Annotated in this window: 47 protein-coding genes and 1 pseudogene (1 of these 48 running past the window's edge); 19 read left to right on the forward strand and 29 right to left on the reverse strand. The window is 51.3% G+C overall.

Translation table 11 applies throughout. From position 1 onward, the window contains the following. The 4 genes and pseudogenes from DXB92_RS07310 to DXB92_RS07325 all read left to right on the forward strand — a co-directional run. Positions 1-79 (forward strand): annotated as a pseudogene (locus tag DXB92_RS07310) (peptidase S51); the annotation flags it as partial. 138 nt (positions 80-217) lie between these two features. Then, positions 218-739 (forward strand): cysteine hydrolase family protein, encoded by a 522-nt coding sequence (locus tag DXB92_RS07315; protein WP_117733370.1) that lies wholly within the window; start codon positions 218-220, stop codon positions 737-739. A gap of 156 nt (positions 740-895) precedes the next feature. Next, positions 896-1,468 carry a GNAT family protein gene (locus DXB92_RS07320; protein ID WP_117733371.1) on the forward strand — a complete coding sequence of 191 codons (573 nt, stop codon included), beginning with the start codon at positions 896-898 and terminating at the stop codon, positions 1,466-1,468. 189 nt (positions 1,469-1,657) lie between these two features. After that, positions 1,658-2,290: a ThuA domain-containing protein gene (locus tag DXB92_RS07325; protein ID WP_038671412.1), complete on the forward strand. Its 633-nt coding sequence runs from the start codon at positions 1,658-1,660 to the stop codon at positions 2,288-2,290. 107 nt (positions 2,291-2,397) lie between these two features. Here the strand turns inward: DXB92_RS07325 and leuD are convergent, their stop codons facing one another. From leuD to DXB92_RS13640, 7 genes are all read right to left on the reverse strand, one after another. Beyond that, positions 2,398-2,892, reverse strand: coding sequence for a 3-isopropylmalate dehydratase small subunit (gene leuD / locus DXB92_RS07330; RefSeq protein ID WP_021680345.1), 495 nt, complete (start codon positions 2,890-2,892; stop codon positions 2,398-2,400). A 2-nt stretch (positions 2,893-2,894) separates the two neighbouring features. Continuing rightward, positions 2,895-4,157, reverse strand: coding sequence for a 3-isopropylmalate dehydratase large subunit (leuC, locus tag DXB92_RS07335; protein WP_181976964.1), 1,263 nt, complete (start codon positions 4,155-4,157; stop codon positions 2,895-2,897). Positions 4,158-4,203: 46 nt separating this feature from the next. Continuing rightward, positions 4,204-5,871 carry a dihydroxy-acid dehydratase gene (ilvD, locus tag DXB92_RS07340; RefSeq protein ID WP_117733417.1) on the reverse strand — a complete coding sequence of 556 codons (1,668 nt, stop codon included), beginning with the start codon at positions 5,869-5,871 and terminating at the stop codon, positions 4,204-4,206. Between the two features lie 177 nt (positions 5,872-6,048). After that, positions 6,049-7,083 (reverse strand): ketol-acid reductoisomerase, encoded by a 1,035-nt coding sequence (gene ilvC / locus DXB92_RS07345; protein WP_021680341.1) that lies wholly within the window; start codon positions 7,081-7,083, stop codon positions 6,049-6,051. Between the two features lie 109 nt (positions 7,084-7,192). After that, positions 7,193-7,699 carry an acetolactate synthase small subunit gene (gene ilvN, locus DXB92_RS07350; RefSeq protein ID WP_181976965.1) on the reverse strand — a complete coding sequence of 169 codons (507 nt, stop codon included), beginning with the start codon at positions 7,697-7,699 and terminating at the stop codon, positions 7,193-7,195. Between the two features lie 14 nt (positions 7,700-7,713). Continuing rightward, positions 7,714-9,387, reverse strand: coding sequence for a biosynthetic-type acetolactate synthase large subunit (gene ilvB, locus DXB92_RS07355; RefSeq protein WP_117733372.1), 1,674 nt, complete (start codon positions 9,385-9,387; stop codon positions 7,714-7,716). A 237-nt stretch (positions 9,388-9,624) separates the two neighbouring features. After that, positions 9,625-9,780 (reverse strand): hypothetical protein, encoded by a 156-nt coding sequence (locus DXB92_RS13640; protein WP_021680337.1) that lies wholly within the window; start codon positions 9,778-9,780, stop codon positions 9,625-9,627. A 659-nt stretch (positions 9,781-10,439) separates the two neighbouring features. Here DXB92_RS13640 and DXB92_RS07365 point away from each other — a divergent pair. Then, positions 10,440-12,113: a 2-isopropylmalate synthase gene (locus DXB92_RS07365; protein WP_117733373.1), complete on the forward strand. Its 1,674-nt coding sequence runs from the start codon at positions 10,440-10,442 to the stop codon at positions 12,111-12,113. 96 nt (positions 12,114-12,209) lie between these two features. Here DXB92_RS07365 and DXB92_RS07370 read toward each other — a convergent pair whose 3' ends face one another. After that, a complete protein-coding gene (locus tag DXB92_RS07370; RefSeq protein ID WP_117733374.1) occupies positions 12,210-12,932 on the reverse strand; it encodes an N-acetylmuramoyl-L-alanine amidase in 723 nt (240 codons plus the stop codon). Positions 12,933-12,937: 5 nt separating this feature from the next. Next, the gene (locus DXB92_RS07375) at positions 12,938-13,372 is read right to left on the reverse strand and encodes a phage holin family protein (protein ID WP_117733375.1); all 435 of its coding nucleotides are present in this window, start codon (positions 13,370-13,372) and stop codon (positions 12,938-12,940) included. Positions 13,373-13,639: 267 nt separating this feature from the next. Here DXB92_RS07375 and DXB92_RS07380 point away from each other — a divergent pair, with 267 nt between their 5' ends. From DXB92_RS07380 to DXB92_RS07390, 3 genes are read left to right on the forward strand one after another with little or no spacing between them, the layout of a single operon-like run. Further along, the gene (locus DXB92_RS07380) at positions 13,640-14,203 is read left to right on the forward strand and encodes a DUF5662 family protein (RefSeq protein ID WP_040646267.1); all 564 of its coding nucleotides are present in this window, start codon (positions 13,640-13,642) and stop codon (positions 14,201-14,203) included. A 5-nt stretch (positions 14,204-14,208) separates the two neighbouring features. Further along, positions 14,209-14,856: a zinc-ribbon domain-containing protein gene (locus DXB92_RS07385; protein WP_040646265.1), complete on the forward strand. Its 648-nt coding sequence runs from the start codon at positions 14,209-14,211 to the stop codon at positions 14,854-14,856. A gap of 14 nt (positions 14,857-14,870) precedes the next feature. Continuing rightward, entirely contained in the window at positions 14,871-15,386 is a 516-nt protein-coding gene (locus tag DXB92_RS07390) for a GNAT family N-acetyltransferase (RefSeq protein WP_117733376.1), read from the forward strand. Positions 15,387-15,477: 91 nt separating this feature from the next. On the opposite strand, the gene DXB92_RS07395 is transcribed toward DXB92_RS07390, so the two are convergent. Beyond that, positions 15,478-16,092: a TetR/AcrR family transcriptional regulator gene (locus DXB92_RS07395; RefSeq protein WP_181976966.1), complete on the reverse strand. Its 615-nt coding sequence runs from the start codon at positions 16,090-16,092 to the stop codon at positions 15,478-15,480. Between the two features lie 297 nt (positions 16,093-16,389). On the opposite strand from DXB92_RS07395, the gene DXB92_RS07400 reads away from it, so the two are divergent. Continuing rightward, positions 16,390-19,080 (forward strand): YhgE/Pip domain-containing protein, encoded by a 2,691-nt coding sequence (locus tag DXB92_RS07400; RefSeq protein ID WP_117733378.1) that lies wholly within the window; start codon positions 16,390-16,392, stop codon positions 19,078-19,080. 275 nt (positions 19,081-19,355) lie between these two features. On the opposite strand, the gene DXB92_RS07405 is transcribed toward DXB92_RS07400, so the two are convergent. Beyond that, positions 19,356-21,974, reverse strand: a complete 2,619-nt coding sequence (locus DXB92_RS07405) for a cation-translocating P-type ATPase (RefSeq protein WP_117733419.1) — start codon at positions 21,972-21,974, stop codon at positions 19,356-19,358. Positions 21,975-22,459: 485 nt separating this feature from the next. Between DXB92_RS07405 and DXB92_RS07410 the strand changes: the two genes are divergently transcribed. The 4 genes from DXB92_RS07410 (at position 22,460) to DXB92_RS07425 (ending at position 26,581) form a co-directional block, all read left to right on the forward strand. Beyond that, positions 22,460-24,067, forward strand: coding sequence for an N-acetylmuramoyl-L-alanine amidase (locus tag DXB92_RS07410; RefSeq protein ID WP_117733379.1), 1,608 nt, complete (start codon positions 22,460-22,462; stop codon positions 24,065-24,067). Between the two features lie 256 nt (positions 24,068-24,323). Further along, the gene (locus tag DXB92_RS07415) at positions 24,324-25,337 is read left to right on the forward strand and encodes a glycosyltransferase family 2 protein (protein ID WP_117733380.1); all 1,014 of its coding nucleotides are present in this window, start codon (positions 24,324-24,326) and stop codon (positions 25,335-25,337) included. 3 nt (positions 25,338-25,340) lie between these two features. Continuing rightward, positions 25,341-26,342, forward strand: coding sequence for an aldo/keto reductase (locus tag DXB92_RS07420; RefSeq protein WP_117733381.1), 1,002 nt, complete (start codon positions 25,341-25,343; stop codon positions 26,340-26,342). Positions 26,343-26,350: 8 nt separating this feature from the next. Further along, a complete protein-coding gene (locus DXB92_RS07425) occupies positions 26,351-26,581 on the forward strand; it encodes a hypothetical protein (RefSeq protein ID WP_117733382.1) in 231 nt (76 codons plus the stop codon). 546 nt (positions 26,582-27,127) lie between these two features. Here the strand turns inward: DXB92_RS07425 and DXB92_RS07430 are convergent. The 3 genes from DXB92_RS07430 to ychF form a co-directional block, all read right to left on the reverse strand. After that, a complete protein-coding gene (locus DXB92_RS07430; RefSeq protein ID WP_117733383.1) occupies positions 27,128-27,397 on the reverse strand; it encodes a hypothetical protein in 270 nt (89 codons plus the stop codon). 173 nt (positions 27,398-27,570) lie between these two features. After that, the gene (locus tag DXB92_RS07435) at positions 27,571-29,040 is read right to left on the reverse strand and encodes an MATE family efflux transporter (protein ID WP_117733384.1); all 1,470 of its coding nucleotides are present in this window, start codon (positions 29,038-29,040) and stop codon (positions 27,571-27,573) included. A 467-nt stretch (positions 29,041-29,507) separates the two neighbouring features. Beyond that, entirely contained in the window at positions 29,508-30,602 is a 1,095-nt protein-coding gene (gene ychF / locus DXB92_RS07440; protein ID WP_117733385.1) for a redox-regulated ATPase YchF, read from the reverse strand. A gap of 326 nt (positions 30,603-30,928) precedes the next feature. On the opposite strand from ychF, the gene DXB92_RS07445 reads away from it, so the two are divergent. Both DXB92_RS07445 and sigK read left to right on the forward strand, forming a co-directional pair. Next, positions 30,929-31,438 carry a hypothetical protein gene (locus DXB92_RS07445; RefSeq protein ID WP_117733386.1) on the forward strand — a complete coding sequence of 170 codons (510 nt, stop codon included), beginning with the start codon at positions 30,929-30,931 and terminating at the stop codon, positions 31,436-31,438. 234 nt (positions 31,439-31,672) lie between these two features. Further along, entirely contained in the window at positions 31,673-32,344 is a 672-nt protein-coding gene (gene sigK, locus DXB92_RS07450; protein ID WP_242823526.1) for an RNA polymerase sporulation sigma factor SigK, read from the forward strand. A gap of 65 nt (positions 32,345-32,409) precedes the next feature. On the opposite strand, the gene DXB92_RS07455 is transcribed toward sigK, so the two are convergent. Then, positions 32,410-32,856 (reverse strand): C-GCAxxG-C-C family protein, encoded by a 447-nt coding sequence (locus DXB92_RS07455; RefSeq protein ID WP_021683693.1) that lies wholly within the window; start codon positions 32,854-32,856, stop codon positions 32,410-32,412. Positions 32,857-32,952: 96 nt separating this feature from the next. Then, positions 32,953-35,049, reverse strand: a complete 2,097-nt coding sequence (ppk1, locus tag DXB92_RS07460; protein ID WP_117733387.1) for a polyphosphate kinase 1 — start codon at positions 35,047-35,049, stop codon at positions 32,953-32,955. 722 nt (positions 35,050-35,771) lie between these two features. Between ppk1 and DXB92_RS07465 the strand changes: the two genes are divergently transcribed. Beyond that, complete coding sequence (locus DXB92_RS07465) at positions 35,772-36,686, forward strand: phosphatase (RefSeq protein ID WP_117733388.1); 915 nt, start codon at positions 35,772-35,774, stop codon at positions 36,684-36,686. 154 nt (positions 36,687-36,840) lie between these two features. On the opposite strand, the gene DXB92_RS07470 is transcribed toward DXB92_RS07465, so the two are convergent. From DXB92_RS07470 to DXB92_RS07485, 5 genes are all read right to left on the reverse strand, one after another. Continuing rightward, a complete protein-coding gene (locus DXB92_RS07470) occupies positions 36,841-39,594 on the reverse strand; it encodes a glycoside hydrolase family 9 protein (protein ID WP_242986622.1) in 2,754 nt (917 codons plus the stop codon). Between the two features lie 197 nt (positions 39,595-39,791). Beyond that, positions 39,792-40,097 (reverse strand): YerC/YecD family TrpR-related protein, encoded by a 306-nt coding sequence (locus tag DXB92_RS07475; protein ID WP_040647157.1) that lies wholly within the window; start codon positions 40,095-40,097, stop codon positions 39,792-39,794. A gap of 88 nt (positions 40,098-40,185) precedes the next feature. After that, positions 40,186-40,479, reverse strand: a complete 294-nt coding sequence (locus DXB92_RS13350) for a hypothetical protein (RefSeq protein ID WP_147330034.1) — start codon at positions 40,477-40,479, stop codon at positions 40,186-40,188. Positions 40,480-40,533: 54 nt separating this feature from the next. Then, positions 40,534-42,255: an ammonium transporter gene (locus tag DXB92_RS07480; protein ID WP_021681621.1), complete on the reverse strand. Its 1,722-nt coding sequence runs from the start codon at positions 42,253-42,255 to the stop codon at positions 40,534-40,536. Between the two features lie 247 nt (positions 42,256-42,502). Then, entirely contained in the window at positions 42,503-43,336 is an 834-nt protein-coding gene (locus DXB92_RS07485) for an Mrp/NBP35 family ATP-binding protein (RefSeq protein WP_021681619.1), read from the reverse strand. 728 nt (positions 43,337-44,064) lie between these two features. Here DXB92_RS07485 and xylB point away from each other — a divergent pair. From xylB to DXB92_RS07500, 3 genes are all read left to right on the forward strand, one after another. Then, complete coding sequence (gene xylB, locus DXB92_RS07490) at positions 44,065-45,591, forward strand: xylulokinase (protein ID WP_021681617.1); 1,527 nt, start codon at positions 44,065-44,067, stop codon at positions 45,589-45,591. A gap of 251 nt (positions 45,592-45,842) precedes the next feature. Beyond that, positions 45,843-46,649: an NAD(P)H-hydrate epimerase gene (locus tag DXB92_RS07495; RefSeq protein WP_117733389.1), complete on the forward strand. Its 807-nt coding sequence runs from the start codon at positions 45,843-45,845 to the stop codon at positions 46,647-46,649. Between the two features lie 100 nt (positions 46,650-46,749). After that, positions 46,750-47,001: a TIGR03905 family TSCPD domain-containing protein gene (locus DXB92_RS07500; protein ID WP_117733390.1), complete on the forward strand. Its 252-nt coding sequence runs from the start codon at positions 46,750-46,752 to the stop codon at positions 46,999-47,001. A gap of 422 nt (positions 47,002-47,423) precedes the next feature. Here DXB92_RS07500 and DXB92_RS07505 read toward each other — a convergent pair whose 3' ends face one another. From DXB92_RS07505 to DXB92_RS07540, 8 genes are all read right to left on the reverse strand, one after another. Continuing rightward, entirely contained in the window at positions 47,424-47,822 is a 399-nt protein-coding gene (locus DXB92_RS07505) for a cytidine deaminase (protein ID WP_117733391.1), read from the reverse strand. Between the two features lie 48 nt (positions 47,823-47,870). Continuing rightward, positions 47,871-48,281, reverse strand: coding sequence for a hypothetical protein (locus DXB92_RS07510; protein ID WP_117733392.1), 411 nt, complete (start codon positions 48,279-48,281; stop codon positions 47,871-47,873). Between the two features lie 67 nt (positions 48,282-48,348). Further along, positions 48,349-49,767 carry a glycogen synthase GlgA gene (gene glgA / locus DXB92_RS07515; protein ID WP_117733393.1) on the reverse strand — a complete coding sequence of 473 codons (1,419 nt, stop codon included), beginning with the start codon at positions 49,765-49,767 and terminating at the stop codon, positions 48,349-48,351. Between the two features lie 433 nt (positions 49,768-50,200). After that, complete coding sequence (gene glgD / locus DXB92_RS07520) at positions 50,201-51,325, reverse strand: glucose-1-phosphate adenylyltransferase subunit GlgD (protein ID WP_021682524.1); 1,125 nt, start codon at positions 51,323-51,325, stop codon at positions 50,201-50,203. A gap of 15 nt (positions 51,326-51,340) precedes the next feature. Next, the gene (locus DXB92_RS07525; protein WP_021682525.1) at positions 51,341-52,543 is read right to left on the reverse strand and encodes a glucose-1-phosphate adenylyltransferase; all 1,203 of its coding nucleotides are present in this window, start codon (positions 52,541-52,543) and stop codon (positions 51,341-51,343) included. Between the two features lie 91 nt (positions 52,544-52,634). Beyond that, positions 52,635-54,689, reverse strand: a complete 2,055-nt coding sequence (gene glgB, locus DXB92_RS07530) for a 1,4-alpha-glucan branching protein GlgB (protein WP_117733395.1) — start codon at positions 54,687-54,689, stop codon at positions 52,635-52,637. A gap of 170 nt (positions 54,690-54,859) precedes the next feature. After that, a complete protein-coding gene (locus tag DXB92_RS07535; RefSeq protein ID WP_117733396.1) occupies positions 54,860-57,205 on the reverse strand; it encodes a SpoIIE family protein phosphatase in 2,346 nt (781 codons plus the stop codon). Positions 57,206-57,564: 359 nt separating this feature from the next. Next, positions 57,565-57,671 carry the end of a LysR family transcriptional regulator gene (locus tag DXB92_RS07540; protein WP_021682530.1) on the reverse strand. It continues 808 nt past the right edge of the window, so 107 of the gene's 915 nt are visible here — the last part of the coding sequence; its start codon lies beyond the right edge, outside the window; the stop codon is at positions 57,565-57,567.

The raw sequence follows: 57,671 nt of genomic DNA on the forward strand, positions 1-57,671 counted from the left end.
TTTGAATCTATGCCCAATTAACAACCGTCAGGGAATTGTAATTGATGGTGAAGATTCAAAGGTTATTTGCAAAGACTAATTTGAAAATTCCAGTTTTTCCACATGAGAAGAACACATAGCGGGCACTGTGCCAGTGAAATTTGCGGCGGATTGACTGCGTTGGGGCTGTGTGGTATAATGAAGGTGCGGTAAATCGGAAGTTGTGGAGGAATCGTTGATGATACTTTTGGTAGTTGATACACAAAAAGCAATTACAAATGACAAGTTATACCAATTTGATTTATTCAAATCTCGTGTTATAGAACTGATAAGAACAGCTCGAAATAATAAGATAGAAGTTATTTTTGTTCGGCATGACGATGGGATTGGCAATGAATTAACAAAAGGAAATGATGGTTTTGAAATATATGATGGATTTCAACCACTTAATGGTGAACTTGTTTTTGACAAGAACGTAAATAGTGCTTTTAAAGATACTGGACTATTGGAGTATTTAAGACAAAAAGAAGAAAATACGATTATTATTGTGGGATTGCAGACAGATTATTGTATTGATGCAACGATTAAATCGGGATTTGAGCATGGTTTCAAAATGATTGTTCCTGCAAATGCTAATAGTACAGTTGATAATCAGTATATGACCGCTGAACAAAGCTACCATTATTATAATGAATTTATGTGGAATAAACGGTATGCAGAATGTATTCCTTTTGAGAAAGCACTTGAACTAATGGACTGATAAATTCCAGTTTTCCCACATGAAAAGAACGCATAGCGGGCAACTGTGTCGGTGAAATTTACGGCGGATTGACTAAGTTAGAATTGTGCGGTATAATGGAAATGCAGTAAATCGGAAGTTATATGAAACTTTATAGTGATAATCGGAGGAAATGAGATGCTGACACACATCGGAACACAAACAATAGAAACAGAAAGACTGATACTTCGTCGTTTTGAGTATTCTGATATTGATTCTATGCTACGCAACTGGATAGCAGATGAACAGACACAATGGGATTATGGTGAACCATATTATCCTACATCTAATGATGTTCAGAAGTTATTTGATACGAAGTATATTGTTTCTTATTCCTGTAAAGATTATTATCGCTGGGCAGTTATTGAAAAGGCATCCAGTGAGTGTATAGGACAAATTGCATTTTTCTTAGTTGACAGCAACAATCAGCATGGTGAGATTGAGTATGTTATCGGTCCTGCATTTCAGGGTAAGGGATATGCCACAGAAATGACGAAAGCTGTTATTCGTTTTGGTTTTGAAAAAATCAACTTTCATAGAATTGAGATTGATTGTCGTACAGTAAATGAAGCTTCACGCAGAGTTATTGAAAAGTGCGGACTTACATACGAAGGAACATTTCGTGATTTTTTCTGGAGAAAAGATCATTTTGAGGGAAGAAGAGTTTATTCAGTTCTCAAAAGCGAATGGGAAAAGTTAAACAAGAAATGAAACTTCCAGTTTTTCCACATGAGAAGAACGCATATCGGGCAACTGTGCCGGTGAAATTTGCGGCGGATTGACTAAGTTGAAATTGTGTGGTATAATGGAAATGCAGTAAATCGGAATTTAACGCACATCTAAAAAATGAGAATTCACAGAAACGTAGCCATAAAATGGTGATGAAAGGACGTATAACTTATGAGTAAAAAAGTATTTGTTTTGGTACACGATTACTGGCATCACGATGATTCCATCAAGCCTATGATGGACTATCTGTTTAACGCAGATTATGAAGTAACATTCACAAAGAAGCCAAATGATTATTTCAACGGGCAGTTTGATTTGTTTTTGTCTTTCAAAGATCCTATTGAAAATGATCAGATTCCTACTCCAATCTGGTGTGATGAAAAATGGACGGAGAAATTTCTGAATGATGTTCAGAATGGTATGGGAACGATTATGCTTCACGCATCACTTACTGATTACACAGAAAATCACGCAATCCTCACAAATGTTGTAAGAAGTAACTTTATCACTCATCCCGAACAATGTCCGCTTACTGTAAAACCGATAGCAGAACATCCGATTATTGAAGGCATTGGCAAATTCACATTCCCTGATTTTGACGAACATTATGTAATGAAAATGATTCCGAATGCTGATACAACGATTCTTGCAGAAACCGTTTCAAAGAACGGCGTTCAGCCTGCTGTATGGATTCACACCTATGGCAAGGGAAAAATCTGCTGTATCGTTCCTGCACACACTACCCAAAATCTGACCTGTGAACCATTTGTCAAACTTGTAAAGAATGCTATTGATTGGGTTTAATAGCATTAATAGAGCGTCAAATTCCAGTTTTCAGACAACAAAAAAGCTGTTGTACCAAACAAATGGTACAGCAGCTTTTTGTATATCATAGGGTTTCAGAGAACCGCTTACTTCACAGCACCCTTTTTGATCGACTCGATCAGACCGCCGTTTGCGATAATGGTCTGGATAAATTCCGGAAACGGTGCCACATGGAATTCCTTGCCGGTGGTGACATCGCGAATGATGCCGTTGTCCAGATCTGCTTCCACAGTGTCGCCCTCGCTGATAGCGTCCACAGCCTCCGGACACTCCACGATCGCCAGACCGATGTTGATAGAGTTCCGGTAGAAAATTCTGGCGAAGCTCTTGGCAATGACCAGGGCAATGCCGCTTTCCTTGATTGCGATCGGGGCATGCTCACGGGAAGAACCGCAGCCGAAGTTTTCGCCGCCGACCATGATGTCGCCCGGCTTCACGCGGCTGGTGAAGGTGGTATCCAGATCTTCCATGCAGTGAGAAGCCAGTTCCTTCTTGTCAATGGTATTCAGATAACGTGCCGGAATGATGACGTCCGTGTCCACGTTGTCGCCGTATTTGATGACAGTTCCGTTCAGTTGCATGATTACAGTACCTCCTTCGGGGAAACGATCTTGCCGGCAATGGCACTTGCTGCTGCAACTGCCGGACTTGCCAGATATACTTCAGATTCCGGGTGACCCATTCTGCCTACGAAGTTCCGGTTTGTGGTGGAAACTGCACGTTCGCCGGCAGCCAGAATGCCCATGTGTCCGCCCAGACACGGGCCGCAGGTCGGGGTAGATACTACGCAGCCAGCCTCGATGAAGTCCTTCAGCAGACCGTTTTCCATAGCCTTCAGGTAAATTGCCTGTGTTGCCGGAATGATAATGGCACGGACGTTCTTTGCCACCTTTTTGCCGCGGATAATGGAAGCAGCTTCTTCGATGTCCTTGTAGAAACCGTTGGTGCAGGAGCCAATGACAACCTGATCGATCTTCACCTCGCCCACTTCGTCAATGGTGCGGGTGTTGCCCGGCAGGTGCGGGAATGCCACGGTGGACTTGATCTCGGACAGGTCGATTTCGATAACTTCATCGTAAACGGCATCTTCGTCAGCCTTATAGACAACCGGCTTGCGGTCGCTGTGCTCTGCCACGAATGCCAGTGTCTGATCGTCAACCACGAAGATACCGTTCTTGGCACCGGCTTCGATTGCCATGTTGGTCATGGTCAGACGGTCGCTCATGGACAGAGAAGCCACGCCCTCGCCAGTGAATTCCATAGAGCGGTACAGAGCACCGTCTACGCCGATCTTGCCAATGATGTGCAGGATCACGTCCTTGCCGGAGATGTACGGGTTCAGCTTGCCCTTGAGAACAAACTTGATAGCAGACGGCACCTTGAACCAAGCCTTGCCGATCGCCATGCCGCATGCCATATCGGTAGAGCCGACACCGGTAGAAAATGCACCCAGTGCACCGTATGTGCAGGTGTGAGAGTCCGCACCGATGACAACGTCACCGGAAACGACCAGTCCTTTTTCCGGCAGCAGGGCATGTTCGATACCCATTTGACCAACGTCATAGAAGTGGGTGATCTCCTTTTCGCCGCAGAAATCGCGGCACATTTTACACTGTGTGGCAGCCTTGATGTCCTTGTTCGGGGCAAAGTGATCCATGACCATGGTCACCTTGTCCTTATCGAAAACGTTGTCCTTGTTCAGCTTGTTGAATTCCCGAATTGCAACGGGGGAAGTGATGTCGTTGCCCAGTACCCGATCCAGATTGACCAGGATCAGCTGACCGGCTTCGACAGAATCCAAGCCGGCGTGTGCAGCAAGGATCTTTTGTGTCATTGTCATACCCATAGGGTGAGTTCCTCCTTTGTTTATTGCTTCTTGTGAAGATAGGTTCTTAATCCATGCGGTTGATGATCGCACCCTGATCCGCAGAGGAAACCATCTTGGAATACCGCTTCAGATAGCCGGTGAGGTTTTCCTTGACCAGAATCTTGGTGGTCTTTTTCCGTTCTGCCAGTTCCTCGTCGGAAACTTCCAGCTGAATGCTGTGGTTCGGAATGTCAATGGAGATGATGTCGCCGTCCTGTACATAGGCAATGGTACCGCCGTTGACTGCTTCCGGAGAAACGTGACCGATCGCTGCACCGCGGGTCGCACCGGAGAAGCGGCCGTCTGTGATGAGGGCAACGTCCTTGTCCAGTCCCATGCCGGCGATTGCAGAAGTCGGGGAGAGCATTTCCCGCATGCCCGGACCGCCTGCAGGTCCCTCGTACCGGATCACAACGACATCACCCTTGACAATCTTGCCGCCGGTGATCGCTGCAATAGCTTCTTCTTCGCTGTTGAATACCTTTGCCGGTCCCTTGTGTACCAGCATTTCCTTTGCAACGGCACTCCGCTTTACAACGCAGCGATCCGGAGCCAGATTGCCCTTGAGTACAGCAATACCGCCGGTTTCGCTGTACGGCTGATCGATCGGGCGAATGATGTCGGTGTTCTTGTTGATACATCCCTTGATGTTCTCTGCCATGGTCTTGCCGGTGACAGTCATCACATCGGTGTGGAGCAGATTCTTCTTGGTCAGTTCGTTCAGAACGGCATAGATGCCGCCGGCTTCGTTCAGGTCTTCCATGTATGCGTGACCTGCCGGAGCAAGGTGGCAGATGTTCGGGGTGCGTGCACTGATCTGGTTGACCATGTCCAGATCGATCTTGATGCCGCATTCGTTGGCAATTGCCGGCAGGTGCAGCATGCTGTTGGTGGAACAGCCCAGTGCCATATCTGCGGTCAGTGCGTTTTCAAAAGCGTCTGCGGTCATGATGTCGCGGGGACGGATATTCTTCCGGTACATATCCATAACTGCCATACCAGCCTGTTTTGCCAGCTTGATACGTTCAGAATATACTGCCGGAATGGTGCCGTTGCCTTTGAGCCCCATGCCCAGCACTTCAGTCAGGCAGTTCATAGAGTTTGCGGTGTACATGCCGGAGCAGGAACCGCAGGTGGGGCAGGCGTTGTTCTCGAATTCTTCCACGTCCTCCAGAGTGAACTTGCCGGCAGCGTAAGAGCCGACAGCTTCAAACATGCTGGACAGACTGGTTTTCTTGCCCTTGACGTGACCGGCAAGCATCGGACCGCCGCTGACAAAGACAGTCGGCACGTTCACTCTTGCAGCAGCCATCAGCAGACCGGGGACATTCTTGTCACAGTTCGGGATCATGACCAGTGCATCAAAGTGATGTGCCAGAGCCATGCACTCGGTGGAGTCGGCAATCAGGTCACGGGTCACCAGAGAATATTTCATGCCCTTGTGTCCCATGGCGATACCGTCACAGACTGCAATTGCCGGAAATACTACCGGTGTACCGCCAGCCATGGCAACGCCCAGCTTGACAGCTTCCACGATTTTGTCGATGTTCATGTGTCCCGGTACGATCTCATTATAAGAAGAAACGATGCCGACCAGCGGACGTTCCATTTCTTCCTTGGTCATTCCCAGTGCGTGGAACAGGGAACGCTGGGGTGCCTTATCGACACCCTCACAGTAAAAATTACCGTTCATTTTTTTCACCTCATATAGTTTCGGAAAAATACTTTTCCGTGTGTCACAATGGATTTGCTGTGTATCCAAAAACTGCTTTCCTGATATTGCGTCAGGAAAGCAGTTTCTGCGTTATGGTTTTATCCCTGCGTATCCCATCGATTCAGAAATGGGGGATTGCTGTAGCAAATGTGCTGATTAGTTGTTGATCAGCTTGTCTTCGCCGTTCCAGCTGTACAGCTTACGGATCTCTTCGCCGACCTTTTCAGACGGATGCTCAGCAGCCAGCTTACGCATAGCACGGAAGTGTGCCTGACCGCCTGCTTCGCTCATATCCAGCAGGAATTCCTTTGCGAAGGAACCGTCCTGAATGTTCTTCAGGATCTGCTTCATGGTCTTCTTGGTTTCCTCGGTAATCAGCTTCGGACCGGTGATGTAGTCGCCGTATTCCGCAGTGTTGGAGATGGAGTAACGCATGCCTGCGAAACCGCTCTGGTAGATCAGGTCTACGATCAGCTTCATCTCGTGAATGCATTCGAAGTAAGCGTTTCTCGGGTCATAACCAGCTTCGCACAGAGTTTCGAAACCAGCCTGCATCAGGGCACAAACGCCGCCGCACAGAACAGCCTGTTCACCGAACAGGTCGGTTTCTGTTTCGGTACGGAATGTGGTTTCCAGAACGCCGGCTCTTGCACCGCCGATAGCCAGACCATAAGCCAGTGCCAGATCCTGAGCCTTGCCGGTTGCGTCCTGCTGTACAGCAACGAGGCACGGAACGCCCTTGCCTGCCAGATATTCCGAACGAACGGTGTGTCCCGGTCCCTTCGGAGCGATCATGGTAACGTCAACATCTGCCGGCGGGATGATCTGACCGAAGTGGATTGCGAAACCGTGAGCGAACATCAGCATATTGCCCGGTTCCAGATTCGGTGCAATGTCCTTCTTGTACATTGCTGCCTGCTTTTCATCATTGATCAGAATCATGATGATGTCAGCCTGCTTTGCAGCTTCTGCTGCGGTGAATACTTCGAAGCCCTGTGCCTCAGCCTTTGCCCAGGACTTGCTGCCCTTGTACAGACCGATGATTACTCTGGCCTTATCGCCCAGAGATTCCTTGGCATTCAGTGCGTGTGCGTGACCCTGACTGCCGTAGCCGATAACAGCGATAGTCTTGCCATACAGCAGCGACAGGTCACAGTCTTCCTGATAAAATACCTTTGCAACATGATCCATTGTGAAAGACTCCTTTGAATAAATTTGGGTTTCGGAAACGATTTTTCATTTCCGACGCAGTACCGCCGGAGCATCCGTGCAGTCTGCTGATCCATTTATATACGACTGCTCACGCATCTTTCAGGCATGAGCCGCCTCTTTCAAGAGCGACCAGACCGGTGCGGCACATTTCCATGATGCCGTAGGGTTCCAGCAGCTCAATAAAAGCGTTGATCTTAGAGGACTCGCCGCGAATTTCGATGACCAGTGCCTCCGGAGAATAGTCGGTGATCTTCGCACGGAAGACATCGACCACAGACATAATATCCTGACGCTTGTCTGCCACATTGTTGATCTTGATGAGCAGCAGCTCGCGGACCACTGTCTGATCCTGTTTCATGACCTTGACGGTCTTGACATCATACATCTTTTCCAGCTGCTTGACGATCTGGTTACAGATGCCGCGGTCGCAGTGGGTGGAAATGGTGATGCGGGAGAATTCCGGTGATTCGGTTTCTCCGACTGTCAGGGTATCAATATTAAAGCCTCGTCTGGTGAACATGCCCGAAACGCGGGACAGCACACCGGAATGGTTTGCAACGAGGACGGAAATAACAAAGCGTTCGATTTGATCCATGATGACACACCCCTTTACATTGCAGAAATATCGACGATAATATCATCGATGCAGCCGCCCGGCGGCAGCATGGGAAGAACGAATGCGTCACAGTCGATCGCACAATCTACCAGAACCGGTCCCTTTTCGGCAAACGCCTTGGGCAGGACTTCTTTCAGTTCTGCCATATTCATGGCACGATAGCCTGGCATGCCGAATGCTTCTGCCAGCTTGACGAAGTCGGTCTTGCGTTCCAGCGTGGTGTTGGAATAGTGCTTGTCGAAGAACAGGGTCTGCCACTGCCGAACCATGCCCAGCACACCGTTGTTCATGATGAATACAACGACCGGTGTCTGGTTGGTGACTGCGGTAGCCAGTTCGTTCAGGTTCATGCCGAAGCTGCCGTCGCCGGTGACCAGAATGGTCTTTTTGCCGGTTGCAGTTGCGGCACCGATCGCAGCACCCAGACCAAAGCCCATGGTGCCCAGACCGCCGCTGGAAATAAAGGTGCGGGGTGTTTCAAACGGATAGTGCTGAGCCACCCACATCTGATGCTGTCCAACGTCTGTGGCAACGATCGTTTCCTTGTCTGCCGCTTCTGCCAGTGCATCGATGGCAGTGAACGGTGTCAGTTCGTCCGGATTCTGTGCTTCCAGTTCTCTGGTCTTTTCCTGTAATTCAGCCACACGTGCCATCCAGTCGGCGTGGGTCTGCTGCGGCAGTTTTTCCGCCAGCTTTTGCAGGATATCCTTCATGGAACCGGTCATGCCCAGTTCTACCGGAATGTTCTTGCAGAGCTCAGAAGCATCGATGTCCATGTGAATGATCTTGGCATTTCTGGCATACTTTGCAGTGTTGCCGGTGCCTCTGTCGCTGAAGCGGCAGCCTGCTGTGATGATCAGGTCTGCTTCATTCTGTGCAATGGAGGAGGCATAGTGTCCATGCATACCCTCCATGCCCAGCCAGCGGGGATTGGAGGACGGCACTGCGGAAATGCCCATCATGGTGCAGCCGATCGGTGCGTCGATCTTTTCTGCCAGAGCCAGAACTTCCGCACCGGCATCGTCGGTAATTGCACCGCCGCCGATGTAGATGTACGGCTTTTCGGCAGCCAGAATCATTTCGATTGCTTTTTCGATCTCGCTGTCGTTGACTGCCGGAACCGGATCTTTTTCCACCGGCTTCTGTGCAGTGTACTCATACAGGGCGTTCTGTACGTCCTTGGGAACGTCCACCAGAACCGGTCCCGGTCTGCCGGACTTGGCAATGCGGAATGCCTCCCGAATGGTATCTGCCAGATCTTCCACACGCTTTACCAGGAAGTTGTGCTTGGTGATCGGCATGGTCACGCCGGTGATGTCCACTTCCTGAAAGCTGTCCCGTCCGATCAGAGAGTTCGGCACGTTGCCGGTGATCGCTACCAGCGGCACAGAGTCCAGATATGCAGTGGCGATACCGGTGACCAGATTGGTGGCACCCGGACCGGAGGTGGCGATGACAACGCCGACCTTGCCGGTGGCACGTGCATAACCGTCTGCTGCATGTGCGGCACCCTGTTCATGGGCTGTGATGATGTGATGGATCCGGTCCTGTGCCAGATAGAGGGCATCGTAGATGTCGATGACCTGTCCGCCCGGATAGCCGAATACCGTAGAAGCACCCTGTTCGATCAGGGTTTCTACGATGATTTGTGCACCTTTCAATTTCATTTGTTTTTCACCTTTTTACTGGGAAACTTTTCCGTTTGGGCAAAAGCTCCGATATTTGAGAAGAATTGCTGATTCTGTTAGCAAAAATACGATTGGTATAGACCCGAAGCGATATGCCGGCAGATGCGGCACGCTTTCTATGAAAGAAGTACAGGCACGCAGGCGGCTGTACAGCGAGACATTTTGCGGTGTCTTATAAAAAAAGCCTTCGGCTGTCATACCGAAAGCTTCCAATCTTCATGCAAGCGTTGCGGCGGAAAAACAGCCGTTCGCATTTGTCTTTGGAACCACGGTCTGTACAGCACAAATTCCGCTTCGGGTCAAAATGACTCGAGCGTCTAGTTCCACGATCATCACTCGTGCTGCCAGCCGGCACATCATGTCACTGTACATGTGAGGATACTCCCTTTCCGAAAGACTTTACGACTCCGCCGCCGGACGGCGATATTCACCGCCATTGCTGTTCGTATGTGTCTAGTATAGCACTATGTTTTCGCAAATGCAAGTGTCTGTCTTTTGTTTTTACATTTTGGATACAATTTGTTCAATATACAGCACTGTAAAACAGAAATATTCAGCGTCTTTCGTGAAATCCAAAGAATTTTCGCAAAAATGCTTGACAAACAAGGCGAAAACTGCTATACTGAAGATATTCACAGCAATGGGATTGCTGGTGTATCATGAAAAAGGCTTTGACGGGAAGAAAAGAGAACGCATTCTGCATCGCAGAGAGTCGGCGGCTGGTGTGAGCCGACAGCAGGGCGTTCAGGATAACTGGTCCCCGAGCCGCAGGCGGAACAGACGGGCATTGTCCCGTATCAGTAGGCTGTGCCGGATACTCTCCGTTAGCAGAGTACACATTGTCAGATGTGATGAGTGGACGCACACGCTGCGTCAAAAAGAGTGGTACCACGGAGAAAAATGGATCTTCGTCTCTTTTGTACAGATGAAAATATCTGTATGGAAGGGGCTTTTTTTGTAGACAGAGCAGATCGCCGCAGATCACATGACAGGGTAGATCACCTACACACAACAGGAAAGGAATGTATCTTATGAAAAACGTAGAACAGTATGCACCGCAGTTTTTTCCGGTAAAGAACCCGCCTATGCGTTGGGCACAAAAGACAATGATCGAAAAGGCACCGATCTGGTGCAGCGTCGATCTGCGTGACGGCAATCAGGCTTTAATCACGCCTATGAGTCTGGACGAAAAGCTGGAATTCTTCCGCTATCTGGTAAAGATCGGCTTCAAGGAGATCGAGATCGGCTTTCCGGCTGCTTCTGAAACCGAATACGAATTCTGCCGTACTCTGATCGAAAACAATATGATTCCGGACGATGTCACCATTCAGGTATTGACACAGGCACGGGAACACATTATTGCCAAGACATTTGAAGCCCTGAAGGGTGCAAAACATGCCATTGTGCACCTCTATAATTCCACTTCCGTGGCACAGCGGGAACAGGTGTTCAAAAAGAGCAAGGAAGACATCATCAAGCTGGCGGAACTGGGGGCAAATCTCTGCAAGGAATATCGGGCAAAGACCGAGGGACACTTTCGGTTTGAGTATTCTCCGGAAAGCTTTACCGGCACCGAACCGGAATTCGCTCTGGAGATCTGCAACGCCGTATTGAAAATCTGGGAACCGACACCGGAAGATCCGGTCATCATTAACCTGCCGGTTACGGTTTCCCACTCCATGCCGCATGTTTATGCTAATCAGGTCGAATACATGAGCGACAACCTGTACCGTCGGGAAAATGTCATCATCTCCCTGCACCCCCACAACGACCGCGGCTGTGCTGTGGCAGACAGCGAACTGGGGTTGCTTGCCGGCGGCGACCGTATCGAGGGCACCTTGTTCGGCAACGGTGAGCGTACCGGTAACGTGGACATTGTCACACTGGCTCTGAACATGTATTCGCAGGGCGTGGATCCGGAACTGGACTTCTCCAACATGCCGGAGATCGTAGAGGTTTACGAGCGTGTCACCAGAATGCACGTTTATGAGCGTTCGCCGTACAGCGGTCAGCTGGTATTTGCCGCATTCAGCGGTTCTCATCAGGACGCAATTGCCAAGGGCATGCACTGGAGAGAGGAACACGACTGCAAGCACTGGAACGTGCCGTATCTGCCCATCAATCCGGAAGATGTGGGCCGTGTCTACGAGGCAGACGTGATCCGTATCAACAGTCAGTCCGGCAAGGGCGGTGTCAGCTACCTCATGGAAACCAAGTACGGCTACCACATTCCGCAGAAGATGCGGGAATCTTTCGGCTATCTGGTCAAGGGTGTTTCCGACCACGCCCACAAGGAACTGCTGCCGGAAGAAGTACTGGACATCTTCACCAAGCACTATGTCAACGTGGAAACACCGGTTTCCATTCCGGAAGTCCACTTCGTGCAGAAGGGTGAAAATGCCATTGGCACCGAGGCAACCATTTCCTATAAGGGCAGCACAGAAACAGTACACGGTGACGGAAACGGTCGTCTGGACGCAGTTTCCAATGCGGTAAAGGCACACCTGAATATGGACTTCTCTCTCACCACCTACACAGAACATGCACTGGAGGTTTGCTCCAATTCCAAGGCAGTGGCTTATGTGGGACTGGAGAAGAACGGCAAGACCTATTGGGGCGTTGGCGTGCATTCGGACATCATCAACTCTTCGATCTCTGCATTCTTGAGTGCACTGAACGCCATGCTCATGGATCTGAAAAAGTAAACGGAACACTCTGGTAAAAAGGTAGAGAATATTGCAAAAGCCTGTCAGGGAGAATTGCTCCCCGACAGGCTTTTTGTTGTTCGGCAGGATCTGCAATCAAAGCTTCCGGCAGTATCCCAGACAGATCCAGCCGGCACCGGATTTCAGCTTGCCCCAGTTACCGCAGGTCTTTATAATAGTATAGACACCCTTGTCCCGAATGCAGCCGGTGATCGCATAGCTGGTACCAGCTCCCTTACGGATCCGCAGGGCATCGACAGTCACGCGGACCCGATAGCTGTCCGGCTCTGCTGCCGGTGTGGGAATGGCAGTACTGCCGCGTTGCATCTGCTGGGCAACGTCATGCAGAAATTGTTTCCAATGCCGCTCATCGTTGGTATCCGACCCGCCGCGGCTGGCAGGAACAAACCATTTTGGACAGATCTTTCGTGTCACGTCGTAGTGTCGTATCACCCCGCCGTTCTGCGGATCCAGATGATATTTCTGGCACAGCCGGGCAGTCAGTTTCACCAGACTGGTGTAGGTTTTTCCCGTGAAGCAGCCTGTCCAGTCCGGATGGCAGCACTCCACACTGACTGTATAGGAATTTGCTTCATTTGTGCACCAGCTGGTTTCCTCATCGGGAATGCAGCACAGGATTTCCCCCTGCAGCCCGATAATATAGTTGCTGGAAACGGCACGGCTGGTGGTGTTAAAGTAGTTCCGGTTTGCCATGGCGGTGCTGTTGGGATTTGCGACCCAGTGCACGGCAATGGCAGTGGTACGGCTTCGGCGTGTTTTGGGGCGGTTGTGGGTGAGGTAGGCGTTTTGTATCTGCATAGCGATCACTCCTGTTCCGACGGGCTGTCCGGCTGTGCCTTGCGGCTTAGCAGACTGACAGCATTTTTCCACGCTGCCGGCAGGGGAATGCCCATACGTCCGGCGTTTTCCGTAAGCGAGAGGGCTTCGCTGGCACAGAAGCCAATGATGACTGCACTTCGCAGGAAGTGACTGTCCAGCAGTAAGTCCGCCGCGTTTGCCGCCCCGACAAACACCAGCATTTCTGCCTTGCGGCACATGCCCTGAAAACAGCAGCGGCTGTCCAGCCTGCCATCTTTGGTGTGCGGGGAATTGTGGAATACGCCGGCAGTAAGCAGCCCTGTTCCGAGGTCTGCCGCCATAAAGCCCAGAAGCACTTGTAAGCCCAAGTCCCAGCCGCCGAGAGCCGCAGCCAACAGCCCGCCGGCAGCACCGATTCCGATACAGATTTTTTCTTTCATGGAAATCCCTCCTTGTGATTTCCCTTCCGCATCTATGGAATGTACCAGATTTTTCGGAAAAGTCAAGGGCGGGGAGAAATTTTTTTGGAATTGAACTATAAGGCAATACCGCACAAAGAGCGTCTGACGGCTTTGCACGCAATCTGCTTGCAAGTTTTATTCAGTGTTTCCTAAAATTTACGTGCAAGCTTTGAGCCAGGGCTGCCTTGACTTTTCCCCAAAAAAAAGCTATACTAAAAGTATCATCTGCAACAGGAGGTTTTTCCCATGGGCTGGCATTCTTTTTGGGGGCATTTCTGTACCATTACCCGACATCGGCATACTGTCATGCGGCACTGCCGGCGGGCGGGGATTTTCTGGCAGGGGCTGCGGCATGATTTGTCCAAGTACAGCCCGACAGAATTCTGGCAGGGTGTCCGGTACTATCAGGACGGCAAACGCAGTCCCAACGAAGCCGAACGAGAGGCGTTGGGCTATTCGCTGGCATGGATGCACCACAAGGGGCGGAACCGTCACCATTTCGAGTACTGGTCGGACTATAACCCCAGAACCAAGCAAGTGGAACCGGTGGAAATGCCGGTGCGGTTTCTGGCGGAGATGTTCTGTGACAGAGTTGCCGCCAGCAAGATCTACATGAAAGATGCCTATGACCAGACCTGTCCGCTGGCGTATTTTCAGAAATCCACTTCCCGCAAGCGGGGACTGCTGCACGCCAACACAGAACGGGAACTGATGCGGCTGCTGACTCTGCTGGCGGAGCAGGGAGAGGACGCTGCCTTTGCGGAATTGCGGCGTATGGTTGCAGAGGATCGGAAAAACGAAAAGGAGTGATCGTAATGTTTTGTCAGAACTGCGGGAAAAAGATTGAGGGAGGGGACTTGTTCTGTCCGTTTTGCGGGGCAAAACAGCAGCAGGTGAACCCGTCAGAAAATGGTGGGGCTTCGTTCACTGCCGGCTCACAAAAGCTCACCAGAAAAGGGCTGGGCATTGCCGTGATCTGTGTGCTGATCGTCATTGTGCTGGCGTTGGTGCTGATCGGTTCCCTGTGCACCGGCGGACCGAAACAGGTAGTCAAGGAGTACTATCAGGCAATTGAAAAGTGTGATGCCAAGAAGCTGCTGGACACCGTCCCGAAAGACTACCTGAAAGAAGTCATGGACGAAAAAGACCTGACCAAACGGGAACTGCTCAAGGAAGTGCAGGCGTATCTGGACAAGTACTACAGCGGCTATGACGACATCAAAGTCAGCATTACCGATCAGGAAAAATTGGATCGGGACGATTTTTCCGACTATTTTGACTTTGATCTGGAAGAAGATGCAGATCTGGAGATCAAAAAGGCAGTGCAGTTTGACCTGAAGGTTCGCTATCAGTCTGACGAAGGCAAACAGACAGAAAAAGAGGAATTTATCGTATTTCGATACGAAAATGGCTGGTACAGCATGGACGCGGTATTTCTGGTTGCCATGTCGGCCTACCTTTAAATAGGAGAAACCTCATGACAATACTACAAACCGAACGTCTGCTGCTGCGTCCGTTGGCTCCGACAGATTTTGCAGCATTCCGCACATTTGCTGCGGACGGCGAACTGACGAAGTATATGCTGTTCTACCCGTTGGAGCAGGAAGCAGAACTGCACACGTTTTTGCAGAACGCTGCCCAAGCATGGAACAGTCTTTTCCCACAGACGTATGAATTTGCAGTGCTGCGAAAAGCGGAACTGCTCGGCACGGTCACATTGGAGTACATGACACCGGAACAGGGCATGCTGGGCTGGCTGTTTCGTGCAGATGCACACGGAAAGGGCTATGCGACAGAAGCCGCGAAAGCTGTGGTGGAGTGGTGTCGGGAAAAGTTGCCCTATCGCACATTGGTTGCTTGCTGCGATGCACGGAACGCCGCCTCGGAACGGGTGATGCAACGCATTGGCATGCACTTTTCGGAAACCGGCAGCCGCACATATCCCCAGACCGGAGAAGCGGCAGAAGAACGAACATACATCATGATACTATAGAAATAGAAAAGCCGCCGCTGTGCAATTTTTCATGCACGGCGGCGGCTTTTTATTGGAATGTGACAGTCAGTTTCGGTTTTGTTTCAACTGCTCAATGCAGGACATGCGGTGCCAGTTCCGGCACGCCAATAGAAGTTGTTCCCTCCCGCAGGAGCACCAGTGTCAGTTCTGCCATGTGGGTCGGTGTTTCCGGACATCCGTTTTTCAGCCAGTGTTCGATCAGTCCCATGCAGCCGGCGAGGGCGAAGGAAATGGCATATTGCAGATCCTGTTCCCGAAGTTCTTTGGGGGCGAATGACCGCAGTGTCTGTACGCCCTTTTCCCGAATCATCTTTTCAATGTTCCGCAAAAAGGCAATGTCACCGTTCGGTCCGATCAGGGCAGAACAAAGCTGTGCGTTTTCCGAGAGAATGGTGAAAGCCTGTTCCAGAAACGCGAAAAAGTTTTTCGGCGTTTCCGGCAAGGTCCAGTTTTGGTTTACTGCGTCCAGCAGCTGCTGCAACAGCCGCTGCTCTGTCTTTTCCAGCAGGTCGTAAATGTCGGTATAGTGGAGATAAAAGGTAGAGCGGTTGATGTCCACCAGATCTGCCAGTTCCCGCACTGTGATTTCCTTGATGCTTTTCTGCTGGAGCAGGGTAGTCAGTCCGTTCAGGATCAGAGCTTCTGTGCGGCGGTACCGCCGTTCCTGTTTGATATTATTTGTCATGATACATCTTCCTTTATCTAACATAGATGCTTTTTATCGTTTTCCTTGTCATGACATTCGGGGCTGTCATGGCATATAATAGACACGATGTCTATTACTAGGCGAAATTTGCAAAATCAACGGTTGCAAATTATCTTCCCTTATATTATAATAGATACAGGACGAAAAGTCAACAGTTTTCTATTTGTAGACAAAAACTTTTTTGTAGACAGCTGTGTTTCGTCACTCGCAGAGAAGCAAAACTGTGCATTCGGGGAAAGCAGTCTTTGTTTCACAATAGAAAGGAAGTAGGTATTTATGCGATCGAGCGATTCCGGAAAAAAGCAGAACTTTTTCTGGCGGCATTTCAATGGTATCGCTATGGCGGCAATTATGCTGATCCCGACCATTTACACCACGCTGTTTCTGGGCTCCATGTGGGATCCGTACGGCAACGTGGACCAGCTGCCGGTGGCAGTCGTCAACAACGACAAATCGGTAGACTATGAGGGAAAGACCCTTGCCGTCGGAGATGAACTGGTGGATAAGCTGAAAGAAAATGACCAGCTGGATTTTCACTTCGTCAGTGCAGACAAGGCGGAAAAGGGCATTGCAGACGGCACATATTATATGGTGATTACCATTCCGTCAGACTTCTCTGAAAATGCTTCCACCCTCATGGACGATGAGCCGAAGAAAATGGAACTGCAATATGCCACCAATCCCGGCACCAACTACATCGCCAGCAAGATGAGCGAAACGGCTCTGGCAAAGATCCAGAAGGAAGTTTCCGAAAGTGTGACCAAGGAGTACACCGAAACGATCTTCGATCAGATGGGAACCGTAGGCGACGGCATGAGTGATGCGGCAGATGGTGCACTGCAAATCAAGGACGGTGTTTCCGATCTACAGGACGGCAACACCACCATTACCGACAATCTGAAGCTTTTGTCTGACAGTACGCTGACATTTGTAGACGGTGCAAAGACCCTGCAAAGCGGTCTGCAAACCTACACCGACGGTGTGGCAACTGTCAACAGCGGTGCCCAGACTTTGTCTGACGGCATGGATCAGCTGGCAAGCGGTGCCGGCACACTGGCAGACGGTGCAGTGGCATTGTCTGACGGTTCCGGCACGTTGTCCAGCGGTGTCAACAGCTATACGGACGGCGTGGCTGCCGCTTACAGCGGTGCCCAGACCTTGTCCGGCAACAGCAGCCAGCTGCAAAATGGTGCAGCTTCTCTGACCAGCGGTGCTGCACAGCTGCAAGCCGGCAGTGCACAGATGACTGCTGGTTTGCAGACTTTGTCTGACAGTCTGGGCAGCAGCCTTTCTGCGGAGAACCTCCAGCAGATGGAACAGCTGAGTGCCGGACTGACACAGTTGCAGCAGGGCATTGACACCCTGAACACCACGCTGCAAAACACTTCGATGCCGGATACCAGTGCACTGACACAGGCACTGACCGCAAGCCTGACTGCGATCGGTACCAGTGCTCAGGATGCCGGTGCACAGCTGCAAAGCTTGCAGTCGGCATTGACCACAATGACCCAGACAGAGGTGTTCCAGTCTTTGGATGCCGCTTCTCAGCAGCAGCTTCTGAGCTGCTTCTCAGAGCCGATGACCGCACTGGCAACCGATGTTTCGAACATCGGCACACAGGTGACTGGCTTGTCCCAGACATTGCAGGGTACAGATCTCAGCAGTTCTGCCGCCGCAATGGATCAGCTGAAAACCAGCGTCAGTGCATTGGCAACTGGTGCAGATCAGGCACTGCCGGGAGCACAGCAGGCGATTTCCACCTTGTCCGGCGGCTTGCAGTCTGTACAGTCCGCAGTGAATGCCCAGCTGATCCCCGGCTCTCAGACTCTGGAAGCTGGTCTGGATCAGCTGGCAAACGGCAGCAGTACACTGGAAGCCGGCGTATCTCAGTATACCGGCGGCGTATCCAGTCTGACAGACGGCTTACAGACACTGGACTCCAACGCTGGTGCACTGGTAGGCGGTGCTTCTTCGCTGGATGACGGTGCCAAGACGCTGGCAAACAGCGTGCCGACACTGACCGATGCGGTTTCACAGCTGCAAAGCGGTGCGGCTCAGCTGTCCGACGGTACAGCAGAACTGGCAGCCAATAATGCGACACTGAATAACGGTGCTTCGCAGCTGACGGACGGTGCCGGACAGATTCAGGACGGTGCTTCCAAGCTGGCAGACGGTTCTGTGGAACTGGGTGACGGTCTGGTGCAGCTGTCCAACGGTGCTGTGACACTCCAGACCTCTCTGGCGGACGGTGCGGACGAAGTCAACAGTATCGACACCACCGACAAGACCTATGACATGTTCTCGGCTCCGGTGATGACCAACGAAACCTATGAAACCGCCGTTCCCACAAACGGCAATGCTATGGCAGCATATATGATGTCCGTTGGTCTGTGGGTATCCGGTCTGGCATTCTGCGTTATGCTGTCGCCGTATCATCAGAAGATCGGTAACCGCAAGGCAGGAAAGGCATGGCTTCTCACGCTGGCAAAGCTGTGGGCAATGGGACTGCTGCAGGCAGTACTGATGATCCTGTGCTTGTCGTGGTTCAACGGCTTCCAGCCGGAATACATGGGCAAGACACTGATCATTGCATGCCTTGCTTCTATCGCATTCCTGACACTGGAATACTGCGTCAACTTCTTCCTCGACATTATCGGCGACTTTATCCTGCTGGTATTCATGGTACTCCAGCTGAGCGGCTGTGCAGGTACCTATCCGCTGGAACTGTCCGATAAGTTCTATCAGGTACTAAATCCGTTCATGCCGTTCACCTATACCGTTCACGGCTTCCGCAGCGGTATCGCGTCCGGTCTGGACATCACCACCGACTGTGTGGTTCTGGCAGTGATCGCTGTGGTATTCGCCGGACTGCTGCTGGCGGGCTTCCGTAAGCGTGCCAGGAAGGAACAGGAATCTGAAGTGGAAGTTGCTGAAAAGGCAATTTCCGGCACTCCGGTTCAGGCATAAAGGAAACACTAAGGAAACACTGCATAAAGCCCACCTGACGGCTTTGCACGCAATCTGCTTGCAGATTTTCCGTCATATTGCCCAGAAATCCCTTGCCAGACATACAGTCTGCCTGCGGAATTTCTATGCAATCTGCCGAAAAATCTGACTATGCATCTTACGCACAAGCTTTATTCAGTGTTTCCCTGAACAAATGACATTTTGAATTTTCCCATTATACAAAACGGCGTATCCGAGTACAATTTCGGATACGCCGTTTTTTTGTATGGCAATCGTCAGTCCCGTTTTTTCCGCCGGAACAATCCGGCAATGGAACTGCACAGAGGCACAGTCAGGGAGAAGCCCAGGGCGATGTACCATTGCGGACGGGTCAGCATGACTGTGGAGAAGATCACGCGGAGCATGGGCACGGCAACTGCCGCCGCCAGCACTGCCACAGAAACCAGTACGGCTCCCACCAGCCACAGATTGTTGCCGTAGGGCATGGAGAACAGGGTACGCCGTTCGGATTTGCACTCGAAAACATGTACCAGCTGGGACAGGATCAGGGTGCACAATGCCGCTGTCCGTGCGGCTTCCAGTGTGCCGCCGGTGCGGACAACAGCGGAAAATGCTCCCAGTGTGCAGATACCGATGAGCATGCCGCGGAAGAAAATACGTCCCATAAGCCCGTCAGAGAAGAAGCTTTCGTCAGGCCTGCGGGGCGGCTTCTGCATGGCTTCCGGCTCCGGCGGCTCCAGCCCCAGAGCAATCGCCGGCAGCCCGTCAGTTACCAGATTCACCAGCAGCAGCTGGGTGGGCAGCAGCACCACCGGCATGCCCATGAGGATTCCCAGAAACATGGTCAGCACTTCGCCGATGTTGCAGGACAGCAGATACCGGACGAATTTTCGGATATTGGCGTAGACGCATCGTCCCTGTTCCACTGCGTCTACCAGCGTTGCCAGATTGTCATCGGTCAGCACCACGTCTGCTGCCTGCCGTGCCACATCGGTGCCGCTTTTGCCCATTGCCACGCCGACATCGGCTTCCTTGATCGCCGGTGCATCGTTGACGCCGTCGCCGGTCATGGCAACGATCTCTCCACGCCGCTTGTAAGCCCGAACCAACCGCAGCTTGTGTGCCGGATTGACACGGGCAAAGACGGAATACTGGTCAATGCACCGGTCCAGCTGGGCATCAGTCAGGGTATCCAGTTCGGCTCCGGTCATGGCTTTTTTTCCGCGGAGCAGTCCTGCCTGTCTGGCAATGGCAGCGGCAGTGTTCTTGTGGTCGCCGGTAATCATGACGGTGCGGATATTCGCCCTGGCACAGGTGCGGATCGCCGTGCGTGCGGACTCTCTGGGCGGATCCAGCATGCCGGCAAGCCCCAGAAAGATGCAGGCACTGCCTTCCTGTTTGGCGAACGCCAGCACCCGCAGGGCTTCGTCTGACATGGCGGCGACCTGTTTGCGGACAGCGGCTCGTGCACCCTCCGAAAGGGGAACGCTTTTGCCGTCCTGCATCTGGAATCCGCACAGGGGCAAAATGACATCAGCAGCCCCTTTCCAATAGGTGCAGGTGCCGGCTCCGTCTGTCACCGTTACCGCCATGCGGCGGGTTTCACTGTCAAACGGCTCCATGTGCTGGACAGGGTGCGTGCGGAGCAGGGCTTTTCTGGAAATGCCGCCTTTTTCCGCGGCGATCAGCAATGCCGTTTCCGTGGGGTCACCGGTGGCAGACCATGTGCCCTTTTCCGTGCGGCTGCCGCGGTTGCGGGATTGCTTTTCCTGCGGGCTGTGGATCTCTGCGGTGCTGCAAAGGCTGCCGCAGGTGAGCAGTTCCCGCAGTGCCGGCTTGGAGAGAGGATTGACGTTGCTGCCGTCCAGCTGAATGGCACCGGCTTTTTGCAGACCAGTCCCCGTGACAGAAAAGCGTTCGCCGCCGGCAACAATGGCAGTGACAGTCATGCGGTTCTCGGTGATCGTTCCGGTCTTGTCGGAGCAGATCACACTGGCACAGCCCAGCGTTTCCACACTGTGCAGCCGGTTCACCAGTGCCCCGTGTTTCATCATGCGGCTGACTGCCAGAGCAAGGGCAATGGTGACGGTGGCAGGCAGCCCCTCCGGAATGGCGGCAATGGCAATGGTGATGCCGGTCATGAGCATGTCAAAAACCGGCTCGCCCCGCAGCACACCGGCAAGGAACACGGCTCCGCATACGCCAAGGCACAGCAGAGCCACGACTTTTCCCAGTCCGGCAAGGCGTTTCTGAAGCGGTGTCATTTCCTGCCGGACCTCTTGCAGCATGGTGGAGATCTGTCCCATTTGGGTGCGTGTGCCGGTGGCAATGACCACTGCTTCGGCACTGCCCCGCAGAATTGCCGTGCCGGCGTAGACGATGTTGTGCTTATGCAGGTCGTTTCGGGTGTCGGCAGGGTCGCCTGCCTGTTTGGAAACTGCTTCGGATTCGCCGGTGAGAATGGACTCATTCACCGCCAGCCCCGCCGCCTGTATCAGTGTACTGTCCGCCGGAACATTGTCGCCGGCTTCCAGCCGCACCAAGTCACCGCAGACCAGTTCCCGTGCCGGAATGGTCTGCCACTTGCCGTCCCGACACGCCGTGGCGGTGGGAGCCGTCAGATTGCGGAGAGATTCCAGCGTCTGCTCGGTGCGGTATTCCTGCAAAAAGCCCAGAATCGCGTTGAGCAGGACAATGAGGATAATGGTGACCGCATCGGTGATCTCCCCCAGAAACGCAGAAATGCCTGTGGCTGCCAGCAGAATCAATACCATCACATCTCGGAACTGCCCGAGAAACATGCGTAGGGGACGGCGTTTCGCTGCCGCCGCCAGTTCGTTTTCGCCGTCCTGTTTCAGCCGTTCCCGTGCGGTTTTGGTTGTCAGACCGTTCATGTTATGCCTTCTTTCTTTTGCAAGGACAACATCATACAAGGAAAACACTGCATAAAGCTTGTGCGTAAGATGCGTAGCCAGATTTTTCGGCAGATTGCACAGAAATTCCGCAGGCATACTTGATGTATGGCAAGGGATTTCTGGGCAATATGACGGAAAATCTGCAAGCAGATTGCGTGCAAAGCCGTCAGGCGGGCTTTATGCAGTGTTTCCCAAGCTTTGTTCGTTGCTGTCCAAGCTCTTTCCAAATGATGTTTTTGTTTGTGGCTACTATATGCGGAAGAGCTAAAAAGCATGACCACATAGGAAAGCTTTTTGTGAAAATCACAAGAAACCCCTTGACAATTGTGCCGAATTCGTGTATAATATAAAATATCGGTTTGAAATCGATAAAAAGAGGGAGCTCTTTTTGAAATTCTCTCTGGGAATGTCTGGATAATTATTATCCTTAAAGTGTTTTTCCAATTTAGAAAAGAGGTTTGAAAATGCATTATCCCAAATGGCTGTCCCTGTTGGCAATGGGTGCTGCGGCAGGCGGCATGCTGTTGTTCGGCGGTGTGACAGCTTCGGCAGAAACGGCTTCGCCGGAGGCTCTGCAAACCGCAGAAACCGCTTCGGCAGTGGTGGCAACGGCAACTGGTCCGGAGTTCCAGCCACAGACGGAAACACCGGAAATTACCGGCGGCTGGGTCATAGAGGACGGCTGCCGGAAGTATCAGTACAGCGACGGTTCGTTTGCCGTACATGCCACCGCAGTGGACGGCGTGCTGTACTTGTTCGATTCCAGCGGTACACAGCTGACCGGCTGGCAGAAAATCGACGAAACATGGCACTACTACGACAGCGTGACTTATGAGGCAGCAGTCGGTGCCCAGCAGATCGACGGCACAGCGTATTTGTTCGACTACAGCGGGGCACAGAAAACCGGCTGGCGGACGGTAGACGGTGTGCGGCGATACTACGATCCGGAAACCGGAAAGCCGGACAGCGGCTGGGTCAGCTACGGCGATTACCGCTACTATGTCAGTGCGGATTCCGGAAAAGCAACCGGAGAATTCACCGTAGACGGGGTACGCTATCAAAGCGACAGCGAAACTGGTACCCAGAAGCTGGGATTTTGCAAGTTCTCCGATAATACGATATCGTATTACGACCAGAACGGTGCTCCGGTGTCCGGCTGGGTGGAGGATCATGGCAGCCGCTATTACTTCAATGACAGCTACACCATGCAGACTGGCATGCAGAATATCAGCGGCAAGAACTATTATCTTGGAAACGATGGTATCGCACAGACCGGCATACAGACGGTAGACGGCAAAAAATACTACTTTGCCACAGACGGTTCCATGCAGACCGGTTTCCAGAATGTCGGCGGCAAGAAGTACTACTTCGGCACAGACGGTGTCATGAAAACCGGCTGGCAGACTTTCGGCAGTCAGAAATACTATTTCAACGCAGACGGCACAATGGTGACCGGCGAAAAAGTCATTGACGGCAAGAAGTATCGGTTCAATGCCGACGGTACACAGAAAAAAATCAAGATTTGTCTGGACGCAGGACACTACGGCAAGTATAACCGCAGTCCGGTAAACGGAGCTTATTATGAGTCTGATATGAGCTGGCGGCTGCATCTGAAGCTGAAATCGGCTCTGGAAGCCAGAGGCATGGAAGTCATTACCACCAGACCGACACAGGCAGGGGATCTGGGACTGGAAACCCGCGGAAAAACCTCCGCAGGCTGTGACCTGTTCCTGAGCCTGCACAGCAACGCCTGCGGCAACAGTTCCATAGATGCTCCGCTGGCATGCTGTACCGTGACCGGCACCATGGACGTGCTGGGACAGCAGCTGGCAAATACCGTGCATCAGGTAATGGGCACTGCACAGGGCGGTACGATCTGGAAGCGTGTGGGCAACAACGGCGACTACTACGGAGTGCTCCGCGGGGCAACTTCTGTGGGAACACCGGCGATCTTGCTGGAGCACAGTTACCACACCAATTTGCGGGCGACCAACTGGCTGCTCAGTGATACCAACCTACAGCGGCTGGCAGATGCAGAAGCAGCTGTGATCGCAGCATATTTCGGATTGTAAAATCATTTTATCCATAGGGCAATACCGCACAAAGAGCGTCTGGCGACTTTGCACGCCATCTGCTTGCAAATTTCCCGTCATATTTCACAAAAATGCTCGTGAATACATCCAGTATTCACTCCGCTTTTTGTTTCATCTGACGAAAAATTTGACGACGCATCTGTCGCACAATCTTTGTGCGGTATTGCCCATAGAAAAAGGGCACTTCGGGGAAACTTCTCCGGAGTGCTTTTTTGTTTGACATTTTGCCGAAAATATGATACAATTAAGAAATGCTGAATCACGCAGGGAGGTACACAAAACGGATACGCTATACTTGGTCATTCCTTGCTATAATGAGGAAGAAGTGCTGCCGGAAACCGCAAGGCAGCTGCTGGAAAAAATGCAGTCGCTGATGACTGCCGGAAAAATAACGGAAAAGAGCCGGATCGTGTTTGTGAATGACGGCTCCAAAGACCGGACATGGGAACTGATCCAGAAGTTTCACGCGGAAAATCCGATCTATCAGGGAATTTCCCTTTCCCGCAACCGCGGACACCAGAACGCTCTGCTGGCAGGGCTGATGACGGTGAAAGAACACTGCGACATGACCATTTCGCTGGACGCGGATTTACAGGACGATATTGATGCGATCGATCAGATGATTGCAAAGTATGAAGCTGGAAACGACATCGTCTACGGTGTCCGCAGTGCCCGAAAGACGGATACCCTGTTCAAAAAGTGTACCGCGGAGGGCTTTTATAAAGTGATGAAGCACATGGGAGCAGATCTGGTGTTCAACCATGCTGACTATCGGCTGATGAGCCGGCGGGCACTGGACGGGCTGGAGTCGTTCAAGGAAGTGAATATGTTCCTCCGCGGTGTGGTGCCGCTGATCGGCTACCCCAGCGATAAGGTGTACTATGCCCGCAAGGAACGCTTTGCCGGTACGTCCAAGTATCCTTTGAAAAAGATGCTCTCCTTTGCGTGGGAAGGGATCACGTCCCTTTCCACCAAGCCTATTACTTTGATTACCCGTCTGGGCATGCTGATCTTTCTGGTGAGTATCGGCATGCTGATCTATTCTGTAGTGCGGCACTTTATGGGAGCCACTACTACCGGCTGGACTTCGCTGATCGTGTCGATCTGGGCGATCGGCGGGTTACAGCTTCTGGCGATCGGCGTGATCGGGCAGTACATCGGAAAGGTGTATCTGGAAACCAAGGAACGCCCGAAATATATTGTAGAAACCTATCTCTCAGATGAGAACGAGAATTCCAAGGAGGAGTAAAAAATGGCATACATTCCGAATGCAGAACGCTATACCCAAATGGAATACCGCCGGTGCGGCAGAAGCGGTCTGAAACTGCCGCTGCTTTCGATGGGACTGTGGCATAACTTTGGCGATACCAACAGTCTGGAGCACATGGCACAGCTCTGTGAAACCGCATTTGACGGCGGCATCACACATTTTGATTTGGCAAACAACTACGGTCCGCCGGCAGGTGCTGCGGAACGGAACTTCGGCAAGCTGCTGAAAACCATATTTGCCGGACATCGTGACGAACTGGTCATCAGCACCAAGGCAGGCTATGACATGTGGGAAGGCCCCTATGGTGAATGGGGCAGCCGGAAATATCTGCTGGCAAGTCTGGATCAGAGTTTGCAGCGGCTGGGGCTGGACTATGTGGACATTTTCTATCACCACCGTCCGGATCCGGAAACACCGCTGGAGGAAACCATGGGAGCACTGGCACAGGCAGTGCAAAGCGGCAAGGCGTTGTACGTGGGCTTGTCCAACTATGACGGGGAAACCATGAGCCGTGCGGCGGCGATTCTGGAACAGCTGCACTGCCCGTTCATCATCAACCAGAACCGGTACTCCATTCTCGATCGTGTTTCGGAGAAAAACGGCATCTTGACGGCAAGCGAGCAGCTGCAAAAGGGCGTGATCATCTACAGTCCGCTGGCACAGGGCATGCTGACAGACCGGTATCTCCACGGCATTCCGGAGGATAGCCGGATTCGGACTGACGGCAGATTCCTGCAGGAATCCCAGCTGACGGAAGAACGGCTCTCCCAGCTGCGGCAGCTACAGGCGATCGCACAGGGCAGGGGACAGACGCTGGCACAGCTGGCACTCTGCTGGATTTTGCGGCAAAAGGCAGTGACCAGCGTGCTGGTAGGTGCGTCCCGTCCGGAACAGCTTATCGATACGCTCCAGATCGTCGGACAGGAACCGCTGACGGAGGAAGAACTGCGGGCGGTTGATGCGGCAATCGGAATGGAAAGGTAAGAGCGAAAATGAGCCCGTTCAAAGATGTGATTTGGAACAGAAAAATTGACTTGATTGAAGGACACAGGGCAAAAATCGTTAGTAAAAGTGGAGCTGTATATATCGGCTACAGTGCATTTCCGTGTGTCGGAGAAGATGAAAATGACGAGGAAGTAGACGCAATATGTTTTGATATTGACGATGGCAGTTCTATTACTCTTACCGAAAACGATATAAAAAGTTACGAAATACTGGATTAAGCGGAATTATTTGTTTCTCTTTTCTTGATGCTTTAGATGAATCTCTTGGAATGTGTAGGGGGCGATGCCCACATCGCTCCGCAGACTTGTCCAAGAGGAAGAGTTCTTTGCATAATTTCTAGGGCAGCCGTGTCGAAACCGTCCGGCGGAATTCGCTCGTACCTCGCTGTCCGCCTGGGACTTGCCAACGCCGATTGTTGCCCTTGCCTGTATCGGTAATGTTGATATTCAGGTGTTTTTTTGGTGCAGGCGGGTGACTTTATTTCATACGGCGTTTGCAAGTTTGTATTTCTAGGCTCCCCTTTAGGGGAGCTGTCACCGCAGGTGACTGAGGGGTTACCTGCTACAACAGCCAGCCGGTTTCACAAGGAGTTACGCTTCTTTTTTTCTTTGCTGAAAAGAAAAAAAGAAGCAAAAAAAGAAAAGAGTTCGCATTTCACTTGTACTGTACGGCAATGCATCACCCGAAGGTATAACATTTTTCGATCATCAAAAATCCCCCGGCGGGGCATACAGGCGGCTGCTGCCGCCGTAACACTACCCTTTTCACTCTTGAAATTGGGGCGTAAGGTCAGCGGCGACCCGCCGCTTCTTTGCTGAAAAGAAAAAAGAAGCAAAAAAAGAAAAGAGTTCGAGTTTCACTTGTACTGTACGGCAATGCATCACCCGAAGGTATAACATTTTTCGATCATCAAAAATCCCCCGGCGGGGCGAATAGGTGGCTGCTGCCGCCGTAACACTACCCTTTTCGCTCTTGAAATTGGGGCGTAAGGTCAGCGGCGGCTTGCTATCCTTGAGCAAGTCTGCCGTCGCCATTTCCGCTGGGCGACGGGCTGACCCGCCGCTTCTTTGCTGAAAAGAAAAAAAGAAGCAAAAAAAGAAAAGAGTTCGAGTTGCACTTGTACTATGCGGCAACGCACCACACGAAGATGAATCATAAAAAAACAGCGTCAGTTTCCTGACGCTGTTTTTGTTTTTTTAGATGCAGTTCACGCTTTCCGAATTCCCGGAGTCAAAAGCTTTTTATCCTTATGCTTAATCATTTCCATCATCACGAGAGCCATAATCACCGAGCAGATGTCTGCAATCGGCTGGGCGAAAATCAGACCGTCCAGTCCGACCAACGCATTGGCGATAAACAGCACCGGCAGGAAAACAAACCCCTGACGGCTGACGGAAAGAATCAACGATGCCAGACCGTGTCCCATGCCTTGGAATGCGTTATTATTGACAAAGATAATGCCGAGGAACGGTCCGGAAACCATCAGTGCCCGCAGCATTTTCACGGCATAACCCTGCTGGGCAGTGACATCTGCCACAGAACCGGAAGAACCGGCTGTCATGAAAATGCTGATGATCGGTTCGGTAAACAGGAAATACAGTGCCGTCATTATCGTGCCAATGACCAGTGTGCAAGCCATGCTGAACCGCACGACTTTTGTCATCTTCGCGAAATTCCGTGCCCCGTAGTGGAAGCCGACCAGCGGCTGGATACCAATACCAATGCCCAGCTGGAGGAACACTACCAGCATGTTGGCTTTCATGGCAATGCCCATGCCGCCGGTGGCGAGAACGTCGATGTTGTTCAGCAGGCGATTCAGTACCAGATTGGAAAGGCTCATCAGCACGTTGGTGAAAAACATGGGAATGCCAATGGAGAACACGCCAGTGAAAATGCCGCCTTTCATGGCGAAGTGCTTGGGATTTGCCGTCAGCATGGTGTGGCTGACTTTCAGGTAAATGAAGTAGAACAGCATCGCAACCGTGTTGCCGATACTGGTGGCAATGGCTGCACCTTTGACACCCATGCCCATTGCCAGAATCATAATGGGATCCAGAATGATGTTGGTCACAGCACCGATCATCATGCCGAACATAGATACTTTTGCAGCACCCTCGCCCTTGACCAGATTGCTCATGGCACTGCTCAGCACAGTGGGAATGGCACCGATGCCGATGTAGAACAGATAGTCGCGGGTGTACTGTTCCAGATTCTGATAGTTGCTGACCAGACGGTCATAGGCTTCGCCGGAAATATCCTTGGAAATATTGGCGATGTTGGAAGCGGCATCGGCTCCTACCAGCGGCAGGATCCAGCTGACACCCAGTGTCAGGGCAAATGTTGCCAGCAATCCCACCACAACGGCACCCCAGAAGCTGAAGCTGCTGATCTTTTTCACGCGGTCGTACTCTCTCGCTCCCAGCGAACGGGAGATAAAGGCACAGCCGCCGATGCCGAACAAATTTCCGAATGCCATAAGGATCATAAACACCGGTGTCGCCATGGAAACCGCGTTCATCTGGTAGGGATCGTGGGTCTGTCCCACGAAAACCGTGTCCACCATGTTGTACAGCACGGTGACCAGCATGCTCAGGACAGAGGGGATCGCCAGCGTTGCCACTGCCCTTGGGACAGAGTCAATTTCAAAAACAGAGAGTTTCTTTTCTTTTACCTGCATATATGGACTTCCTTTCTGGAATATATTTTTGGCAATACCGCACAAAGATTGTGCGACAGATGCGTCGTCAAATTTTTCGTCAGATGAAACAAAAAGCGGAGTGAATACTTGATGTATTCACGAGCATTTTTGTGAAATATGAGAGTCTGTTTCGTATCTGACGCATGCAGATTGCGTCGTCAGATTTTTGAGAGATGAAGGGAAAAACGGAGAAAATCCTTTGTGGATTTTCGAGTATTTTCCCGAAATATCTCGGAAAATATGCACGCAAGATGCGTGCGAGAAGATACGAAACAGGCTCTAAAGGAAAATTTGCAAGCAGATGGCGTGCAAAGTTGCCAGACGCTCTTTGTGCGGTATTGCCTTTTGTTGCTGCCGCATGGCTGCGGCGAAAAACGAGGCAGGAATGCATCTGCATTCTGCCTCGTTGTAAAAGCCTGTGTTGCCGTATGTTATGTCCTGTGTGTTTATACGTTAAACCGGAACAGCACAATGTCGCCGTCCTGCATGACATAGTCCTTGCCTTCCAGACGAACCAGTCCTTTTTCCTTGGCAGCCGCCATAGAACCGCATGCCATGAGGTCATCATAGGAAACGACTTCCGCACGGATAAAGCCCTTTTCGAAATCCGTGTGGATTTTTCCGGCAGCCTGCGGAGCCTTTGTGCCCTTGGTAATGGTCCACGCACGGACTTCCTGCTTGCCGGCAGTGAGGTAGGAAATCAGTCCCAGCAGGGAATAGCCCTCCCGAATGATACGGTTCAGACCAGATTCTTCCAGCCCCAGATCTTCCAGAAACATTGCCTTGTCGTCTGCTTCCATGTCGGCAATGTCTTCTTCGATCTTGGCACAGATCGGCAGCACTGCGGCATGTTCGGCTTCGGCAATTGCCTTGACTTCCTGATAATGTTCGTTCTTGTCCACGCCGTTACGGAAATCTTCTTCGCTCATGTTGGCAGCGTAGATGACTGGCTTTGCGGACAGCAGGGGCATGTCGTGGATCCAGCTCAACTCGTCCTCTGTGAAATCAAAACCGCGGGCAGACTTGCCTTCTTCCAGATGTGCCTGCAAACGTTCCAGAAAGTCCACCTGTACCTGTAATTTCTTGTCACCCTTGAGAGCTTTCTTGGTGCGGTCAATGCGGCGTGCTACCATTTCCATATCGGAGAAGATCAGTTCCAGATTGATGGTTTCGATGTCGGAAGCCGGATTGATTCTGCCGTCTACGTGAATAATGTTGTCGTCCTCGAAGCAGCGAACCACGTGTACAATGGCATCGACTTCGCGGATGTCGCCCAGAAACTTGTTGCCCAGACCTTCGCCCTTGGAGGCACCCTTTACCAGACCGGCAATGTCTACAAATTCCAGCGTTGCCGGTGTGAACTTGTTCGGTTCATACATTTCTGCCAGCTTGTCCAGACGAGCGTCCGGCACAGAAACGATACCCACATTTTTTTCAATGGTGCAGAACGGATAGTTTGCGGATTCTGCTCCGGCATTTGTCAGAGCATTGAACAGCGTGCTTTTTCCCACATTGGGCAGCCCGACCATACCTAATTTCATTGTTACAGTTCCACCTTTTTTTCAAAATTATCCGGCATTTGCCGGCAGTTGACATACACTCATTCTTATAGTTTAGCATACAACGCCGGATTTGTCAAGAAAGCAATTTTCAAATTCGGAAAACTTAGAGCTTGTGTTCATAGCGAAAAAGTGATATAATAGGAGACATGAAAAAAGAGTATGAAGCAACAAATTACGAAAGTGATTTGACAGACGAGCAAGGGGAAGCAATTAAAAAAATTTTTCTTGGATCAAAATGAACTAAGAGGCGACATTAATACTGTTGCAGATATCGTAAGACAAAGAAAAAAAGGAGTTAACTCGCCATGAAAAAATTAAAGTGTGTTTTTATCATTATATTTCTAATCATAGCATTTACAACCGTTGTATCTATTTCAAAATGCCAAGAAAACGAACTTGGTTCGGTAGCTCAAGGTATAATAGATGAGATCGAAACTTCGGGAAACGATGAATGTATGGTCGAATTGAAAACCGTTACCAATTTTGAATGGGATAGAGCAATTATTGCTTCAGCTGATTTTTTCGCAATGGGATATTCTTCTGAAACACTGGAAGATATTTGGAAAATTGAGTATGATCCTCAGTCAAATTTTAGATCAAGGATTTTATTTGTAAAAGATAATAAAGTAGTATATGAAGAATCATATGCGGCATCTATTGAGGAGTCTGCGAAATTTAATATTTCGGTATCACCATCTCTGGATTATTATTGTATATTGCCATATGATGATTCTTTTGCATTTGTTACAAAAGAAAAGCACAAATCAAGTACTTGTTACAGTTTAATAATCTACCCAAAAAATAAAATGAATTAGAGCTTGTGTTCATCGGTAAAGTATGCGGATTTTCGAGCATAATTTTTATGCTGACAAGGAAAATATCCGCAGGAATACTGTCGTATTGCAAGGATATTTGACGAAGTTCAGCAGGAAAATTTGCCGAAAAGACATGTGCTGAACCGATGAACACAAGCTCTTACAATTTCCCGCCCCAATCGGCATACCGTACAATCCCTCACGCATACACTGCCTTGAGGTGATTCGATGTTTTTGCAGTTGTTTCAACATTTTTTCTGCTTTTTTCTCCATGTGGGAGAGGCGGGTTCGTTCCGGAAGCCCCTGAAAAAAGAGGAGGAGCAGGCTTGCTTTGAGGCGATGGCGGCCGGCGACCGCAGTGCACGGGAAAAGCTGATCCTGCACAATATGCGGCTGGTGGCACACATCATCAAAAAGTACGGCATGCCCCAGCCGGAGCAGGAGGAACTGATCTCGATCGGCACCATTGGGCTGGTGAAAGCGGTGGACTCTTTCGACTGCTCCAAAGGGGCAAGGTTCGCCACCTATGCCAGCCGGTGCATTGAGAATGAAATTCTGATGAACTTCCGTGCCAAGAAAAAACATGCCGATCAGATCTATATGGGGGAGCCGATCGAAACCGACGGTGACGGCAACCAGCTGACACTGATGGACATCATTGACGACGGCACCGACCTTCCGGAAATGGTGGATACGCTGATGCAGTCGAAGCAGCTGTACCAGTACTTGCAGCAGTTCCTCACCCCGCGGGAAACGGAAATTCTGGTGCAGCGGTACGGGCTGTATGGCTGTGCTCCTATGACACAGCGGGAAGTGGCAAAAAAGCTGGGAATCTCGCGGTCGTACATTTCACGGCTGGAAAAACACGCCATTGAAAAGCTGCGGAAAGCGTATCAGTGTTCGTGAAATTCCAGAGAAAATGTCTGCAAAGACCATTCTTCGCAGGCATTTTTGTTTCGTCAATTTTTCCGTCACTGCTCTTGCAGCATTTCGTCCAGCAGTTCCGCTGCTGTTTCCACGAACCGCACACAGGGGCGTACCTTGTAATATTGTTCGGTACGCGGCTGCGGGTCTTTCTGGAGTTTCTCCGGCAGGGATCGCAGCAGTTCCCGACAGACCAGCGTGTCATGCTTCTGGCGAAACTGCTCAGCCAGCTGGCGGATACGGGCATAATGAGCCTTTTTTCCGTCGTAATCCGCAGGGTCGTCATATCCCATCAGCATGCCGGCAACCAGAAACATGCCGGTGACAGCACCGCAGGTCTCCCGCAGTCCACCCATGCCGCCGCCGAAAGAAGATGCCAGCCGCGTCGCTTCTGACAGGGACAGCCCCATTTCCTCATGAAATGCCCCTACGACCGACTGGGCACAGTTATAGCCCTCCCGAAAGAGATCTCTCGCTTTTTCTGCGTGATTCATATGTATACACTTCCTTTGCCCTAGAAAACACTGAAAAAAGCGTTGGCACAGTGTCTGCACCAACGCTTTTCATTATATCACAGTGAAAAGAATTTGTCAATTTTTTGTGGAATTGCTGTCTGCATCAGCGGTTTCTTCTTCTGCTTCTGCCTTTTCCAGAGCCTCATACGCCTGTTCGTAGAAGTATTCCTGTGAATTGATCAGCGGTTCCTGTGCCGGCTCTCTGGTATAGGTGCCGTCCGGCTGCTGTACCCGAGCCTTGACGTTGTCCGTCATCATCACATCGAACATATCCAGAATGCGGTGCTTGATGTCTGCATCATAAATCGGTGCGGCAACTTCCACACGCCGTCTGGTGTTTCGGGTCATCCAGTCCGCAGAGGCAATGTATACCTTGCAGTTTTCGTGTGCCCCGAAGATATAGATGCGGGTGTGTTCCAGAAAACGTCCCACAATGCTGCGAACAGAGATATTTTCTGTCAGTTCCGGAACGCCTGCGATCAGGCAGCTGATGCCGCGAACGATCATTTCGATTTTTACGCCAGCCTGTGAAGCAGCGATCAGTTTTTCGATCAGGTATTTGTCTGTCAGCGAGTTGATCTTGATGCCGATATAGGCAGGCATTCCGGATTTCGCCAGTTCCGTCTGCTCGTCGATCATATCTGCCAGCTTGTTTTGCAGGCACTTCGGTGCTACCAGCAGATGCTCGGTGTGTTCCACAGTCTGTCCCAGACAGAGTGCATGGAATACCCGATTGGCTTCCAGACCGATGTCGTGGTTGGCGGTCATCAGGGAATAGTCTGTGTAAATGGCAGAGGTTTTTTCGTTATAGTTGCCGGTACCCACCTGTGTGATATAGGAAATTTCCGTGCCCACTTTTTTGGTGATCAGGCAAAGCTTGCTGTGTACTTTCAGGTTGTCCAGTCCGTAGATGATGCGGCAGCCGGCATCTTCCAGACGGCGGGACCATTCAATGTTGTTTTCCTCGTCGAACCGAGCCCGCAGTTCTACCAGAACCACTACGTCCTTGCCGTTTTCTGCCGCTTCGATCAGGGCTTCTACAATTTTACTGTTGGAAGCAACGCGGTACAGGGTCATTTTAATGGAAACGACCTGCGGATCTCTGCCGGCTTCGTTCAGCAGGGTGAGGAACGGGCGGATGCTTTCGTAGGGGAATGCCAGAAAACGGTCCTGTTCCTCTACTTGTTCGATCATGCGTTTGGATATATCCCGCCATGCCGGCTTCTGCGGAACCCGCCGCTGATAGAACAGGCACTTGTTGTGGCGGAGCATATCCCGTACCACCGACAGTACAGAGAGATTCAGCGGAGCCTCTGAGTAGAACACCTGTTCTTCTGTCAGATTCAGGTAGTTGCACAGTGAGTGAATGACAGCAGTGTCCATCAGGCGGGAGAATTCCAGCTTGATCGGGCAAAGCTTTTTCCGGTCACGAATCAGCTGTTCCATTGCTTCGCGGTAGTCGCATTCTTCTTCCATGCGTTCGTCCGGTTCAATGTCTGCGTTGCGAATGATCCGGATCAGGGACTTGCTCTTGATAGTGTGGCGGGAGAAAATCTCCGGTGCAAAGTGCAGGATTAGTTCTTCTGACAGAATGAACCGGTTCTTGCCGGTGGGCAGTGAAACGATTTTCGGAAATACGCCGCTGCTGCACGGCACAAGGCCCAGCTTTTCTGTGCCTTTCTTTTCCAGTACCACAACGGCATAGATGTTCTTGTTCTGGAGGAACGGGAAGGGCTGCTTTTTGCCGATGATCTGGGGGGACAGCAGCGGCTCGATCTCTGCCTTGAAATAGGCTTCCAGCCATGCCGCCTCCTCTGTGGTAATGGTGTGGAAATCTACAATGTCCACGCCCTGCATGCTCAGTTCTGCACGCAGGTCGGAATAAGCATCGTCCTTGTCACGGAGCAGTTCCCGCACCCGTGCATAGATTGCAGTCAGCTGTTCCTTACAGGTCATATTGGTTTTGTTTTCGCGGAAGTGGGGGTCTTCGCACATCTGGTCGTACAAAGAACCGCAGCGTACCATGAAAAATTCGTCCAGATTGCTCTGGAAAATGGAGAGAAACGACAGCCGTTCACACAGGGGATTGGCTTCGTCCCTGGCTTCTTCCAATACCCGCTGATTAAATTTCAGCCAGGAAAGTTCTCGATTGTCATAACAGTTTGCGTTCATTACAATCCCTCCGATTGCAGTTATTCAGTAATGTATTAGGGCAATACCGCACAAAGAGCGTCTGGCGACTTTGCACGCCATCTGCTTGCAAATTTCCCTTCAGAGCCTGTTTCGTATCTTCCCGCACGCATCTTGCGTGCATATTTTCCGAGATATTTCGGGAAAATACTCGAAAATCCACAAAGGATTTTCTCCGTTTTTCCCCTCATCTCTCAAAAAATCTGACGACGCAATCTGCATACGTCAGATACGAAACAGACTCTCATATTTCACAAAAATGCTCGTGAATACAGCAAGTATTCACTCCGCTTTTTGTTTCATCTGACGAAAAATTTGACGACGCATCTGTCGCACAATCTTTGTGCGGTATTGCCTTAGAAACGGCAACACTGCATAAAGTTTGCCTAATGGCTCTGCACACGATTTGCCGAAAAATCTGACAATACATCTCACGCACAAGCTTTATTCAGTATTTCCCTAATTATATTATAAAAGATTTGTCGATATTCTGACATCTTAAACATGTAAAATATATGTTATGTTTTTGTTAAGTTGAACGATTACGGAATTAACCAGAATTTAACGGTACGTTTGAATAATTTCGCTTGTATCAGGGAAGATCTTTGTCGTATAATAAAATAGAATGATACTGTAAATGCCAGACAGCCGGTATCGCTTGCAATTTATGGATTTGATACAGGGCTGGTTTAAGGAGTGAAATCATGAAAAAATATGCAGTGATCGATATTGGATCAAACACCGTGCGTATGGTCGTCTATGCCGTGGAAGAAAACGACACCTTTCACGCATTGTTTTCCAAAAAGTATACACTGGGACTTGCCGGCTATGTTCAGGACGGCGTGATGTCGCAGGAGGGGATTCACAGGCTTTGCGGTGTGCTGATAGAATGCCGTATGCTGTTGTCCCAGTTTGAAATGGAACGGAGTTTTGTCTTTGCCACTGCTTCGCTGCGGAATATTCAGAACACGCGGGAGGCGGTTGACCAGATCTTTCTGATGACTGGATTTTCCGTGGACGTGATCTCCGGACAGGCGGAGGCGTATCTGGACTATTACGGTGTCATGGTAGAGGCACCGCTGGAAAATGGGCTGCTGTTTGACATCGGCGGCGGCAGCACGGAGCTGGTGACTATGGCACACGACGGTCCGGGCGTGATTGAAAGTCTGCCTATTGGCTCGCTGACGCTGGCAAAAGAATACGTGGGAAAGGTGTTCCCCAAGCAGAGCGAATGCGAGAAGATACAGGCACGGATCCGCAAGGAGTTGAAGAAGCGGAAGCTGCACCGGCTGCCGGCACACACGTCCCTGTGCGGCGTAGGCGGTACGGCTCGTTCACTGCTGCTGCTGGCACAGGAACAGCAGGAACTGCCGGACACCCAGCGGCTTCTGACAACGGGACAGCTGAAAAAGCTGGAAAAGCTGCTCTGGAAAAAAGACAACACCGCACGGGAACTGCTGCTGAAAAATTGCCCCGACCGGCTGCATACCATTTATACAGGCATGCTGATTCTGGACGAGTTGGTGGAACTTTCGCAGTGTGAAACCATTTATATCAGTCAGTACGGTGTGCGGGAGGGCTACCTCCGGCGGGAACTGGCACGGAAGCGAAAGGCTTGAGAATACTAAGGGCAATACCGCACAAAGAGCGTCTGACGGCTTTGCACGCATACAAGTTTTATTCCGTATTGCCCTAAAAAAACGGCTGCATCATCTTCGCGTGATGCAGCCGTTTTCTGTTTCTGGATAAGTAGTTCTTATTCTGGATAAATAGTTAAGCGGTTTCCGAAACCGGCAGAGTGGTTTCAATGTGTACCAGGAATTTCAGCAGAACAACGGCATCGTTGCCGGACAGTTCGCCGTTGGCATCGCAGTCTGCATTCAGAGCAGCCTGTTCGTTCAGCTTGACTGTGTCGCTGACTGCACGATTCAACAGAACGGCATCGGTAATGTCAATGCGGGAGTCCAGATTGACATCGCCGTACAGAATGCTGCTGCCTGAACCACTGCCGGAAACAGTGGCTGCGGTGGTGGTAGTTGCTGTGCCCTTGTCGGTGGTGCCGGTCGTGGTAACGTCAGTGGTTTCGGAAGGCTTGGTGCCGTCCGGTTCTTCGCCCCAGACCAGTTTGCCGTTGGCATAAGCAGGGATCTTCTTGGTGATTGCCGCCGCGTCGTTGTCATCTTCAAAGCTGATGAGATCGCTGTAGCTGTAGTCGTTGGAGGAATCCCATGTGGTGTCATAGGTATCCGGATTCATCTTGTTCAGCAGACCGAACTGATATACGCGGCTGCCATAGAAGTTGCAGTTTTCCCATGCGATTTCTATATAGTAGGTGCCGTTGTCGTCATACTTGACAGGTTCTGAAATGGTAGCACTGGTCTTGTTGTTGGTCATGGCACTTTCTGCATCATAGTCCACACGGGTTTCCACCATGGAAATATCTTCGCCAATGGCAGTCAGCTCGTCAATGTTGAAGTAGTAGCGAACCCGCAGATCATCACAGAACTGCGGCGGATTGATCGTGCGGTTGTGGATCACGATCTTGACCTGTAGACCAGCCTTGTTTTCCTGTGCCTTTCCGGCAGTGACATAGAAGCCGGTGGGCGTGTTCTCGTCTACTTCGTAGCCAGCCTTGGCGTTTTCAGACATGTTGAAGTCTGGAATCACGGCGTTTTTGTCTGCCAGTTCCTTGCCCTCTGTGCCGTAGAAGTGGTACAGTCCCGCAAGGTCGCCGCAGAAGCCGGCGTTATAGTCGTCGGTAACTTCATTGTAAATGTAGTCGCTGGTGACATCGTTGTGATAGTCCTTCAGATCCGGACCGCCGACCAGAGCACCCCACAGGGTGTGTGTCTGCGGATCAGGTTCGTCCATGCTCTGTGTGGAGGAGCAGGAGGACGAACGGTGGTGCGGGTGTGTGGCATAGCTGTTTTCATAGCCGACTTCAAAGGAATAGCCCATGGGGTTGTCGCCCAGAATGTATTCCATCTGATCTTTTGCCCATTCTGCGAATGTCAGGTCGTCAGTTTCCTTGGCGTATACCATTGCACACAGTCCAGCCGCGGTGTTGTAGCGGGCACTGCCGTAGTCGGAAACTACCGCGAAGCCAGCCGGAGATTTTGCAATCCATGCACCATCGGTTTCCGGCAGATCTTTAATCTCGGAAGCGGTGATCTTGGTATTCCACAGCTGGTCGTCCATGCCGAAGTACTTGTGCTTGGTGACCGGTACGTCAAAATCTGCTTTGGCAGCATCGGCTTCACCCAGACCGGACCAGAATTCCAGATTCCAGCGGAAAATATACCAGTCGCGGGAGATGTTGGTGACCGGAGCCAGCTTTGCGAATACGCCGCCCCAGACGGTATCCCAGCAGTGCACCCAGATGTTCTGCCAGCAGTTGCCGGTGTCCTTGATGATACGCTTCATATAGCCGGTGTACGGGTGAGCACCCATTTCGCCGGTGACAGATTCGTCTACGCTGATAATGTCGTCAATGTAGTCATAGTTTTCCGTGCAGTAGTACAGCCATACTGCTGCCCAGGACAGTTCATCGTAGTCATAGCTGGAGGTATAGAAACCGCCGTCGTAGCCCAGACTGTCTACTGTCAGGGTGTCGTCACCGACTTCGTGGTGCGTCTTTACGGAGAAATCGTACAGTGCCAGAGCATAGTCCAGACACTTCTGTGCATATTCCGGATCGGTGTCCTTGAAGTTCAGATAGTTCACCGCAAGGGAAGCTGCTGCACCGGCGGTCTGGTCAGAAGCCGGTGTTTCCGTGGTGGCGAAATAAGCCGGACGCTTGACCGCACAGGAAGAAGTGGCAACATAGGTGTCGTCTACCTGCAATTCCGGAGCACACCAGTAGTTGTGGTCGTTGTTGCCCTCACCCACCTGATAGCAGTACGCCACCACATTGCCGTCGTCGTCCAGAAATGTGGCTTTCATAAAGTAGTCGTTGATCCAGCGGAGTTCGTCCTCCACATGCTTTTGCAGACCGGTTTCCACATAGGATTCCCGGAACTCATAGTAGCCCCAGCCCACAGTAGAAGCGGAATAGCTGCCCGGCAGACCGAACTTCACGTGGTCGCCGGCATCGTGCCAGCCGCCGGTCAGGTCTACGCAGCCGTCACCGTCGGGGTCGAGGTATTTCTTGTTGGCATCGATGAAGTCCTGGCTCATGTTGGTGCCCACGTACAGTCCTTCCGCCGCAGAAGCACCGCCGTCACCTTTACCGCTGTCGTCGTTGGCTTTGCCGCCGCCCAGACTTTGCATGGGTACCAGCGGAATCATGCCGTCCTTGACGTGACAGTTGCCACGCCATGTGTAATAGCCGTCGTCTGCTACTTCGTCACCGCACTTGTTGGCATCGTAGAAGCACAGTGCCAGCTGTAGTGCTTCTGCAAAGTTGTCGTAGTTGTTGGGATTGTCCTTGTCTACTACTGCCGCACTGACCGGCGAAACAGCAGCAGAGGCGATCATGACACCGCTCAGGAGTCCGGCAGAGATTCGCCGGAGAAGTTTTGCAATCATTTTACACATCGTTCCTTTCTGTTGCCGGCACAACACTTCATATTATCATGTGCACCAGCATGCTTGTTGTACATTCTCAATCACATTTTTCTGGTCGATTTTTGTGGCGACACCGCACAAAGTCCGTTTGCCGACTTTGTGTAGTGCTGCCCTATGATAACCGCAGGCAATGCGGCAACTGCCTGCGGAAATATCCGTTATTCTTTCGGCGGTTCCGGCGATTCTGTCCGGTCGAAGATGATCTGATAGCCGTCACAGCCGTCCTTGATGGCACGGTTGACGCGGCTGATCGTGGCAGTGCTTGCACCGGTTTCCTCGACGATTTCATGAAAGACGTGTCCGCTGTGGAGCATTTTTGCCACCTGTAACCGCTGTGCCATGGCGTTCAGTTCCTGATAAGTGCAGAGGTCTTTGAAAAAGGCGTAGCATTCCTCAGGGGAACGCAGCGTGAGAATGGCTTCAAAGAGAGCTTCCTGATCTGCATTTTGTCGTTCTTTTTTCATTTTTAACTTCCTTTCTTCGAAGTCACTGGAGCGTGTGTACATAAAAGCCTGTTCCGTATTTTTTTACACGTCTTTTTATGTGCACACACTATAATACCATTGTACCATACCAGCCGGATAATGTAAATACTGCACAGGAAATTTGTCTGGATTTCGGCAAAACCACCAGAAACGGCACCTCGTTTTTGACGAATTGAGAATGGGAAAAACGCCGCTGCTGCGTTGTTTTGCGGAAATCGTGGCAATATTCTGAAAATTCCCAGCGTTTTCCGCGGGCTTTATGCAGCGTTTCCTTTCCCCTTTGCGGTGAAAAACAAGCAGCACCTGTAGGAGATACTTCCCACAGGTGCTGCCTGCTCATTGCTACATTTTTATGATCCAACCAAATCCCTTTGGTCGTTGGCGTGAGAAATCATGTCAGCAATACTCCAATGTCTTAGATGTCCTGCAGGGCATCATATCCGGTTTCGCCGGTACGGATCTTTACAACATCTTCTACATCATAAACGAAGATCTTGCCGTCGCCGATCTTGCCGGTGTACAGAACCTTCTTGACTGCATCGATGATCTTCTGCGGCGGGATCTTTGCCACAACCGCCTCGACCTTGACCTTTTTGAGGAGCTTTGTGCCCTCGGTCTTCACTCCACGATAGTAGGATTCGTTGCCCTTTTGAGAACCATAGCCCATGACATGTGTTACGGTAACACCGTTGACACCCATAGAGGACAGTGTTGTCTGCAATGCGTCCAGTCTGTCCGGATTGCACATAACAACCAGCTTGGTCATCTTTGCCTTGGCACCGTTTGCCGGCTTCATGATGAGTTCCGACTCCGGAATGGTGACACCAGTTGCAGCAGCGTCTGCGGCATCGGAAGCCATGGAAACGGTAGACGGCATAAAGTCTGCATATGCAGAGGGCAGATTGTGTTCGGTTGCGTCCAGGCCCAGAACTTCTTCTTCGGCGGAAACACGCAGACCGATCGTCTTTTTAATAATGAAGAATGTCAGTGCAATGGTGACAGAAGTCCATGCCAGAATGCAGATAACACCCAGAGCCTGTGTACCCAGTACGGTGAAACCGCCGCCGTAGAACAGACCGTCATAAACATCGTTTGCCGGAGCAGAAGTGGTGGCAAACAGACCAACTGCCAGTGTACCCCACAGACCGTTCAGGCAGTGTACTGCAACGGCACCTACCGGATCGTCCACGTGAAGCACGTGATCCAGCAGCCATACGCCGAAGCATACCAGCAGACCGGCAACAATACCGATGATCGCAGAACCGAATGCATCTACGACATCACAGCCGGCGGTGATTGCAACCAGACCAGCCAGCGAAGCGTTCAGGCACATGGAAACGTCCGGCTTGCCATACTTGATCCATGTGAAGATCATGCAGGAAACGGTTGCCAGAGCCGGAGCAATGGTGGTGGTCAGGAAAATGGTGCCCAGCTGGGGAACCGAGGTGGCAGCGGCACCGTTGAAGCCGTACCAGCCGAACCACAGAATGAATACGCCCAGTGCACCGATGGTCAGGGAGTGACCGGGGATCGCATTGGCTTTGACTTTGCCGTCCTTGGTCTTGGTGAATTTACCGATACGGGGTCCGAGGATCGCAGCACCGATCAGTGCGGAAACACCGCCGACCATGTGAATGACACCAGAACCAGCGAAGTCATGGAACGGTGTGGAAAGCTGAGACAGCCAGCCGCCGCCCCATACCCAGTGGGTTTCGATCGGGTAGATCACTGCCGAGATGACAGCGGAATAAATACAATAAGAAATGAACTTTGTACGTTCTGCCATAGCACCGGAAACAATGGTTGCTGCTGTTGCACAGAATACCAGATTGAATACGAAGCTGGACCAGTCAAAGTTTGCATAGTCCGAGAAAATGTCAAATCCCGGCTTGCCGATGATGCCGGCTACGTCTTCTCCGCACAGCAGCCCGAAGCCGATGAGAATGAATACCACCGTGCCGAGGCAAAAGTCCATGAGGTTTTTCATAATGATGTTACCGGCGTTTTTTGCTCTGGTGAAGCCCGCTTCTACCATTGCAAATCCGCACTGCATAAAGAATACCAGTGCCGCACCGACCAGGAACCAGATACCGTAAACGTTATCGTTTATCAGGTCAAGAATTGAATTTTGATCCATAAGAATGCACCTCTCCATGATGTAGTAATAGGGAGAGCAGCGGTACCGTCCTGCTCTCGTTCTTTTCTGCGATTTTCCTTTTTTCCTCACAAAAAAGAAAAACAGCAAAGACTTTATGCATCTCTGCACAGCGTCTTTGCTGTTTGTGTTTTCAGTATAGCCGATTTTGCCGCACTTGTCAAGCGTTTTGCGGGGATTTTTGCAAATCAAGAAAAAAATCCGCTTCCGCTTTGGAAAACAGAAAAAATTACTGGTTTTTCTTTTCTCCGAAGGAATCTGCCAGAATCTGAGCTGTTTTTGTCAGATAAGTCACATCAGACTGTGCCAGTGAGCCGGCATCACATGCCGCAGCTACCTTAGGATCCAGCGGGATCCGCTCCAGAACCGGCACGTTGGTGCTGTCTACTGCATCATCAGAACCGAACAGAGGAATCTCCTTGCCGCAGTCCGGACACTTGATGAAACGCATGTTTTCCACCATGCCCAGCACCGGAATATCCATACGCTGTGCCATGGAAACGGCTTTTTGCACGATCATGGAAACCAGTGACTGCGGTGTGGAAACAATGATGATGCCGTCCAGCGGCAGGCTCTGGAAGACCGTCAGGGGCACGTCACCGGTCCCCGGAGGCATGTCCACAAACATAAAGTCCACATCGCCCCACGAAACTTCTTCCCAGAACTGCTTGACAACGCCGGAGATCACCGGACCACGCCAAAAGACCGGATCGGTTTCGTTTTCCAGCAGCAGGTTCAGGGACATGACCTTGGTGCCGTCTGCTGCGATATAGGGCAGCAGGTTCTGCTCATCTGTCTGTGCATGGTCGTGAATGCCGAAGATCTTCGGGATCGACGGACCGGTGATGTCTGCGTCCAGTACAGCGGTTTCATATCCCAGCCGCCGTGTCTGGATTGCCAGCAGGCTGGTGACGAGGGATTTTCCCACGCCGCCTTTTCCGCCGACAACACCGATTACCTTTTTCACGCCCTTTGTATTGTTGATGGCACGTTCATTCTGTTCTTTTTCCTGACATCCGCCGCTGGAGGCACAGGAACTGCATTCGTGATTGCAATCTGCCATAGTATTTTTCGCTCCTTTTGGTGATTTTCCGCTGTAAAACGGTATAGGGCAATACTGCACCGCAGTCTGCCGGAAAATTCAACGGCATATCTTATAAGCTTTGTGCGTACAAGCTTTGTGCGGCATTGCCTTTCTTAGTATACCACATTTTTGCTCCGGTTGCAAGTCGGTATACAAAAGAATTGCAGTGTCTTCCGACGATGATATGGATTTTTGCCTGAAACTGAAGGAAACACTGTCCTGAGCTATCAAAATCGTACAAATTCAAACTGTTGGAAATATACGATAGTTGCACGCGTACCCTTGACAAAATCCGTGGTTTTTGTTAAAATAAAATCATCAAATCGCGAGAGTCAGAGCAAAATGCTCTATGGCAATACCGCACAAAGATTGTGCGACAGATGCGTCGTCAAATTTTTCGTCAGATGAAACAAAAAGCGGAGTGAATACTTGATGTATTCACGAGAATTTTTGTGAAATATGAGAGTCTGTTTCGTATCTGACGTATGCAGATTGCGTCGTCAGATTTTTTGAGAGATGAAGGGAAAAACGGAGAAAATCCTTTGTGGATTTTCGAGTATTTTCCCGAAATATCTCGGAAAATATGCACGCAAGATGCGTGCGAGAAGATACGAAACAGGCTCTGAAGGGAAATTTGCAAGCAGATGGCGTGCAAAGTCGCCAGACGCTCTTTGTGCGGTATTGCCCTATGGAAAGGAATTACAACTATGGCTTATGTAATTGGCGTGGACTGCGGTACCAGCGGTACCAAAACTGTACTGTTTCGGGAAGACGGCACCGTTATGGCGAGTGCAACGGTAGAATATCCCATGTATCAGCCGAAAAACGGCTACGCAGAACAGGATCCGGCAGACTGGAAAGCTGCAATGATCCGAACCATTCAGACCGTTGTCACCAAAAGCGGTGTGGCAAAAGAGGAGATCAAGGGCATTGGCATTTCCGGACAGATGCATGGTCTGGTCATGCTGGACAAGGAAAATCAGGTTCTGCGGAAGTCGATCATCTGGTGCGACCAGCGTACCGCCGCAGAGGTCGAGGAAATGAACCGTGTGGTCGGTCGGGAAAAGCTGATGGAGATCACTGCCAATCCGGCACTGACCGGCTGGACTGCCGCAAAGATCCTGTGGGTACGGAACAACGAACCGGACGTATATGAAAAGTGCCGGCACATTCTTCTGCCGAAGGACTATCTGCGTCTGATCCTCACCGGTGAGTATGCTACCGAAGTTTCCGATGCTTCCGGCATGCAACTGCTGGACATCGCCAACCGCTGCTGGTCGGACGAACTGCTGCACCTGCTTCAGATCGACAAGGATCTGCTGGGCAAGGTGCACGAGTCCTGCGAAGTGACCGGAACGCTGACCCGCGAAATGGCAGACACACTGGGACTGTGCGAGGGCACGGTTGTAGTCGGCGGTGCAGGCGATAACGCTGCCGCTGCGGTAGGTACCGGCGTTGTCAGGGACGGCAAGGCGTTTACCACGATCGGTACCTCCGGCGTGGTATTTGCCCATACTTCTTCTATGGCAATGGACACAAAGGGCAGAGTACACACCTGCTGTGCAGCCGTTCCCAACAGCTGGCATGTTATGGGTGTGACACAGGGTGCCGGTCTGTCGCTGAAGTGGTTCCGTGACAACTTCTGTGCCGCAGAAAAGCAGACCGCTTCTCTCATGGGCGTGGACGAATATTACCTCATGGACAAGGAAGCCGAGCAGGTGCCGGTAGGGGCAAACCGTCTGTTGTATCTGCCGTACCTCATGGGCGAACGGACACCGCATCTGGATCCCAACGCCCGCGGGGTTTTCTTTGGACTGTCCGCAATGCACACCAAGCGGGATATGCTCCGTGCTGTGCTGGAGGGCGTAACGTATTCTCTGCGGGACTGCGTGGAAGTGTTCCGCGAAATGGGCATTTCTGTAGACGATATGATGGCATGCGGCGGCGGCGGTACTTCTCCGCTGTGGCGGAGCATGCTGGCTGACCTGTACAATTGTCCGGTCAAGACTGTGGCTTCCAAGGAAGGGCCGTCTTTGGGCGTGGCAATTCTGGCTTCTGTGGGTGCCGGCATTTATGGCAGTGTGCCGGAAGCATGCGATGCCATTGTCAAGACCGACAAGACACAGAACCCGCAGGCAGAAAATGTTCCGGTATATGAATCCTACTACCAGCTGTATCGGGAGATCTATCCGGCATTGAAAGCACAGTTTGCAACACTGGCAGGCTTGCAGTAAACTTTGATATAGGGCAATACTGCACAAAGAGCGTCTGGCGACTTTGTACGCCATCTGCTTGCAAATTTCCCGTCATATTTCACAAAAATGCTCGTGAATACATCAAGTATTCACTCCGCTTTTTGTTTCATCTGACGAAAAATTTGACGACGCATCTGTCGCACAATCTTTGTGCGGTGTTGCCGTAGTAAAAAGAAAGGCAGTGCTGTTTGGGAAATGGCATTGCCTTTTTTGAAACAGGAGGGCTCACCATGGAAAAACTCATCTCCGTTGCCGTCATGCGTGACAGCGATGCCGCCGAAATTGCCGGAGGAACAGACAGCAAAATCTTGATGTACCGTGCAGGGCTGGGGATATTCCGCAGCTTTGACTGGCACGGCAGAATCGATATTGTCACCGGCAGCGGCAACAATGCCGGTGACGGGTATGTACTGGCTCTGCTGCTGCACCGGCACGGGATTCCCTGCCGCATCGTCCGCACCAGCGAAAAGTGTTCTCCGGACGGTAGCTACTTTTTCACCAAGTGTCTGGAACGTGGCATTCCCATCACCGCAGAAGCGGACTTTTCCGGCACAGACCAGATCGTGGACTGCCTGCTGGGAACAGGGTTCCGCGGGGAACTTCGCCCGAATCTGCGGCAGGTGGTGGAACAGATCAACCAGTCTGCTGCGGCAGTGCTGAGTGTGGACATCAACAGCGGCATGAACGGGGACACCGGCACAGGCTTTTGTGTGCAGTCTGACCGGACGGTTTCCGTCGGCTGTCTGAAATACGGGCATTTGCTGGGAATGGCACAGGGGAAGATCCGGAGCCTGTACAACTATGACATCGGGATTCCCTGCAAGGGCAGCTATCTGCCTTTGTTTACCGCGGACGACCGCACACCGGAGAACTGGGACTTTACGCCGGAGAACACTTTTCCACAAATTCTGGACAGTTTCCACATTCCCGCCGGAACGCCGGCACAGCGGATGCAAAAACTGGCAGAGGCACTGCGAGAAAAAATCTGTTTCTGCTCTGCCAGTGAAGCAGGGGAAATTCCGTATACGGCATTGTGATCTTATCTTGCAATTTTCGCCGCGGTGTGTTATAATAGAGCTGGAACAAGTCGTTGTTCTTCGCTGCGGCGAATTTCAAAAAAACGGAGCGTGAAAACATATGCAGTATTCTTATACTCCACACGGTGTCTGTTCCCGTGCGATCCTGATCGATGCAGAAGACGGTGTTGTCAACAAGGTGCAGTTCATTGGCGGCTGCAGCGGCAATACACAGGGCATTGCCGCTTTGGTAGAGGGCATGCCGATAGACGAAGTCGTAAAGCGGCTGGAAAACATCAAGTGCGGCAGCCGTCCGACCTCATGTCCGGATCAGCTGGCAAGGGCACTGAAAAAAGTAGCAGAGGAACAGTAAAGGCAATACCGCACAAAGAGCGTCTGGCGACTTTGCACACCATCTGCTTGCAAATTTCCCTTCAGAGTCTGTTTCGTATCTTCCCGCACGCATCTTGCGTGCATATTTTCCGAGATATTTCGGGAAAATACTCGAAAATCCACAAAGGATTTTCTCCGTTTTTCCCTTCATCTCTCAAAAAATCTGACGACGCAATCTGCATACGTCAGATACGAAACAGACTCTCATATTTCACAAAAATGCTCGTGAATACATCAAGTATTCACTCCGCTTTTTGTTTCATCTGACGAAAAATTTGACAACGCATCTGTCGCACAATCTTTGTGCGGTATTGCCTAAACACTTTCTGCTGAAAATGACAAACGGGACAGGGCTTCCAAAAAGAAACCTTGTCCCGTTTTGTGTTTCTATACGCTACGCTCTTAGTCAATCCACCATTCCGGCGTGATGTCGCCCAGTTTGACGGTGCGTCCGGCGGCATAGTCCAGCATAATTTCGATGTCCTTGTATTTGCCGTTGGGCATCAGCTGTACCATAAGTTCCCGACACGCCCCGCAGGGTGCACCGCCGGAACCGTCTGGTAAAATGCAGAGCACCTTGTCGATTTCCTGTTCACCGTTGGTAATCATGTTGAAAATGGCGTTTCGCTCTGCACAGATGCCCAGCGTGGAGCAGGTGTCGATGCACACGCCGGTATAGATTCTGCCGGATTTGGATAATACCGCAGCAGCAACGCCGCCGGCAAGCACATAGTCGGAAATTTGCCGTTCCTGCTGTACCGCTTTGGCGGCGGCGTAGAGTTTTTCCCAGATCTCGTCCATGGGAAATGCCTCCTTGTGTACGAAATGATCACCCAATCCATCGAACAATTACTCCCGATACCCAATACCAAAAACTTCTTTTTCTTGGTTTACATAGAGAATGATTGGACCGAGCAGACTATCTTCCGTTGTGGAAAAGGTGACTGCATAATAAGGACCGGTTCCCGGTTCCTCTGCCAATGCGGCGTAGATGTTTTCTGACGGCGGCTCTTTCATCTCCTGAACATCCGGTGTGTCCATGTCGATGATGCTCGCCAGAGTTTCATCAGTTTCGTTGTTCTGCAAAAAATCCTGGCAGATGTGCGTGATGTCGGAATGCACATTTTCAGAAACAGATGTTTCTACGGCACTGGCTGTTTCGTTTGTGATTTTGGACGAATTCGTTTCGTTGCTGCTGCACGCTGCCAGAGAAACCAGCAGGAATGCTGCAAGTGCCAGTATAAATGCCTTTCTGTTCATAATACCACCTCCGGGGATATTTGGAATTTGGTTTTATATTTCAATGTGCTTTTTTCCAGTGCACTTCTCACCCCAGCAACGACCGGTACAGTTCCACATACTTCTCCGCCGAAACGTTCCAGCTGTAGTCACACTTCATGGCGTGGCGTACCAGAGCGTTCCACTTCCGCTTGTCTGTGAACAGAACACAGGCACGCTTTACTGCGTCCAGCATATCGAATGCATCGTAGGTCTTGAAGGTGAAGCCGTTGCCGTCCTTGCCGCCGGCATCAAAAACAGAGTCTTTCAGACCGCCGGTTTCCCGTACTACCGGAATCGTACCATACCGCATGGCAACCATCTGTGCCAGACCGCAAGGTTCGTTCTGGGAGGGCATGAGGAACATATCTGCACCGCCGTAGATCCGTCGTGCCATTGCCGGCACAAAGCCAACAGTCACATGTACCTGTTCCGGATATTCTGCCTGCATTTCGCGGAAGAAGTCCTCGTACAGCCGTTCGCCGCTGCCCAGCACTACAAACCGGCAGCCCAGCTGTAACATTTCCTGAAATGTCTGCTGTACCAGCTGAATGCCCTTGTGTGCTACAAAACGAGTCACAATGCCGATGACCGGAGCATCAGAATCAGTCAGCCCGCACTCTTTCAGCAGGGCTGCACGGCATTCTTTTTTGCCAGCCATTTTGGTAACAGAATAATTCTTTTTCAGGTTCGGATCTGTTTCCGGATCGTAGCCGATAACATCAATGCCGTTGAGAATGCCGACAATGCCGTCCTGCCGCCGCACCAGTGCACGATCCATGCCGTAGGAATACCACGGGTCCAGCAATTCTTTGGCGTAGGTGGGGCTGACGGTAGTGATACGGTCTGCTGTTTCAATGGCACCTTTCATCAGATTCACCATGCCGTCAAATTCCAGCAGGCTGGTGTGATAGGTGGGAAGTCCCATTAACTCTGTGATGACTTCCTTGCCGTAAACGCCCTGATACTGAATGTTGTGAATGGTGTAAATGATACGGATATTTTCGAATTCCTGATGATATTGGTAGAGCACACGGTAGAACACCGGAACCATTGCGGTCTGCCAGTCGTTGCAGTGAATGATGTCCGGCTTCCAGTCCAGAGCCGGCAGGATCTCCAGCACGGCACGGCTGAAAAAGACAAAGCGTTCGCAGTCATCATAGAAGCCGTACATGCCGTCCCGCATGAAGTAATAGGGGTTGTCCAGCAGATAGTAGGTGACCTTGCCCACCTGAATGGTATAGATGCCGCAGTACTGTTTCCGCCAGCCGACCTCAACGGTGATGTCCTTGAGATATGTCATCTTGTTGCGGACGTTGGGAGCGACACTGCGGTACAGCGGCATCACAACCCGACAGTCGATGTCGTCATGTTTGCTCAGGGCAGCCGGCAGAGAACCGGCAACATCGGCAAGCCCGCCGGAAGCGGCAAAGGGCAGGGCTTCACTGGCTGCAAATAAAATTTTCATGGTATACTCTCCTCCAAGGCGGCAGCACACAGGCTGTGCTGCAAAGGAAACACTGCACAAAGCCCGCCTGACGGCTTTGCACGCAATCTGCCAAAAAATCTGACTACGCATCTTACGTACAAGCTTTCATTCAGCGTTTCTCAAAAAACTGCCGTATGCACCGTTTCACAGACAAACAGCCTGTGTACGCCGGACGCATACGGCAGAAATTTTTGTTTTCACTCCATTGATAAAAAGGCTCTTATTAAAGGCAATACCGCACAAAGATTGTGCGACAGATGCGTCGTCGAATTTTTCGTCAGATGAAACAAAAAGCGGAGTGAATACTTGATGTATTCACGAGCATTTTTGTGACATATGACGGGAAATTTGCAAGCAGATGGCGTGCAAAGTCGCCAGACGCTCTTTGTGCGGTATTGCCTAAGAAAAGCTTTTAGATCGTTGCCTTTTTGCCCAGATACAGCGGGTATTCCGGAGAACCGGTCAGTACGCGGTTTTCAGAAATGGTCACGTTTTTGTCTGCAACAATGGCATCAATGTTGCAGCCCTCGCCGATCTCTGTACCCTGCATCAGAACGCAGTTGCGTACAACAGCACCCTTGGCGATCTTGACACCACGGAACAGAACGCAGTTTTCCACTGTGCCCTCGATCATGCAGCCGTCTGCCACCAGAGAATTCTTGACGTTGGATTCCAGACCGTATTTTACCGGTGCATTGTCGCCGACCTTGGTGTAGATCGGAGCTTCGCTGTTAAAGACGTTGTTGCGGGTGTCAGTATCCAGCAGAGCCAGATTTGCCTTATAGTAAGCTTCCAGACTGTCGATCTTGAAGAAGCGTCCCTTGTGTTCATATGCCTTGAAAACGAAATCGTCCTTCCGTGCCTGAAGCAGGTCACGGATCAGGCTTTTCTGGTTCTTGCTGATCGCTTCCAGAACCACCTGCTTTAAGAAGTCCGTGGTCATGATGAACATATCCAGAGAGATGTTGCACTCGCCGGACAGCATCGGATTGGTCAGAACTTCCTTAATGGTGTTTTCTTCGTCGATTTGCAGAATGCAGCCGTTTGTGCTCTTGTCGCGATTGTACAGCCCCTTGGCATAGATCACGGTAATATCTGCACCGCTGCTCTGGTGCTGTGCCAGTGCATCAGTGAAGTCGATCGTGGTTACCAGATCGCTGTTTGCCAGAATGACATACTGTGCCTTGGTGTGTTCTACGAAACTCCAGATATTGCTCAGTGCTTCCAGACGACCCTGATAGGTACCGCCGCCGACCTGACTGAACGGCGGCAGCAGGTGCAGACCGCCCTTTTTCCGAGCCAGATCCCATTCACGGCCGGAACCCAGATGATCCAGCAGGGAGCCGTAGTTGGACTTGGTGATAACGCCGACTTCGGAGATGCCGGAGTTTACCATATTGGAAAGCGGAAAGTCTACCATGCGGTAACGTCCGCCGTAAGGGATCGAACCCATTGTCCGCAGCTTGGTCAGATCGATCACTGCGGAGTCATTGATACTTGCAAAAATTAACCCTAAAACATTCTGATTGATACTCATTTTACGCCACCGCCTTTACAGATTTTCGGAAATAATTTCTTTCGGAAGAACACGCTTGCCGGAAGAGATCGTGATATTATGACCGAGAACGGCGATGCCCCAATCGTCACGGTTCGGGACGGATTCCGGATTCATACCGATCATGGCGTCAGATTCAACCACGCAGTTTTCACCGATGATCGCATATTCTACAACAGCATTTTTCTTGATGGTAGTGCCGGGCATAACGATACTATACTTGACAGAAGCACCTTCTTCAATGGTGACACCGGAGGAGATGATAGAGAAGTCCACGGTGCCGTCCACCACGCTGCCCTCTGTGATCATGGAGTTTTCCACGTGTGCATTTTTACCGATGTACTGCGGCGGCATGTTGTTGTGGCGGGAATATACTTTCCAGTTCGGATCGTACAGGTTCAGCGGTACGCTGGGGCTGAGCAGATCCATGTTGGCTTCCCACAAGCTGTCCAGTGTGCCGACATCTTTCCAGTAACCCTCGAATTCATAGGCGAACAGGCGTTCGTCATTTGCCAGCATTGCCGGAATAATATCCTTACCGAAGTCCTTGGAACCGGTGTTGGCGTTTTCATTTTCGATCAGATACTTCCGCAGCTTCTCCCAGGAGAAAACATAGATACCCATAGAAGCCAGTGTGGATTTCGGTTCCTTCGGCTTTTCGGTGAAGTCTACGATACGGCCTTCCTCGTCGCAGGTCATGATGCCGAAGCGGGAAGCTTCCGAACGGGGAACGTCGATAACAGCAATGGTGCTGTCTGCATTATTGGCGATGTGGTAGTCCAGCATTTTGGAGTAATCCATTTTATAGATATGGTCGCCGCCCAGAACGATCACATATTCCGGATCATAGCGTTCAATAAATGCCATGTTCTGATAGATAGCATTTGCAGTGCCCTCATACCAAGATGCCCCTGCGGCGGTCTGATACGGCGGCAGGACATGAACACCGCCGTGCATTTTGTCTAAATCCCACGGCTGACCGTTTCCGATGTATTCGTTCAGCACCATGGGCTGGTACTGTGTCAGAACGCCGACTGTATCGATGCCGGAGTTGATGCAGTTGGAAAGCGGGAAGTCGATGAAGCGATTCTTACCGCCGTAGGGGATTGCCGGTTTTGCAACTTTTTGAGTCAGGGCATACAGCCGGCTGCCCTGTCCGCCAGCAAGCAGCATGGCGACGCACTTTTTCTTGATCTTCATGATATTCCTCCTAATATAAATTCAAAATTCCGTATGGAATGGGTCAAGCTAAACTTTTGAATACACAAATATACTTTAGGGCAATAAGGGATTACACACTTTCTGACTTTGTGGCTTTCTTTTTACGGGCGGAAACCGATGCCGTCGGTTTTGCTGCACTTTCTGTGCGGATCACGGTTTTTTTCGGTTTTACGGCTGCTTTTTTCGTTGTGGTACTTTTCGCCGCAGTGGTTTTTCGCGGTGCCCGTTTTTTCACTGGTGCATATTCCAGATACAGTACAGACAGGGGAGCCAGTGTCATAGAAATGCACTGCTCAAAGCCGTGCATGGAAATCGGCAGGGTTTCGAATTTCTTTTCGGTGATGCCGCTGCCGCCGTAGACTGCCGCATCCGTGTTGAATACAGTTTGATACCTGCCCTCTTTGGGAACGCCGATTTTGTAATCGTTCCGCTGTACCGGACAGAAGTTGCAGATCGCAATGATCTCTTTTCCGTCGTCGTCGATGCGGCGGAATGCAATGACGCTTTGCTGGTAGTCGTCGTGGGAGATCCAGCTGAATCCCTGCCACGAGTCGTCGTCCTGCCACAGTGCAGGGTGTTCCAGATAGAACTTGTTTAGATCCTGTGAGAACTGTTCCATTTGTTTGTGAGCCGGCTGTTCCAGCAGCTCCCAATCCAGTTGAGTTTCATAATTCCACTCGTTTTTCTGAGCGAATTCCTGTCCCATAAAGAGCAGCTTCTTGCCGGGGTGAGCCATCATGTAGCCTAGGAACGCACGGTAAGAGGCAAATTTTTCTTCCTCGTTCTGCCCGCTCATTTTCTGGAGCATGGAGCATTTTCCATAGACGATCTCGTCATGGGAGATCGGGAGAATGTAGTTTTCCGAGAAACAGTAGAAGAACGAGAATGTCAGCTTGTCGTGGTTGAACGCCCGATAGATCGGGTCTAATGAGATATAGCTGAGCATATCGTTCATCCAGCCCATATTCCACTTGAAGTTGAATCCCAGACCGCCCATATCCGTGGGCTTCGTCACCATCGGCCATGCCGTGGATTCTTCTGCGATCATCAGAATGTCCGGATTCCGTGCAAAGGCGGCTTCGTTCAGGTGCCGCAAAAAGTCTACCGCTTCCAGATTTTCGTGTCCGCCGTAGACGTTGGGCCGCCATTCGCCGTCCGGTCGGTCGTAGTCCAGATAGAGCATCGATGCTACCGCATCTACCCGCAGACCGTCCAGATGAAAATCTTCCAGCCAGCAGCAGGCACTGGAGATCAGGAACGAGCAGACTTCGCCTTTTCCGTAGTCAAATACTCTGGTGCCCCAGCCCTTGTGTTCCATTTTCAGGGGGTCGGCATATTCATAGCAGTATGTACCGTCGAACTCGCAGAGCCCCATAGGATCCTTCGGGAAGTGTGCCGGCACCCAGTCCAGAATGACACCGATGCCTGCCTGATGAAACATGTCTATCATTTTCCGGAAGTCGTCCGGTGTGCCGTGTCGGGAGGTCGGTGCGAAATAGCCGGTGACCTGATACCCCCACGAGCCGTCGAACGGGTATTCCGTCAGCGGCATAAATTCAATGTGGGTGTAGGACATCTTTTTCAGATAGGGAATGATCTCCTCTGCGAAGCCGATATAGCTGGGGAACTTTTCCTCCGGCTTGTGCTTCCACGAAGAAATGTTCACCTCGTAGATGTTCATGGGGCTTTTGTAGGGGACGTGTTTTTTCTTTTCCAGCTGCCAGTCGCGATCCTCCCAGACATAGCTGCTTTCGAACAGCTTGGAAGCCGTTCCCGGCCGTCGCTCATAGTGAGCAGCATAGGGGTCGGCTTTGTCCAGAATCTGACCGTCTTCAGTTTCGATGCTGTACTTATAACTGTCAAATTGTTTCAGTCGGGGCAGCTCTGCCTCCCATACCGTGTCAGAGATCTTGTACATCGGGTGACAGGTGCGGTCCCATTGGTTGAATGAACCGATGACAGATACACTCTTGGCGTGAGGTGCCCAGACGCGGAAACGATAGAACTGTCCTCTGCCTCGTCGGAACGGGTGTGCACCAAAGAATTTATGTGCTTCAAAATTTTTTCCCTGATGGAATAAATACAGTGGAAAATCATTTGCAGTGGTTTTCTGTGCGGATTGCATAGCATACCCTCCTTTTGTTTTCTATTCATATTTTAACATATATAGGAATGTATTGCAAGTTATTTTTGTGGTAACTAGTAAATTTCATAGAAACAACCAGAATTAAACTTGCATTTTCGGCATGTTGCACAAACAGATAAACTGAGAATAGACACTATATATCACATTTGTTACGACTGTAGCAGCCTTGCGGCACAAACTGTCACGTCGTCCCGTCGATTTCCGCCGGCAAAAATTTCTGCCTTGTCACAAATTTCCATTACGATTTGCTCCAGATCGCTGCTGCTCTCCAGAAGCTGCCGAATGAGGGGATACGTTTCCTCGCTGACTCCGTCGGACAGCATCAGAATGATGTCATCGGGGTAGAGCATCACGTGCCGCACAGAGGCTTCGCCCTCCGGCTCCAGTCCCAGCGGGAATGTGGTGGCACTGATGCGGGAAACCTTTCCGCCGTGGCGGATCAGGGTGGCGGCGGCACCGGATTTCATCATGGTCATTTCGCCGGCATCGAGATCAAAGCGGGCAACATCGAGGGTGGCAAAGGTTTCCTGCGGGGACTTGGTGAGAAGCAGTCCGTTCATCATGCGGATTGCCGCCGTCCCGCAAATGCCGCCGCTGATAAACTTGCGGAACAGTTCTGTTGTCATGCGGGATTCGATCGCAGCATTTTTGCCGGTGCCCATGCCGTCGGACAACACCAGATAGGGATTGCCGGCGTTGTCGGTGAACAGCAGTGCCGTGTCGCCGGAGATCGTTTCCTGACTGGCGTGGAGGGCGGAAGTGAAATGTTCCAGCCGGTACTTCGGTCGCTGGCAGAGCCGATAGCGAACCGTGTCACCGGAGAAGATCGGATCCAGTTCTTCCAGTGTCAGATTCAGCGATTCCGACAGAATGTGTTTGATCGTAGGCAGGCAGCCGTCCAGCTCCCGTCCCTGACAGCACATTTCGATCATCAGCCGGTCGGATTGGGTGTGGTATACGGCGGCGGAGTCACAGGGGTAGCCGTAGTGCAGCAGCTTCCGGCGGACAGTGTCGCTCAGTTCGCTGCTGTAGCGGATATGCAGATGGTCACTGGTCGCATGCAGCAGGTCTTCTGCGGCTGCCAGCTGTTCCAGAAGTACCGTGCGGCTTTCTGCTGTCCGTGCCGCCAGAAACCGTGCCTTCCGGCGGTTGGCGGCGTGGCGGGAAAACAGTGCCCGCAGTCGTTCCTTCCGGCTGCAATGTGCCAGTTCCTCCGGAATCGGCGGCAGGTCTGCTCCGAGGTGGGATTCCATTTTCCGGAAGCCGGTGAGGGTTTCCTCGTATGCCGATTCCCAGCACCGCAGCTTGTGGCGGCAGCTGCCGCAGACGGTTTCGCAGACTTCACGGGTGGCATCTCCGGTGGGTTCTTCCTGCGGCAGAATGGCTGCAATGGCATCGGTATCTTCCCGCACACTGCGAATGGCATCTGCCATGTATTGCAGACGGGAGGACAGGGGCAGCGTGTTGTCGGAACGGTCGGGCAGGTCGGTGACCAGCCACTTGTCCAGCCAGCTGCTGTCCAGAAACAGAAAGGCAGCACTGCCCAGAAACAGGTTGATGACAGCGGAGATCTGGAGCAGGCTGGTGCCGAATGTAATCAGTGCCATAAGCGAGAACAGGAAGAATACGCCGGCGATCAGGAAACGGTTTTTTTCTGCCAGATACCCTACCAGCAGACCGCCCACCGGCAGGATCAGCAGGGGCATGCCGGCTTCCGGCGAGCCGAGGATCGCACCGCAGGCAGAGAGTGCACCGCAGATCACACCGCCGGTACAGCGGAATTTCTTTGCCCCGATCAGCGTAACTGCGACGCTGATGATGCCGCCGGCGTTCATGGAGGGAATTCCATAGCAGCTGAATGCTGCCACCGTCAGAATCAGAACCACTGCCGCGGCACAGCCGTCTGTGGAACGCAGCGGGATCTTTCCGGTAGAACGGACGCTGGCAAAGACGGCATGCATAAAGTAGGAGGCACAGCCGGTGAGGGCAGCAGTCATGGTGTAGCCGATCACCTCCGCACCGCTGGCGTGGAACAGCAGGGAAACGACAATGCCGGAGAAAAAGACACACAGTCCGGTGCTGCATGCGATGCCGGCGGAAGTTTTGGCAGGGCGTTTCATCACCCGCAGGCAGACGACCACCACCAATGCAAACAGCAGGGGCAGATTGTCCAGCATGGTGTTGGAGATGAGGTAGGAGATCAGGCTGCCGGCAAGCACGGAAACGGCACCCGCAGAGCCGAGGTTGGCGGCAATGGCAATGGGCAGCGGAGAAGTCATGTTGCCCACAAAAGTTCCGGCGAGGAGCAGACCGGAGAGAAATCCGCCGCAGCTCTCATAGAGCATGCGGGGAACGCGGGGACGGCGGAGAAGCTGGGAACGGCTGGGATTGTGCATGGTGGAAACGTCCTTTCTTTGCGGCGGCACGGTGATGCTGCCTTGAAAATGCTTTGTGGCAATACCGCACAAAGAGCGTCTAGCGACTTTGCACGCCATCTGCTTGCAAATTTCCCGTCATATTTCACAAAAATGCTCGTGAATACATCAAGTATTCACTCCGCTTTTTGTTTCATCTGACGAAAAATTTGACAACGCATCTGTCGCACAATCTTTGTGTGGTATTGCCTTGTGTATCTATTATAACGATATGTGGAAAAAATATCTGTCAGAATCTCTTGCACCATTTTAGGACAATGTGCTTGAATCTGCGGCGGCAGGGCGGGCAATCGGGAGAAGGTGCGTTTCCGGTCAGTTTGGCGAAAAAATCAGAGCGTGTTCTCGTATTTGGAGAACACGCTCTGATTTATACGGCAATACCGCACAAAGTCGCCAGACGCTCTTTGTGCGGTATTGCCCTACTTCTTCTGATATTCCGCCAGCACATGCTGCAATTCCTGAATGTACAGTTTTGCGGCACGGCTGGTCTGTGTCTTGGGGTTGGAGATCCAGCCGATCTCCATGC

This window comes from Ruminococcus sp. OM06-36AC (assembly GCF_003438725.1).
GTDB classification, from domain to species: domain Bacteria; phylum Bacillota; class Clostridia; order Oscillospirales; family Ruminococcaceae; genus Ruminococcus_C; species Ruminococcus_C callidus.

Bases quoted from the DNA above. Each gene is read 5' to 3' on its own strand.
- glgB (WP_117733395.1), bottom strand. From the start codon at position 54,689: ATGCAATCCGCACAGAAAACCACTGCAAATGATTTTCCACTGTATTTA.
- ilvB (WP_117733372.1), bottom strand. From the start codon at position 9,387: ATGAAATTGAAAGGTGCACAAATCATCGTAGAAACCCTGATCGAACAG.
- DXB92_RS07390 (WP_117733376.1), top strand. From the start codon at position 14,871: ATGACAATACTACAAACCGAACGTCTGCTGCTGCGTCCGTTGGCTCCG.
- DXB92_RS07385 (WP_040646265.1), top strand. From the start codon at position 14,209: ATGTTTTGTCAGAACTGCGGGAAAAAGATTGAGGGAGGGGACTTGTTC.
- DXB92_RS07435 (WP_117733384.1), bottom strand. From the start codon at position 29,040: ATGCAGGTAAAAGAAAAGAAACTCTCTGTTTTTGAAATTGACTCTGTC.
- DXB92_RS07470 (WP_242986622.1), bottom strand. From the start codon at position 39,594: ATGATTGCAAAACTTCTCCGGCGAATCTCTGCCGGACTCCTGAGCGGT.
- DXB92_RS07510 (WP_117733392.1), bottom strand. From the start codon at position 48,281: ATGAACAGAAAGGCATTTATACTGGCACTTGCAGCATTCCTGCTGGTT.
- DXB92_RS07405 (WP_117733419.1), bottom strand. From the start codon at position 21,974: ATGAACGGTCTGACAACCAAAACCGCACGGGAACGGCTGAAACAGGAC.
- DXB92_RS07475 (WP_040647157.1), bottom strand. From the start codon at position 40,097: ATGAAAAAAGAACGACAAAATGCAGATCAGGAAGCTCTCTTTGAAGCC.
- glgA (WP_117733393.1), bottom strand. From the start codon at position 49,767: ATGAAAATTTTATTTGCAGCCAGTGAAGCCCTGCCCTTTGCCGCTTCC.
- DXB92_RS07415 (WP_117733380.1), top strand. From the start codon at position 24,324: ATGATACAATTAAGAAATGCTGAATCACGCAGGGAGGTACACAAAACG.
- DXB92_RS07500 (WP_117733390.1), top strand. From the start codon at position 46,750: ATGCAGTATTCTTATACTCCACACGGTGTCTGTTCCCGTGCGATCCTG.
- ilvD (WP_117733417.1), bottom strand. From the start codon at position 5,871: ATGAACGGTAATTTTTACTGTGAGGGTGTCGATAAGGCACCCCAGCGT.
- xylB (WP_021681617.1), top strand. From the start codon at position 44,065: ATGGCTTATGTAATTGGCGTGGACTGCGGTACCAGCGGTACCAAAACT.
- DXB92_RS07535 (WP_117733396.1), bottom strand. From the start codon at position 57,205: ATGGCGTGCAAAGTCGCTAGACGCTCTTTGTGCGGTATTGCCACAAAG.
- DXB92_RS07320 (WP_117733371.1), top strand. From the start codon at position 896: ATGCTGACACACATCGGAACACAAACAATAGAAACAGAAAGACTGATA.
- DXB92_RS13640 (WP_021680337.1), bottom strand. From the start codon at position 9,780: ATGTACAGTGACATGATGTGCCGGCTGGCAGCACGAGTGATGATCGTG.
- DXB92_RS07370 (WP_117733374.1), bottom strand. From the start codon at position 12,932: ATGCAGATACAAAACGCCTACCTCACCCACAACCGCCCCAAAACACGC.
- DXB92_RS07455 (WP_021683693.1), bottom strand. From the start codon at position 32,856: ATGAATCACGCAGAAAAAGCGAGAGATCTCTTTCGGGAGGGCTATAAC.
- DXB92_RS07420 (WP_117733381.1), top strand. From the start codon at position 25,341: ATGGCATACATTCCGAATGCAGAACGCTATACCCAAATGGAATACCGC.
- DXB92_RS07445 (WP_117733386.1), top strand. From the start codon at position 30,929: ATGAAAAAATTAAAGTGTGTTTTTATCATTATATTTCTAATCATAGCA.
- DXB92_RS07495 (WP_117733389.1), top strand. From the start codon at position 45,843: ATGGAAAAACTCATCTCCGTTGCCGTCATGCGTGACAGCGATGCCGCC.
- DXB92_RS07430 (WP_117733383.1), bottom strand. From the start codon at position 27,397: ATGGCGACGGCAGACTTGCTCAAGGATAGCAAGCCGCCGCTGACCTTA.
- DXB92_RS07325 (WP_038671412.1), top strand. From the start codon at position 1,658: ATGAGTAAAAAAGTATTTGTTTTGGTACACGATTACTGGCATCACGAT.
- glgD (WP_021682524.1), bottom strand. From the start codon at position 51,325: ATGAGTATCAATCAGAATGTTTTAGGGTTAATTTTTGCAAGTATCAAT.
- ychF (WP_117733385.1), bottom strand. From the start codon at position 30,602: ATGAAATTAGGTATGGTCGGGCTGCCCAATGTGGGAAAAAGCACGCTG.
- ppk1 (WP_117733387.1), bottom strand. From the start codon at position 35,049: ATGAACGCAAACTGTTATGACAATCGAGAACTTTCCTGGCTGAAATTT.
- DXB92_RS07525 (WP_021682525.1), bottom strand. From the start codon at position 52,543: ATGAAGATCAAGAAAAAGTGCGTCGCCATGCTGCTTGCTGGCGGACAG.
- DXB92_RS07505 (WP_117733391.1), bottom strand. From the start codon at position 47,822: ATGGACGAGATCTGGGAAAAACTCTACGCCGCCGCCAAAGCGGTACAG.
- ilvC (WP_021680341.1), bottom strand. From the start codon at position 7,083: ATGGATCATGTTGCAAAGGTATTTTATCAGGAAGACTGTGACCTGTCG.
- leuD (WP_021680345.1), bottom strand. From the start codon at position 2,892: ATGCAACTGAACGGAACTGTCATCAAATACGGCGACAACGTGGACACG.
- ilvN (WP_181976965.1), bottom strand. From the start codon at position 7,699: ATGGATCAAATCGAACGCTTTGTTATTTCCGTCCTCGTTGCAAACCAT.
- DXB92_RS07425 (WP_117733382.1), top strand. From the start codon at position 26,351: ATGAGCCCGTTCAAAGATGTGATTTGGAACAGAAAAATTGACTTGATT.
- DXB92_RS07410 (WP_117733379.1), top strand. From the start codon at position 22,460: ATGCATTATCCCAAATGGCTGTCCCTGTTGGCAATGGGTGCTGCGGCA.
- DXB92_RS07465 (WP_117733388.1), top strand. From the start codon at position 35,772: ATGAAAAAATATGCAGTGATCGATATTGGATCAAACACCGTGCGTATG.
- DXB92_RS07400 (WP_117733378.1), top strand. From the start codon at position 16,390: ATGCGATCGAGCGATTCCGGAAAAAAGCAGAACTTTTTCTGGCGGCAT.
- DXB92_RS07480 (WP_021681621.1), bottom strand. From the start codon at position 42,255: ATGGATCAAAATTCAATTCTTGACCTGATAAACGATAACGTTTACGGT.
- DXB92_RS07395 (WP_181976966.1), bottom strand. From the start codon at position 16,092: ATGACAAATAATATCAAACAGGAACGGCGGTACCGCCGCACAGAAGCT.
- DXB92_RS07365 (WP_117733373.1), top strand. From the start codon at position 10,440: ATGAAAAACGTAGAACAGTATGCACCGCAGTTTTTTCCGGTAAAGAAC.
- DXB92_RS07485 (WP_021681619.1), bottom strand. From the start codon at position 43,336: ATGGCAGATTGCAATCACGAATGCAGTTCCTGTGCCTCCAGCGGCGGA.
- DXB92_RS07380 (WP_040646267.1), top strand. From the start codon at position 13,640: ATGGGCTGGCATTCTTTTTGGGGGCATTTCTGTACCATTACCCGACAT.
- leuC (WP_181976964.1), bottom strand. From the start codon at position 4,157: ATGGGTATGACAATGACACAAAAGATCCTTGCTGCACACGCCGGCTTG.
- DXB92_RS07315 (WP_117733370.1), top strand. From the start codon at position 218: ATGATACTTTTGGTAGTTGATACACAAAAAGCAATTACAAATGACAAG.
- DXB92_RS07375 (WP_117733375.1), bottom strand. From the start codon at position 13,372: ATGAAAGAAAAAATCTGTATCGGAATCGGTGCTGCCGGCGGGCTGTTG.